At 42.9% G+C, this 42,013-nt stretch carries 35 protein-coding genes and 1 tRNA gene (1 of these 36 running past the window's edge); 27 read left to right on the plus strand and 9 right to left on the minus strand.

Going from position 1 to position 42,013, the window contains the following annotated elements; all coding sequences use genetic code 11:
- A protein-coding gene (locus LPH68_RS03030; RefSeq protein ID WP_008024815.1) for a linear amide C-N hydrolase crosses the window boundary here: on the plus strand, nt 1-653 show its 3' portion. Its footprint begins 406 nt before the window's first position; 653 of the gene's 1,059 nt are visible here — the last part of the coding sequence; its start codon lies beyond the left edge, outside the window; it ends in the stop codon at nt 651-653.
- Nucleotides 654-766: 113 nt separating this feature from the next.
- Here LPH68_RS03030 and LPH68_RS03035 read toward each other — a convergent pair whose 3' ends face one another.
- Nucleotides 767-2,131 carry a dipeptidase gene (locus LPH68_RS03035; protein WP_151923567.1) on the minus strand — a complete coding sequence of 455 codons (1,365 nt, stop codon included), beginning with the start codon at nt 2,129-2,131 and terminating at the stop codon, nt 767-769.
- Nucleotides 2,131-3,207, minus strand: a complete 1,077-nt coding sequence (gene aroC, locus LPH68_RS03040) for a chorismate synthase (protein WP_008024813.1) — start codon at nt 3,205-3,207, stop codon at nt 2,131-2,133. Before aroC ends, LPH68_RS03035 begins: the two co-directional genes overlap by 1 nt.
- Nucleotides 3,208-3,369: 162 nt before the next feature.
- On the opposite strand from aroC, the gene LPH68_RS03045 reads away from it, so the two are divergent.
- Nucleotides 3,370-3,936 (plus strand): calycin-like domain-containing protein, encoded by a 567-nt coding sequence (locus LPH68_RS03045; RefSeq protein WP_008641131.1) that lies wholly within the window; start codon nt 3,370-3,372, stop codon nt 3,934-3,936.
- 104 nt (nt 3,937-4,040) lie between these two features.
- On the opposite strand, the gene LPH68_RS03050 is transcribed toward LPH68_RS03045, so the two are convergent.
- Nucleotides 4,041-4,826, minus strand: a complete 786-nt coding sequence (locus tag LPH68_RS03050) for a porin family protein (RefSeq protein ID WP_008641133.1) — start codon at nt 4,824-4,826, stop codon at nt 4,041-4,043.
- Between the two features lie 121 nt (nt 4,827-4,947).
- Nucleotides 4,948-6,033, minus strand: a complete 1,086-nt coding sequence (locus tag LPH68_RS03055) for a PCMD domain-containing protein (protein WP_008641135.1) — start codon at nt 6,031-6,033, stop codon at nt 4,948-4,950.
- 133 nt (nt 6,034-6,166) lie between these two features.
- Here LPH68_RS03055 and LPH68_RS03060 point away from each other — a divergent pair, with 133 nt between their 5' ends.
- Nucleotides 6,167-7,453: a serine dehydratase subunit alpha family protein gene (locus LPH68_RS03060; protein WP_008641136.1), complete on the plus strand. Its 1,287-nt coding sequence runs from the start codon at nt 6,167-6,169 to the stop codon at nt 7,451-7,453.
- A 141-nt stretch (nt 7,454-7,594) separates the two neighbouring features.
- Here the strand turns inward: LPH68_RS03060 and LPH68_RS03065 are convergent, their stop codons facing one another.
- Entirely contained in the window at nt 7,595-8,173 is a 579-nt protein-coding gene (locus LPH68_RS03065; protein ID WP_004313581.1) for a peptidylprolyl isomerase, read from the minus strand.
- Nucleotides 8,174-8,654: 481 nt separating this feature from the next.
- On the opposite strand from LPH68_RS03065, the gene ilvD reads away from it, so the two are divergent.
- The 6 genes from ilvD (at nt 8,655) to LPH68_RS03095 (ending at nt 16,899) form a co-directional block, all read left to right on the plus strand.
- Entirely contained in the window at nt 8,655-10,454 is a 1,800-nt protein-coding gene (ilvD, locus tag LPH68_RS03070; protein ID WP_004312414.1) for a dihydroxy-acid dehydratase, read from the plus strand.
- 124 nt (nt 10,455-10,578) lie between these two features.
- Nucleotides 10,579-12,273 carry a biosynthetic-type acetolactate synthase large subunit gene (ilvB, locus tag LPH68_RS03075; RefSeq protein ID WP_008641137.1) on the plus strand — a complete coding sequence of 565 codons (1,695 nt, stop codon included), beginning with the start codon at nt 10,579-10,581 and terminating at the stop codon, nt 12,271-12,273.
- Nucleotides 12,274-12,329: 56 nt separating this feature from the next.
- The gene (ilvN, locus tag LPH68_RS03080; RefSeq protein WP_008641138.1) at nt 12,330-12,887 is read left to right on the plus strand and encodes an acetolactate synthase small subunit; all 558 of its coding nucleotides are present in this window, start codon (nt 12,330-12,332) and stop codon (nt 12,885-12,887) included.
- A 5-nt stretch (nt 12,888-12,892) separates the two neighbouring features.
- Complete coding sequence (locus LPH68_RS03085) at nt 12,893-13,636, plus strand: acyl-[acyl-carrier-protein] thioesterase (RefSeq protein ID WP_008641143.1); 744 nt, start codon at nt 12,893-12,895, stop codon at nt 13,634-13,636.
- Between the two features lie 67 nt (nt 13,637-13,703).
- A complete protein-coding gene (gene ilvC, locus LPH68_RS03090) occupies nt 13,704-14,747 on the plus strand; it encodes a ketol-acid reductoisomerase (protein WP_008641144.1) in 1,044 nt (347 codons plus the stop codon).
- Nucleotides 14,748-14,937: 190 nt separating this feature from the next.
- On the plus strand, nt 14,938-16,899 hold the full coding sequence (locus tag LPH68_RS03095) for an LruC domain-containing protein (protein WP_008641145.1): 1,962 nt from the start codon (nt 14,938-14,940) through the stop codon (nt 16,897-16,899).
- Nucleotides 16,900-17,042: 143 nt separating this feature from the next.
- Here LPH68_RS03095 and LPH68_RS03100 read toward each other — a convergent pair whose 3' ends face one another.
- Complete coding sequence (locus LPH68_RS03100) at nt 17,043-18,980, minus strand: AAA domain-containing protein (protein WP_061448629.1); 1,938 nt, start codon at nt 18,978-18,980, stop codon at nt 17,043-17,045.
- Nucleotides 18,981-19,046: 66 nt separating this feature from the next.
- Between LPH68_RS03100 and LPH68_RS03105 the strand changes: the two genes are divergently transcribed.
- The 9 genes from LPH68_RS03105 to LPH68_RS03145 all read left to right on the plus strand — a co-directional run bounded on the left by LPH68_RS03105 (nt 19,047) and on the right by LPH68_RS03145 (nt 32,352).
- On the plus strand, nt 19,047-21,290 hold the full coding sequence (locus LPH68_RS03105; protein WP_008641147.1) for an aconitate hydratase: 2,244 nt from the start codon (nt 19,047-19,049) through the stop codon (nt 21,288-21,290).
- Between the two features lie 3 nt (nt 21,291-21,293).
- Entirely contained in the window at nt 21,294-22,490 is a 1,197-nt protein-coding gene (icd, locus tag LPH68_RS03110; protein WP_008650282.1) for an NADP-dependent isocitrate dehydrogenase, read from the plus strand.
- 20 nt (nt 22,491-22,510) lie between these two features.
- Nucleotides 22,511-23,854, plus strand: a complete 1,344-nt coding sequence (locus LPH68_RS03115) for a citrate/2-methylcitrate synthase (RefSeq protein ID WP_004299485.1) — start codon at nt 22,511-22,513, stop codon at nt 23,852-23,854.
- Between the two features lie 193 nt (nt 23,855-24,047).
- Nucleotides 24,048-24,809 (plus strand): DUF1295 domain-containing protein, encoded by a 762-nt coding sequence (locus tag LPH68_RS03120; RefSeq protein WP_008641148.1) that lies wholly within the window; start codon nt 24,048-24,050, stop codon nt 24,807-24,809.
- A 51-nt stretch (nt 24,810-24,860) separates the two neighbouring features.
- Nucleotides 24,861-26,084, plus strand: coding sequence for an NADH:flavin oxidoreductase (locus LPH68_RS03125; protein WP_117809994.1), 1,224 nt, complete (start codon nt 24,861-24,863; stop codon nt 26,082-26,084).
- Nucleotides 26,081-26,932 (plus strand): SDR family oxidoreductase, encoded by an 852-nt coding sequence (locus LPH68_RS03130; RefSeq protein WP_008641149.1) that lies wholly within the window; start codon nt 26,081-26,083, stop codon nt 26,930-26,932. Before LPH68_RS03125 ends, LPH68_RS03130 begins: the two co-directional genes overlap by 4 nt.
- A gap of 191 nt (nt 26,933-27,123) precedes the next feature.
- The gene (locus tag LPH68_RS03135; RefSeq protein ID WP_008641160.1) at nt 27,124-29,538 is read left to right on the plus strand and encodes a TonB-dependent receptor; all 2,415 of its coding nucleotides are present in this window, start codon (nt 27,124-27,126) and stop codon (nt 29,536-29,538) included.
- A gap of 40 nt (nt 29,539-29,578) precedes the next feature.
- A complete protein-coding gene (locus LPH68_RS03140; RefSeq protein WP_008641161.1) occupies nt 29,579-30,967 on the plus strand; it encodes a DUF4374 domain-containing protein in 1,389 nt (462 codons plus the stop codon).
- Between the two features lie 89 nt (nt 30,968-31,056).
- A complete protein-coding gene (locus LPH68_RS03145; RefSeq protein ID WP_151923568.1) occupies nt 31,057-32,352 on the plus strand; it encodes a PepSY domain-containing protein in 1,296 nt (431 codons plus the stop codon).
- Nucleotides 32,353-33,088: 736 nt separating this feature from the next.
- On the opposite strand, the gene pfkA is transcribed toward LPH68_RS03145, so the two are convergent.
- The 3 genes from pfkA to cmk all read right to left on the minus strand — a co-directional run bounded on the left by pfkA (nt 33,089) and on the right by cmk (nt 35,981).
- Nucleotides 33,089-34,069, minus strand: coding sequence for a 6-phosphofructokinase (gene pfkA / locus LPH68_RS03150; protein ID WP_004297914.1), 981 nt, complete (start codon nt 34,067-34,069; stop codon nt 33,089-33,091).
- Nucleotides 34,070-34,269: 200 nt separating this feature from the next.
- Nucleotides 34,270-35,139: a 4-hydroxy-3-methylbut-2-enyl diphosphate reductase gene (locus LPH68_RS03155; RefSeq protein ID WP_004315780.1), complete on the minus strand. Its 870-nt coding sequence runs from the start codon at nt 35,137-35,139 to the stop codon at nt 34,270-34,272.
- A gap of 8 nt (nt 35,140-35,147) precedes the next feature.
- On the minus strand, nt 35,148-35,981 hold the full coding sequence (gene cmk / locus LPH68_RS03160) for a (d)CMP kinase (protein ID WP_004315779.1): 834 nt from the start codon (nt 35,979-35,981) through the stop codon (nt 35,148-35,150).
- A 69-nt stretch (nt 35,982-36,050) separates the two neighbouring features.
- Between cmk and LPH68_RS03165 the strand changes: the two genes are divergently transcribed.
- From LPH68_RS03165 to LPH68_RS03205, 9 genes are all read left to right on the plus strand, one after another.
- Entirely contained in the window at nt 36,051-36,734 is a 684-nt protein-coding gene (locus LPH68_RS03165) for an energy transducer TonB (RefSeq protein WP_004306792.1), read from the plus strand.
- A gap of 69 nt (nt 36,735-36,803) precedes the next feature.
- Nucleotides 36,804-37,778, plus strand: a complete 975-nt coding sequence (locus tag LPH68_RS03170) for a polyprenyl synthetase family protein (protein ID WP_008641165.1) — start codon at nt 36,804-36,806, stop codon at nt 37,776-37,778.
- Between the two features lie 15 nt (nt 37,779-37,793).
- A complete protein-coding gene (locus LPH68_RS03175) occupies nt 37,794-38,510 on the plus strand; it encodes a hypothetical protein (protein WP_008641167.1) in 717 nt (238 codons plus the stop codon).
- Nucleotides 38,504-39,280 carry a TatD family hydrolase gene (locus LPH68_RS03180; RefSeq protein ID WP_004315776.1) on the plus strand — a complete coding sequence of 259 codons (777 nt, stop codon included), beginning with the start codon at nt 38,504-38,506 and terminating at the stop codon, nt 39,278-39,280. The genes LPH68_RS03175 and LPH68_RS03180 overlap by 7 nt, the downstream gene beginning before the upstream one ends.
- Before the next feature lie 120 nt (nt 39,281-39,400).
- Nucleotides 39,401-39,488, plus strand: a tRNA-Ser gene (locus LPH68_RS03185).
- Nucleotides 39,489-39,562: 74 nt separating this feature from the next.
- Nucleotides 39,563-40,363 carry a MotA/TolQ/ExbB proton channel family protein gene (locus LPH68_RS03190; RefSeq protein ID WP_004315775.1) on the plus strand — a complete coding sequence of 267 codons (801 nt, stop codon included), beginning with the start codon at nt 39,563-39,565 and terminating at the stop codon, nt 40,361-40,363.
- 6 nt (nt 40,364-40,369) lie between these two features.
- The gene (locus tag LPH68_RS03195) at nt 40,370-40,855 is read left to right on the plus strand and encodes a hypothetical protein (RefSeq protein ID WP_008019454.1); all 486 of its coding nucleotides are present in this window, start codon (nt 40,370-40,372) and stop codon (nt 40,853-40,855) included.
- 36 nt (nt 40,856-40,891) lie between these two features.
- Nucleotides 40,892-41,485: a biopolymer transporter ExbD gene (locus LPH68_RS03200; protein WP_004315773.1), complete on the plus strand. Its 594-nt coding sequence runs from the start codon at nt 40,892-40,894 to the stop codon at nt 41,483-41,485.
- A 3-nt stretch (nt 41,486-41,488) separates the two neighbouring features.
- Nucleotides 41,489-41,959 carry a biopolymer transporter ExbD gene (locus LPH68_RS03205; RefSeq protein ID WP_004315772.1) on the plus strand — a complete coding sequence of 157 codons (471 nt, stop codon included), beginning with the start codon at nt 41,489-41,491 and terminating at the stop codon, nt 41,957-41,959.
- The last annotated feature ends 54 nt before the right edge of the window (nt 41,960-42,013 follow it).

Raw genomic sequence — 42,013 nt, forward strand, 5'->3', positions numbered from 1 at the left:
CGGTACGCGAAGCCGTGGATGAACTGAAAAAAGAGACTTTCCGAATTGATGCTCCCCGTATGCCGAATGGAGGGCCGGAATCTACCTTGCATCTGGCTATAACCGATGAAACTGGGAATACGGCTGTACTGGAATATCTGGATGGAAAATTGAGTATTCACGAAGGGAAAGAATACCGGGTGATGACAAATTCTCCCCGATATGACTATCAATTGGCTATTAATGATTATTGGAAAGAAATTGGTGGCTTACAGATGCTACCGGGAACAAATCGTGCGAGTGACCGCTTTGTCAGGGCTTCTTTCTACATTCATGCCATTCCGCAAACTGCTGATGCAAAAATTGCAGTTCCCAGTGTATTGAGTGTGATGCGTAATGTTTCTGTACCATTTGGTATTAACACGCCGGAGAAGCCTTATATTTCTTCTACCCGTTGGCGTTCCGTTTCCGATCAGAAGAATAAAGTGTATTATTTCGAATCTACTTTGACACCGAATATGTTTTGGCTGGACTTGAAGAAAATAGATTTTAGTCCGAAAGCAGGGATTAAGAAATTGTCTCTGACAAAGGGAGAGATTTATGCAGGTGATGCAGTGAAAGATTTGAAAGACAGTCAATCATTCACTTTCCTTTTCCAGACTCCGGTCATGTAATTTGTTGGTATCTGTAAATATATAAAAAGAGCGGTGGACGGGTTTGTAATCAAACACTTGTCCATCGCTCTTTTTTATATACCGTTTATAATTAGACTTTTTGTCTGTCCGCTTTATCGTCTGGCGTATTCCTGATGAAATTCAATGACTGCCTCTATCCCTTTACGGAAAATATCCAGTGAAAAGTTTTCGTTTGGTGAATGGATGGCGTCTGATTCCAAACCGAATCCCATCAATACAGTTTTGATTCCCAATACTTGTTCAAAAGTAGAAATGATAGGAATACTACCACCACGGCGTACTGCCAGCGGTTTCTTTCCGAAAGCAATTTCAAAGCCTTTTTCGGCAGCCTGATAAGCAGAAAGCGAAATCGGGCATACGTATCCTTGTCCTCCATGCATTGGAGTCACTTTCACCTGAACAGTTTCCGGAGCAATGCTTGAAATATACTCTGCAAACATCTGCGAAATCTTATGATGATCCTGATGCGGAACCAACCGGCAGGAAACTTTGGCATACGCCTTTGAAGGAAGTACGGTTTTAGAACCTTCTCCCGTATATCCGCCCCAAATGCCACATACGTCAAAAGACGGACGACAGCTGTTACGTTCCAATGTGCTGTATCCTTTTTCTCCGAAAAGCTTTTTTACGCCGATTGCTTCTTTGTATTTCTTTTCGTCAAAAGGAATATGCGCAATCATTTCCCGTTCGGCTTGCGGAACTTCTTCCACATCGTCATAGAATCCGGGAACGGTAATCCGTCCGTCGGCATCCGTCACCTTACTGATAATCTGGCAAAGTGTGTTGATGGGATTAGCCACCGCACCGCCGAAATGTCCGGAATGTAAGTCCCGGTTCGGTCCGGTTACTTCTATTTCCCAATAAGCCAGTCCGCGAAGACCGGTTGTTAAAGACGGAAGTTCAGCTCCCAGCATACTCGTATCCGAGACAAGGATGACATCTGCTTTCAGTAACTCTTTGTGTTCTTCGCAGAAAGCCTCCAGGCTGGGTGAGCCTATTTCTTCTTCACCTTCGAAGATGAATTTTACATTATTCTTCAGCAAATCGTTTTTAAGCAGATACTCGAACGCCTTTACCTGGATGAATGATTGTCCTTTGTCGTCATCTGCTCCACGTGCCCAAATATATCCGTCCCGTATTTCCGGTTCGAACGGCTGGCTTTTCCAAAGCTCCAGCGGTTCGGCCGGCATTACATCGTAATGAGCATAAACCAATACAGTCTTTGCGTCCGGATCGACCATCTTTTGAGCGAAAACAATCGGATTACCCTTTGAGGGCATCACCAATGCTTCATCTGCTCCGGCTTCAAGTAACAACTGCGCCCAGCGTTCCGCACAAGCCAGCATATCATCGTGATGCTCCGGCAGAGCACTGATACTGGGGATGCGGATGAGGCTGAACAGGTCATTCATCATTTCTGGCTCGTGCGCTATTATGTATTTCTGAATTTCGTTCATTACAGTTGCGTCGTTTTATCCAGTAAGTAATAATCAAGTATAGTCATGGCGGCCATTGCTTCTACGATAGGCACGGCACGGGGCAGTACACAAGCGTCATGGCGTCCGCGTGCTTTCAGGGTGGTGTCGATACCATCAATGTTGACGGTTTCCTGTTCCATCAGCAACGTTGCAATCGGTTTGAATACTACACGGAAATAAATATCCTGACCATTACTCAATCCTCCCTGGATACCTCCGGAGTGGTTGGTATGTGTCTCGATGCGTCCGTTGTTATTATAGAAAACATCGTTCTGTTCGGAACCTTTCATTTTTAGTCCTTTGAATCCTTCGCCGTATTCGAATGCTTTGGCAGCGTTAATGCTTAACATGGCGTTACCCAAGGCAGCATGGAGTTTGCCGAAAACAGGTTGTCCAAGTCCGATGGGGCATCCCTTGATGACGCAGGTCAGTGTGCCACCGATGGTGTCGCCTTCTCCTTTCACCTTATATATAAGGTCTGCCATTTCTTTTGCTTTTTCCGGGTCCGGACAACGTACATCGTTTGTTTCTATCAAATCAAGATCGTAATCCGAGTAAGTACCCTCCAATTTGATAGGACCTACCTGCGAAGTATAGGCAGTGATATTGATACCCAGTTGACGAAGTGCTAACTTAGCCAATGCGCCGGCTACCACGCGCGAAATCGTTTCGCGTGCGGAAGAACGTCCGCCGCCACGGTGGTCACGGATTCCGTACTTCACTGTGTACGTGTAATCAGCGTGTGAAGGACGATATACATTTTTCAGATTGTTGTAGTCATTGGAGTGTTGGTTTTCATTCCAAACGATAAAACCAATAGGGCATCCGGTGGATTTCCCTTCAAAAATACCTGAAAGAAACTCAACTTTATCAGCTTCTTTACGTGCAGTGGTAAGAATGGATTGTCCCGGACGGCGACGATTAAGTTCTTGTTGTACGAATTCTTCGTCGATGACAATTCCTGCCGGAAATCCGTCAATCACTCCTCCAACTCCTTTTCCATGAGACTCACCGAAACTTGTGAGCCGAAAGATATTGCCAAATGAATTAAACATAGTTGTGGCTTTTTTAAAATTACTATATGCAAATATAACAAAGTTTTCGATAAGAAAGTTGTGAACTCGAAATATCTTCGAAAAAGGAAGCATATTGAACCTTTTTTCTTCTTTTTAGTTTATAAGGGACGAAATTTATTATAATAACTAAACCAAAGACGTATGAAAAAGAATCTATTGTATTTATTGGCATTGGTCTGCTCTCTTACTTTCTTTGCTGCTTGTAGCAGTGACGATGACGACAGTGATAACAAGAATAATGGGAATCCTCCTGAAGAGGAAGCTGCGATAACGGCTCCGGATGTAGTCGGAACGTATTGGGGAAATCTGGATATATCCATGATACCGGATGGTTCTGACCAAGAAATTGTCATAGGAGATGGAATAGAGAAGTTTATCACCCTCTCGCAGGTCAGCAATACGGAGGTGAAGATTGAACTGAAGGAGTTTGAATTGTTCATCAATCAACAGATTCTGAAGTTTGGAGATATTGTTGTTGATAAGTGTGAAGTGAAGAAAGGGGAAGGTGTGTCTACATTTACCGGACAGCAAGACCTTACGTTTGAGGGAAATGCCGCTGCTTTGGGTACCTGTCCTGTAACTGTTACGGGAACGGTAGAAGATGGAAATGCAGACATGGCCATTAACGTGAAAGTGCCTACATTGCAACAGACTGTAAAAGTGACCTATTCTGGAGTGAAACAGGTGGCGGAGTCTGGTGGAAATTAATTCCTTGTTCACCACAGATTACACAGATTAACACAGATTATTTATATTGATAGTCTATGACTTATAAATCAATCTGTGTTAATCTGTGTAATCTGTGGTGAGACTTAAAATGCGTACCCAAAACCTATATTCAAATAGATAGGATACATTGCAAAAGTGATTGTATTAAAATCGCTTTTAAATATATCGTTCAATCCCCAGGTGAGATCAGCATACACATTGAGGTGCTTGAAAGCTCGCCATCCGGCTCCCACCTGTAATCCCCACTGGAAATGTCTCAAGTCGTCCGAGAAATCGTAGGTTGCAATTTTGCCGTCGGTAAATTCTACTTTCGGACCGGTGGGAGCATCTTCCCGCAAATATCCTTCGTACACATGACCTGAAAATTCTCTTGAAAGCAGATACGAGAAATAAGGTCCGGCTTTGATGTTCCATCGGTTACTTAGTTTGTAGGTAGCCATTAGAGGTATAGTCAGTCCGGCGGTATGTACTTTGGTTTTCACTCCGCCCGTCCATACTCCGCTGATTCTTTCACCTCCTTGTCCGAGAATTTCCATATTGTAATTTTTTACGGTGGCTTCGGTGGTCATTGCTTTGTTTTCGAGCCGGAGTCCGACTATGATTCCGAGTTTGTTCTGAACGGCAATCCATTTGGTTACTTCGCCCCCTATGCTGATGGCCAGTGTCGGGTTATATCCGTCAATCGAACGGATTTCTACCGGAAGGGGAAGCGGGGCTGTGCCGCCAATGCTGAAACCTGCTTTGATTTCATATTCCAGTCCGTGAAGGGCGGAACGGATCAGCGTTTCATTTCGGTCTACCTGTGAATAGCCAGGGAGAGCTATTCCTATACAGGCTAATAAACTGAATATATACGGATAGATTTTCATCATTATGGTTGTTATAAAGTTATTTAATTCCGTTCGTTTGATAATGTGCACGTTTTGTGTGGGTACATTGCTTGAGTGTATTATGAGGTATTGTTATGGAAAATCCTTCATCGAAATCCCGCTAATTTTCCGAGTGATAGATTAACTCGGCCTCGTCGATCAGTAATGTACTTCCGATTGCTCCGTTAAAATGATCTCCTTCCAGACTTGAGGTAAACACAATGGCTATATTATATTTCCCATCCCTTAGCTTCTCCTTATCAATGAATTTTCCGGGGAGAGTGATGAAAGGAAGTTTAAAGTAAGTCCATTCGTTCGTTTCTTTGGCATTATTAATCCGTGCTGTTGAAACCAGGTTCGGACTGGTGAATGTATTTGTTCCGTCGAGAGTGGGAACAGATTCACTGGTTTCGTACATGATGGCATATATGTCACAGATGTCCCGTTTCCCGTTCACAGGTTTTCCTCCCTCTGTAAACTGATCTCCTGCTTTGTATTTATAATAACCAGCTAGATAAGTGGGTACATGCCGGAAAGGAAGGCCGAATTTAGTCGCTTTCAGTGGATTGCTCATTGCGTTACTCACATCGAAAGAACCGATAAACAGATTTCCTGCTGCAATAGGCATTCCTGCTAGCTGACCGAAGAATCCGGTACTGCGTGTCACTAAGGAGAGGCATTTGCCGGCTTTTCCGTCCGTTATTTGGAAAGTGGGATAATCATCGGCTGTTTTGGCTACTCCGGTCATGGCATAACCCGCATTTCCGCTGGCCCATTCCATGACGACCTTATCTCTTTCGCGTTCTACAAATATGTAGTACTTTTTTCCGCCCAGTGTATCTTCGAAATTATAGTTCGTGGCAAGTTCCGTGTCGATCACTGATACTGTATATGCTTTTTTCCAAATACCGTCGGCAGCTGTGACAGTATATTCCTGTGGGGTATTGAAATTTCGTTCTGTGCCGCTAAGTGGACTGATCGTAGCTCCTGGAGTCAATGTAAATTCAGGTTTGAGTTCTGAAATATCAGTTCCCGGACCGACAAAGATAGTTATGGAATTATTGTTAATAATAGGGCTGGTTGTCATGGCTACTCCCGGTAGTATACAACTTAATATGTCTGCTTCTGCATTGAGAGCTTCTTCGCGGATGCATGAAGAGGAAACAATAGCTAGTAGCAAATAGACAATTACGTGTTTTGCTTTCATTTTTCTATCAATTCTTTCTGTTAAAGTTTGGTATATGGGAGATTTTATAACAATATGAGATTTTATTTGTTCATTATAGAATGTTGGAAAAGAAAGAATTTCCTATTTTTGTGGAATCAAAACTTATAAGTCTATGACTGAATCAGAAAGAAGGCAAATTATAGAATTGATTAAGAAGGAGGTCATTCCGGCTATCGGATGTACGGAACCTATCGCAGTAGCGCTTTGTGTTGCTAAGGCTGCCGAAACATTGGGAGCGAAACCGGAAAAGATAGAAGTCCTGTTAAGTGCTAATATATTAAAGAATGCTATGGGAGTAGGAATTCCGGGAACGGGTATGGTCGGGCTTCCCATAGCGGTTGCTTTGGGTGCGTTGATTGGCAAATCAGATTATCAGTTGGAGGTGTTGAGGGATTGTACATCGGAAGCGGTGGAACAGGGAAAACTGTTTATCGCAGAAAAACGGATTTGTATTTCTCTAAAAGAAGATATTACGGAAAAGCTGTATATCGAAGTGATTTGTAAAACGGAAGATAAAACGGCTAAAGCCATCATTGCCGGTGGACATACTACCTTTATATATATAGCCAAAAATGAACAAACGTTGCTCGACAAGCAACAGACAGTCAGCGAGGAAGAGGAAGAGGCTTCGCCCGAACTAAACTTGCGTAAAGTATATGACTTTGCACTGACTGCTCCGCTGGATGAAATCCGTTTCATCCTTGACACAGCCCGTTTGAACAAAGCTGCTGCCGAGCAAGCCTTTAAAGGTAACTACGGACATTCTTTAGGGAAAATGCTTCGGGGAACTTATGAGCATAAAGTGATGGGGGATAGCGTGTTTTCTCATATCCTTTCTTATACGTCGGCTGCCTGTGACGCCCGTATGGCCGGTGCTATGATTCCTGTAATGAGTAATTCCGGCAGTGGTAATCAGGGGATATCCGCTACACTTCCTGTCGTTGTCTTTGCAGAAGAAAACGGAAAAAGTGAAGAAGAACTGATCCGTGCTTTAATGCTTAGCCATCTCACTGTTATATATATCAAACAAAGTTTGGGGCGTCTGTCTGCTTTGTGTGGTTGTGTGGTAGCTGCCACAGGTTCCAGTTGTGGAATCACCTGGTTAATGGGAGGAAACTACAATCAGGTTGCCTTCGCTGTTCAAAACATGATTGCCAATTTGACAGGAATGATTTGTGACGGTGCAAAACCGAGTTGTGCCTTGAAGGTAACCACCGGAGTTTCGACAGCCGTACTGTCTGCCATGATGGCAATGGAAGACCGTTGTGTGACTTCCGTAGAAGGAATTATAGATGAAGATGTAGACCAAAGTATCCGTAACCTGACAAGAATCGGCTCGCAAGCCATGAACGAAACGGATAAAATGGTGCTTGACATCATGACGCACAAAGGATGCTGATTTTAAGTATTAAGTATCAAGTATTAAGTATTAGGCATTAAGTATTAGCCGGAATGACGGCATAAAAAAAGTATTAAGTATTAAAACTCCGGCTATATTCGCACGAAATTAATACTTAATACTTTATACTTAATACTTCAATTAATGACAGTGTCCGCCTTCGCAACCGCAGTCGTCGCCACAGCCATCACCGCAGCTGTCGCATCCGCAACCGCAACCACCTTCGCCACTCATCATTTTCACCAATTCCTGGATTTCTTCGTTGGTAGCAGGACGGCTTTCCAGTATTTCACCTTCGAAAATCAGGTCGGCACCAGCCAACGGGTGATTGAGGTCAACTACTACAACATCCGGTTTAATTTCTACTACGCTGGCATTCACGCGCTGACCGTCGCCAGTCATCAAAGGTACGATGTTACCTTCTTTAATACGTTCGCTGTCAAACTTGCCATCTATTTCAAAAATATTTTTGGGGAGGTCAATAACGTGTTGTTCGTCATATTGTCCGTAAGCCTTATCTGCCGGAATGGTAAAATCAAATTTATCACCTTTAGAAAGAGCAGTTATCTGATTTTCGAAATCTTCGAGTGTTGTTCCTAATCCTGAAATGAATTGAAAGGGATGTTCTGCTTTTGCTTCTTCGAACAACTCTTTTTCACCATCTTCCATTGTATATAGTTTGTATGCAACGGTAATGTACTTGTTTTCTACTGTTTCCATCTGATCTTTTTTGTTTCTGATTAATAATTCCCGTAAATACGGGTCTACAAAGATACGAATTATTTGCTTGTACTCCGGTATAGGGAGGGTAAATTTCAGATTATTAAGTGCTTTTGTCAGAAAAAGGAAGTGAGGTGCGCAGTTAGATAATAGTTGTAAATTCAACCTTTAAGTGATAAAATAGAGAAATAATACCTCTCTTTTCTTACAATTATTCGCTTTTAAGTGATTTTTTTCTTCGATTTGTTTGGATATAATAAAAAAGCCCTTACCTTTGCAGCACGAAAATAAAGAAAAGAAGATATGAATATGTTACATACATCTATTAACCTAGCAGTCCTGCATATTATTCGCGTCGTGGTGGTCCCATCAAGAGCGTGAGAAAGGTTTTTGTGTTGTATGTGTTCGTACCATAAAAGATAGAATTTAGAGCCTTTCTCACTTGTGTGAGGAAGGCTCTTTAATTAAAAGATAGATTGAAATGAAAAAGCAATTACGCAGTTCGTTTAGTACACAAGGCCGTCGGATGGCGGGAGCCCGTGCATTGTGGGCAGCCAACGGCATGAAGAAGAATCAAATGGGTAAACCCATTATCGCTATCGTCAATTCGTTCACACAGTTTGTCCCGGGGCATGTACACCTACATGAAATCGGTCAGCTGGTGAAGGCAGAGATTGAGAAGCTGGGATGCTTCGCTGCGGAATTCAATACAATAGCTATCGACGATGGTATAGCAATGGGACATGACGGTATGCTTTATTCGCTTCCTTCACGTGACATCATTGCAGATAGCGTAGAATATATGGTTAATGCGCACAAGGCGGATGCAATGGTATGTATCAGTAATTGCGATAAGATCACTCCCGGAATGTTAATGGCGGCTATGCGTCTGAATATCCCTGCCGTATTTGTATCGGGTGGTCCGATGGAAGCGGGAGAATGGAATGGCCAGCACCTGGATTTGATCGATGCGATGATTAAATCGGCCGACGAGAGTGTTAGCGATCAGGAAGTAGCGAATATCGAGCAAAATGCTTGTCCTACTTGCGGATGCTGCTCCGGTATGTTTACCGCCAACTCGATGAACTGCCTGAATGAAGCAATCGGACTGGCTCTTCCCGGCAACGGAACCATTGTAGCGACACACGAAAACCGTACGCAACTTTTCAAAGACGCTGCGGAACTGATCGTGAAAAATGCAAAATTATATTATGAAGAAGGAGACGAAAGTGTACTTCCCCGTAGCATCGCTACCCGTCAGGCTTTCCTGAACGCCATGACGCTGGATATAGCAATGGGGGGATCTACCAATACGGTTCTTCACTTGTTGGCTGTTGCTCACGAAGCAGAGGTAGACTTCAAGATGGATGATATCGACATGCTTTCCCGCAAGGCTCCTTGTCTCTGCAAGGTGGCTCCCAATACACAGAAATATCATATTCAGGATGTAAACCGTGCCGGTGGTATCATTGCCATTATGGACGAACTGGCAAAGGGAGGTTTGATAGATACATCCGTTCGTCGGGTAGACGGAATGTCACTGGCAGAAGCCATTAATGAATATTCAATCACCAGCCCGAATGTGAGCGAAAAAGCAATTAAGAAATATTCGAGCGCAGCCGGAAATAAATTCAATCTCGTACTTGGTTCACAAGGTATGTACTATAAGGAACTGGATAAGGACCGTGCAAACGGATGTATTCGTGACTTGGAACATGCTTACAGCAAAGACGGCGGACTGGCCGTATTGAAAGGTAATATTGCTCAAGATGGTTGTGTAGTAAAAACAGCAGGTGTAGACGAAAGTATCTGGAAGTTTACCGGACCTGCCAAAGTATTTGATTCGCAAGAAGCAGCCTGTGAAGGCATCCTCGGAGGTCGAGTCGTCAGTGGAGACGTCGTCGTCATCACGCACGAAGGTCCGAAGGGTGGTCCCGGTATGCAGGAAATGCTTTATCCTACCTCTTATATAAAATCCCGTCATCTCGGAAAAGAATGTGCTTTGATTACCGACGGACGTTTCAGCGGTGGAACTTCCGGATTGAGTATCGGACATATTTCTCCTGAAGCGGCAGCTGGAGGCAATATCGGAAAAATTGTAGACGGAGACATTATCGAAATCGATATTCCGGCCCGGAAGATTAACGTGCGACTGACGGATGAAGAACTGGCGGCCCGTCCGATGACTCCTGTTACTCGTGACCGTTATGTACCGAAGAGCCTGAAGGCGTATGCCAGCATGGTAAGCTCTGCCGATAAGGGAGCAGTGAGAATTATATAATATAGTTGGTGATAGTTGATAGGTAATAGTTAGCTGCGCAGCACTTAGCGCAATGATTGTAAACCATTCATTTTCAACTGTCATTTCTCAACTATCATTTATCATTTATCAACTATCAACTAATATGAAAGATTTAATAACAGGTGCAGAGGCTTTGATGCGCTCCTTGGAACATCAGGGAGTGACTACCATCTTTGGTTACCCCGGTGGTTCTATTATGCCGGTATTCGATGCCTTGTACGATCATCAAAATATATTGAACCATATCTTGGTTCGTCACGAACAGGGAGCTGCCCATGCCGCACAGGGTTATGCCCGTGTATCGGGTGATGTAGGTGTTTGCCTGGTGACGAGCGGTCCCGGAGCAACCAATACGGTAACAGGCATTGCAGATGCGATGATCGATAGTACGCCTATCGTGGTGATTGCCGGACAGGTAGGAACAGGCTTTCTTGGGACGGATGCTTTTCAGGAAGTTGACTTGGTAGGTATCACCCAGCCAATCACTAAATGGAGTTATCAGATTCGCCGTGCGGAAGATGTAGCCTGGGCGGTAGCACGTGCGTTTTACATTGCTCGTAGTGGTCGTCCGGGGCCGGTGGTACTGGACTTTGCTAAAAATGCGCAAGTAGAGAAAACGAAATACGAACCGACGAAAGTCGATTTTATCCGTAGTTATGTTCCTGTTCCCGATACGGATGAGGAGTCTGTACAGGCTGCTGCCGAACTGATTAATAACGCTGAACGTCCGCTTGTATTGGTTGGACAAGGTGTTGAACTGGGAAATGCACAGAGCGAATTGCGTGAGTTTATCGAAAAAGCGGATATGCCTGCGGGTTGTACGCTGCTCGGGCTTTCGGCTTTGCCGACAGAACATCCGTTGAATAAAGGTATGTTGGGTATGCACGGCAATCTGGGACCGAATATCAATACCAATAAATGCGATGTGCTGATTGCTGTCGGTATGCGTTTTGACGACCGTGTGACCGGTAATTTGGCTACTTACGCCAAACAGGCAAAAGTGATTCATTTTGATATCGATCCTGCGGAAGTTAATAAGAATGTAAAGGTAGATGTAGCTGTATTGGGAGATTGCAAGGAAACACTGGCTTCTGTGACGAAACTTCTGAAAAAGAACACTCATACCGAATGGATTGATAGCTTCAAAGAATATGAGAAAGTAGAGGAGGAAAAAGTAATCCGTCCTGAACTTCATCCTGCCACAAACTCTTTGAGTATGGGGGAAGTGGTACGTGCGGTAAGCAATGCCACTCAACATGAAGCAGTTTTGGTAACAGATGTAGGTCAAAATCAGATGATATCTGCACGTTACTTCAAATATACGAAAGAACGCAGTATCATCACTTCCGGAGGACTTGGAACTATGGGCTTCGGTCTTCCCGCAGCTATCGGGGCAACTTTTGGAGCACCGGAACGTACCGTATGCGTATTTATGGGAGATGGTGGACTGCAAATGAATATTCAGGAGTTGGGTACGATTATGGAGCAGAAAGCTCCGGTGAAAATTATCTGCCTGAATAATAATTACCTCGGAAACGTACGCCAGTGGCAAGCTATGTTCTTCAATCGCCGCTATTCGTTTACTCCGATGTTGAATCCGGATTATATGAAGGTTGCTTCGGCTTATGATATTCCTTCCAAACGTGCTTTCACCCGTGAAGAACTGAAAGAAGCTATTGCAGAAATGCTGGCGACAGATGGTCCGTTCCTGCTCGAAGCGTGCGTAGTGGAAGAAGGCAATGTTTTGCCAATGACTCCTCCGGGTGGTTCGGTCAATCAGATGCTGTTGGAATGCTAGGAGAAGTTGAATATTGAGAATGGAAGATTGAAAGTTCGCAATTAAAATTTAGGATTATGAGTGACAAGACATTATATACGATAATAGTTCATTCCGAAAATATAGCCGGATTGCTGAATCAGGTAACTGCTGTATTTACTCGTCGGCAAATCAACATCGAGAGTCTGAATGTATCTGCTTCTTCTATTAAAGGTGTACACAAGTATACGATTACAGCTTTGACGGATAAGGACACCATTGAGAAGGTAGTGAAACAGATCGAAAAGAAGATCGATGTGATTCAGGCACATTATTTCACCGAGGATGAAATATACTTCCATGAGATTGCACTATATAAGGTATCTACTCCTGCTTTTCAGGAAACTCCGGAAGCATCCAAGCTGATTCGTAGATACAATGCACGTATAGTGGAAGTCAATCCGGTATTTTCTATTGTCGAGAAAAATGGAATGAGCGAAGATATAACTTCGCTCTATGGTGAACTGAAGGCTTTGAATTGTGTTTTGCAGTTTGTTCGTTCGGGACGTGTAGCGATTACTACCAGCTGCTTTGAACGGGTGAATGAGTTTCTCGATGGACGGGAAGCTATGTATAACCAAAGTAAGAACCAATAAGAATAATGAGTGAAGAAAATAGAATAGGGACTTATCAGTTTGTGGCAGAACCGTTCCATGTTGACTTCAACGGACGTCTGACTATGGGGGTACTGGGAAATCATCTGCTGAATTGTGCAGGTTTTCACGCCAATGACCGTGGTTTTGGTATTGCAACGCTGAATGAGGACAATTATACATGGGTGCTTTCACGTCTGGCTATTGAGTTGGATGAAATGCCTTATCAGTATGAGAATTTCTCGGTTCAGACGTGGGTGGAAAATGTCTACCGTTTGTTTACGGACCGTAATTTTGCTATCCTCGATAAGGATGGAAAGAAGATTGGTTACGCCCGTTCCGTATGGGCAATGATTAATCTCAATACCCGCAAGCCGGCCGACTTGCTGACCTTGCACGGAGGAAGTATCGTAGACTATGTTTGTGATGAACCTTGCCCTATTGAAAAGCCTTCACGCATCAAAGTGACAAGCGATCAGCCGATAGCTACCCTGACGGCAAAATACAGTGATATAGATATTAACGGTCATGTGAACAGCATCCGTTACATCGAGCATATCCTTGATTTGTTCCCGATTGAGCTGTATAAGACCAAACGTATCCGTCGTTTTGAAATGGCGTATGTGGCGGAAAGCTATTTTGGTGATGAACTCTCTTTCTTCTGCGATGAAGTGAACGCAAGCGAGTTTCATGTAGAAGTGAAGAAGAATGGCAGCGAAGTTGTTTGCCGCTCGAAAGTGATATTTGAATAAATGTGAGAATATAAAATCAATTAATAACAGATGGCGTAAGTCATCAAAAACTAAAAACAAAAAGAAAATGGCACAGTTGAATTTTGGAGGTACTACTGAAACTGTAGTAATCCGTGACGAATTTCCATTGGAAAAAGCTCGTGAAGTATTGGAAAATGAAACAATCGCTGTAATCGGTTATGGCGTACAGGGTCCTGGACAGGCACTGAACTTGCGTGATAACGGTTTCAATGTAATCGTTGGTCAACGTGAAGGAAAAACATACGATAAGGCAGTAGCAGACGGATGGGTTCCGGGTGAAACTTTGTTCGGTATCGAAGAAGCTTGTGAGAAAGGTACTATTGTAATGTGTCTGTTGTCTGACGCAGCAGTAATGTCAGTATGGCCTACTATCAAGCCTTACCTGACTGCCGGAAAAGCTCTTTATTTCTCACACGGTTTTGCTATCACTTGGAACGACCGTACAGGTGTAGTGCCTCCTGCTGATATCGACGTTATCATGGTTGCTCCTAAAGGTTCGGGTACGTCTTTGCGTACTATGTTCCTCGAAGGACGTGGCTTGAACTCTTCTTATGCTATCTATCAGGATGCTACAGGCAAGGCTTACGAAAGAACTATCGCACTGGGTATCGGTATCGGTTCCGGTTATCTGTTCGAAACAACTTTCCAGCGTGAAGCTACTTCTGACTTGACAGGTGAACGTGGTTCATTGATGGGTGCTATCCAAGGTTTGTTGCTGGCACAGTACGAAGTATTGCGTGAAAACGGTCATAGTCCTTCTGAAGCATTCAATGAAACAGTGGAAGAACTGACACAGTCGTTGATGCCGTTGTTCGCAAAGAACGGTATGGACTGGATGTACGCTAACTGCTCTACTACTGCTCAACGTGGTGCTCTCGATTGGATGGGCCCATTCCACGATGCTATCAAACCGGTAGTTGAAAAGTTGTATAACAGTGTGAAGACTGGTAACGAAGCGCAGATTTCTATCGACAGTAATTCACAACCTGATTATCGTGAAAAATTGAACGAAGAACTCCGTCAATTACGCGAAAGCGAAATGTGGCAGACTGCTGTAACTGTTCGTAAACTTCGTCCGGAGAATAATTAATTAGACTAGATTATACAAGTTTTAAAAGAAGGAGAGGGCTTTTTGCTTTCTCCTTTTTTTATTAATAAGATATTTAAAATGGGTAGGTGAAACTTGCAGAAACTTTTTTTTGAAAAATATATCAATAATGTGATTAAAATATGCAAGTTTATGTTTATATTTGCACCATCAAATAAAATGAACGAGAAGTATGATGTGTTTTAACTTACCCCAAAGAATGATTAACATTGCTAAATTAGCATGTGTTATCGGTGTTGTTTCTGTTGTTTTCTCAAGCTGTTTACAGAAAGATGTATATGATCCTGCTAATTCAGGAGATAAAGAAGAAGTTACTTTAGATAACTATTTCGACTTTGCCACTACTAAGAATATTCAATTGAATATTGATTATGGAAAGGAATGTCCTAGGGCTTATTTTGAAGTTTATGCTGAAAATCCGCTTTCTTATGTGGCAGAAGGCGGTCAGATTATAAAGAAAGCAGGGGTTTCACACATTGCAACCGGATTTACAGATATACAAGGACGTTATATCAAACCGGCTTCTTTCCCGACAGCAGTTTCAGAAGTTTATATTTATTCTCCGGATTTTGGTGTGCCGACTTTGTATAAAACTAAAGTTGTCGGTTCGGATGTCAGCGCAAAAATAACCTTTGAGAATGCTCTTGATGTAACTGCTTTGGATTCATCAACGAGAAGTGCACAAACAAGATCTTCTTTGAAATTTATTACAAATGTAATTCCGAATGTATTAGGAACTTGGAATGTAAATACTGGTAGGCCTAACTATCTGGATGCTTCCAAAAAAATAAATGTGGATGCAACGCTTAAGAGTTATATAACGACATATTTTCCGGAAGGAAAGAATAATAAAGGAACATTAGTGTCCGATGATGCAGATATTCTGATAACAAAAGATGCCAATGTTGTTATTAACTATTTTGGAGGAAATACTGCTGCACAAAGTGTATTTGCTTATTATTGTTATCCTAAGGATGCTTCTGTTGATGAGATGAGGGAGGCTACAAAGCATGCATGTGTCATATTCCCTAATGCACATGGAAATAGTTTAGGCTATTATAGTGGAGTTGCAGTTAATTTGAAATATATAAGTAAGGATGGTAAATTCCCGCAAGATGATCCGGAACGTATTCCGGCAGACACAAGGATTGGTTTTTTAATTTGGAATAATGGCTGGGTAAATGCTAAGGCTAATGGAAATATGTTTTACTCAACTAAAGCTTTGAATAGTGATGGAATTTCTCACACTGCAATTTTTGCAGCAGAAAATAAAGCAGGTGAAAGAGTGAATGTGATTACAATGGAAGACTGGAAAAACGGTGAAAATGACTATAATGATGTTGCTTTCGTTATCTCTTCTAATCCTATTGCTGCTATTGAAGTTCCGGATGTTCCTAATCCGGGTGATCGACAAGGAACAGAAAAGTATTCTGGAGTGCTTGGCTTTGAAGATAACTGGCCTGAACAAGGAGATTATGACTTGAATGATGTAGTCATGAAATATCAGTCAAGTGTTGATTATAATATAGATAATAAAGTTCTTAATATTATTGATAAGTTCACATTGGCTTGGACGGGAGCTAATTATAAAAACTCGTTTGCGTATGAGGTTCCTTTCGATTTGAGTAAAGCGTCCCAAGTAATAATCAATGGCGATGAAATTACTTCCTATTCAGGTAATGTGATAACATTATTCAAGGATGCTAAAGCTGAATTGGGAGTATCCAATGTGAATGCGGAGGATATGATTAATCAGAATATTCAAGAGAAGACATATACGGTATCCATACAATTTAATAACCCTACTCTTGATAAATCAGTGGTGGTAGCTCCTTATAACCCTTTTATAAAAGTATTCAACTCTGCCACAGAAGTCCATCTGACAGATCATAAGCCGACGACTGGTGCGAATAATCGTTTCCCTTCCGGAGCTGATATTTCTCGTGGTGATGTAGATGGTACCTATTTCATTTGCAAAGATGGTTTTCCGTTTGCAATTCATGTAGATGCTCGTTTGGACGCTTCTATTTTGAATTTAGATCTTAAAAAGGAGAATCAGCGCATTGATAAAACATATCCTAAATTTGCAGAATGGGCAAAAACGCGCGATCCGCAAATAAAATGGTGGAAATAGTTGGAGTGCATTGGAATAATCGACTATCTTTGAGGGTGAAAAATTAAGAATAGTACTGATGTAAAATATTGTTTGTTTTGTTTGTGTTAAAAAAAGTGTGGTTTCGGGAGAAAGTGTGCTTTGTTAAAAGGAGGATTAAGTATTTAATCCTCCTTTTTAATGAATAACATCAACCTTTTATAGAAAGGATGCTTGGCAAGGGTGGAGGTATCTCCTAATATAACAAGTTTCATTCGTGCCCGCGTAATCGCTACATTCATTCTTCGCAAGTCATTTAGAAACCCGATTTGTCCGTCCTCGTTGGCACGTACGAGACTGATGAAAATAACGTCTCGCTCCTGTCCCTGAAAGCCGTCTACCGTATTCACGGTGATGAGGCTGCGGAAAGGGCGTAAAAAGCTGCTTCCTTTTATTTTTCCTCTCAAATATTGCACTTGTGCCTTGTATGGCGAAATCAGACCGAAATCAATTCTTTCATCCAGTATTCGCTCTTTGCCGATACGTTCGATGTAAGTTTCCAGTTCTTGCAGTAGTAGGTTGGCTTCCTGCTTATTGATGCGTCCGAAGCTTTCTCCTACAAAATCTTCGTGAAAGTCCATCTCTGAAGTATCGATCCAGTTCATGGGAGTGTCGAAATCAAGAATCCCCCGATAGCGTACTTCCGGAGCAGCTTCCAGTTCTCCGTGATAAAACCAGTCGGAGGGAAACTGCATGATGGTTTCATGCATTCTGTACTGTACTTTTAATAGAGAGACCGCGGAAGGTTTTTGTTGAACGACTTTTTCCATTAATGTATGATCCAATCCTCCACGGGAAGCTTCTATACATTTGATAGTCGGCGGAAGCTGACAATGATCTCCTGCAAGGATGACCCGGTCTGCTTTGCGGATAGCGATCCAGCAGGCAGCTTCGAGGGCTTGTGCAGCTTCGTCGATGAATAAAGTCGAAAAACGACGTCCGTTGAGCAGGCGGTGGTTGCTGCTGACTAGGGTAGAAGCAATCACACGGGCACTGTCGAAAAGATCGGCATTGATTTGTATTTCCAACTCCGTGGCACGGTCGCGGAGACGACTCATGCGATTACGCATTCCTTCCCGTTCAGAATAACTACCCCGGCGCATCCGGCTACCCATTTCGCGGATAGATTTACGGATTCCCCAAAGCTCCGGATAGGCAGGATGACTTTCAAACCGGCGTTCGTAGGTGGATGAAAGCATTTTGTCGTTGACTCGGGTCGGATTTCCAATGCGGAGCACGGGTACTCCCCGGTCTACCAGTTTCTCACAAATCCAGTCGACAGCCGTGTTGCTTTGTGCACAGACAAGCACTTGTGGTTCCCGGTGTAACGTTTCGTAAATCGCTTCGACAAGAGTCGTTGTTTTCCCGGTTCCCGGAGGACCGTGAACAATAGATACGTCACGTGTACATAGCACCTTGTTGACTGCTGTTTCCTGTGTACTGTTCAGCCATGGGAAGCGGACAGGATATAATTCGCGGAATCCCGGCTTTTGGGTACCCAACAAAATGTCGCGCAGTTCCGCCAGGCGGTTGTCCTTGGCACGTATCGTGTCTTCCAGTGCCTCGAACATGGCCCGGTACGATGTTTCGTCAAAATAAAGTTGTACTCCCAGTATACCGTCAGTTTGCAGTTCCGCTAAAGCTCCCGCTCCGGGGAGTACAACGACCATTCGTTCTTCGTCGGCAAAGCTGATGGTAGCGATGAAATCCATATACTTCACTTTTCCTTCGAATGACTGGTGGAAAAAGCAAACAGGACGGCCGAACTCAAAGGAATGCTCTATTTCTTTATTTTCGGTCCGTGTAATATCTATTACAAGCTGATTCAGCGAATTGTAGTAACTTCGGCCAAGAGAGACAGGATACCAGCAGAGACCGCGCTTCACTTTACGGGCAACGCCCATTGTTTCGGTCTGCCGCTTAAATTCTTCCTTCTCATATTCATACTCCATCCGCAGGAGGAGTTGCTGTTGCTGAAGGTCTATAATGGGACTTTTCGGATTATTACTCATAATAGGCGCAAAGGTAACAAATCTTCGTTCCGGGTAGAAAAAATATTTCATTTTGTTAAACATTACTCGAACGTCGTTCGTTATTTTAATAGATAGACTAAAAAAACAAAAAGCAATATGGTATATGATGTGACTATGTTAGAAGCTTTCTACGCTGCTTATAAAGGAAAGGTAGAACACGTACGGGCTATACTAAAACGCCCTTTGACGTTGGCCGAGAAGATTTTGTATGCTCATCTGTATGATGTAGCCGATTTGAAAGATTACAAACGGGGGGAGGATTATGTGAATTTCCGTCCCGATCGTGTGGCTATGCAGGATGCAACTGCGCAGATGGCTTTGCTTCAATTTATGAATGCAGGTAAGGATCAGGTGGCTGTGCCTTCGACAGTGCATTGCGATCACTTGATACAGGCGTATAAAGGTGCAAAGGCGGATATTGCTACGGCAAGACTGACCAATGAAGAAGTATACGATTTCCTCCGTGATGTATCTTCCCGTTATGGCATCGGCTTCTGGAAACCGGGAGCAGGAATTATCCATCAGGTAGTGCTCGAAAACTATGCTTTCCCCGGCGGTATGATGGTGGGAACAGACTCTCATACGCCTAATGCAGGCGGACTGGGCATGGTGGCTATCGGTGTCGGTGGAGCGGATGCCGTGGATGTGATGACAGGAATGGAATGGGAGCTGAAAATGCCGAAGATTATCGGTGTCCGTCTGACCGGAAAACTAAGCGGTTGGACCTCTCCGAAAGATGTAATCCTGAAATTGGCCGGCATCCTTACCGTAAAAGGAGGAACGAATGCTATTATCGAATATTTTGGTCCCGGAACCGAATCCCTTTCTGCTACCGGGAAAGCTACCATTTGCAATATGGGTGCCGAAGTTGGAGCTACTACCTCTTTATTCCCGTTTGACGGACGCATGGCTACTTATTTGAGAGCTACCGGAAGAGATTGTGTAGTCGATTGGGCTGAATCTGTTGGTGCAGACCTTCGTGCAGACGACATTGTGACCGACGAACCATCCAACTATTACGACCGTGTGATTGAAATTGACTTGTCAGAACTCGAACCTTATATAAACGGGCCGTTTACACCGGATGCCGCTACTCCCATCTCTGAATTTGCAGAAAAAGTGTTATTGAACGGCTACCCCCGTAAAATGGAGGTAGGCTTGATAGGTTCATGTACCAATTCTTCTTATCAGGATTTGAGCCGTGCAGCTTCTTTGGCAAAGCAGGTGACAGAAAAGAATTTGAGCGTTGCTTCTCCGCTGATCGTCAATCCGGGTTCGGAGCAAATCCGGGCTACTGCCGAAAGAGACGGTATGATTGAGGCTTTTGAACGGCTGGGAGCCACGATTATGGCAAATGCTTGTGGACCTTGTATCGGTCAGTGGAAACGTCAGACGGACGATCCGACACGAAAAAACTCAATCGTCACCTCTTTCAATCGTAATTTTGCCAAACGCGCTGACGGTAATCCCAACACATACGCGTTTGTAGCTTCTCCGGAACTAACGATGGCGTTAACAATAGCCGGTGATCTCTGTTTCAACCCGTTGAAAGACAGACTGGTGAATCATAACGGAGAAAAAGTGAAACTCTCCGAGCCTGTAGGAGATGAACTCCCTTTGAAAGGTTTTGAACAGGGAAATGAAGGGTATATTGCCCCGCACGGAGCAAAAACGGAAATCAGGGTAAAACCGGATTCCCAACGTCTCCAGCTTCTGACTCCTTTCCCGGCATGGGACGGACAAGACTTGCTGAACATGCCTTTATTGATTAAAGCACAGGGAAAATGTACTACCGACCATATCTCTATGGCAGGTCCGTGGCTCCGTTTCCGGGGACATTTGGAGAATATTTCCGACAATATGCTGATGGGAGCTGTCAATGCTTTCAATGGTGAAACGAACCGTGTTTGGAATCGTTCGACAAATACTTATGGAACAGTTTCCGGTACGGCAAAGATGTATAAATCCGAAGGTATTCCGTCTATTGTTGTTGCCGAAGAGAATTATGGAGAAGGTTCCAGCCGTGAACATGCAGCCATGGAACCACGCTTCCTCAATGTACGTGTCATTTTGGCTAAGAGTTTTGCCCGTATCCACGAAACAAATCTGAAAAAACAAGGAATGCTTGCTCTTACTTTTGTAGATAAAGTAGACTATGACAAGATTCGGGAACACGATCTTTTGTCCGTATCAGGCTTAGTCCATTTCGCACCGGGGCGCAATCTGACGATTATTCTTCATCACGAAGACGGAACGAAAGAAAGTTTTGAAGTGCAACATACCTATAATGAACAGCAGATAGCTTGGTTCCGTGCCGGTTCTGCCTTAAATACAAGATAAAAAATGAGCAAAATAACCATGCAAACAGATGGTACGCTGTTGGTACCCGATGTGCCTACCGTACCTTATATTACCGGCGATGGAGTAGGAGCCGAAGTGACTCCTGCCATGCAAGCCGTAGTGGACGCAGCTATCCGGAAAGCATACGGCGGCAAACGTCGGATCGAATGGAAAGAAGTGTTGGCGGGAGAACGTGCCTTCAACGCGACTGGTTCCTGGTTGCCGGATGAAACAATGGAAACCTTTCAGGAATACCTGGTAGGAATCAAAGGTCCGTTGACAACTCCTGTCGGAGGTGGAATCCGTTCGTTGAACGTAGCACTGCGTCAGACACTTGATTTATACGTCTGTCTTCGTCCGGTTCGTTGGTATCAGGGAGTACAGTCGCCTGTCAAATCACCGGAGAAAGTGAACATGTGTGTGTTCCGTGAAAATACGGAAGATATTTATGCAGGTATCGAATGGGAAGCCGGAACTCCGGAAGCTGAAAAGTTCTATCAATTCCTGAAAGACGAAATGGGCGTGACAAAAGTCCGTTTCCCGGAAACCTCTTCTTTCGGTGTGAAACCTGTATCACGTGAGGGCACGGAGCGTCTTGTACGTGCTGCCTGCCAGTATGCGCTCGACCATCATTTGCCTTCCGTAACGTTGGTGCATAAAGGGAATATTATGAAGTTTACCGAAGGTGGTTTCAAAAAATGGGGCTACGAACTGGCGCAACGTGAATTTGGCGATGCCTTGGCAGATGGCAGACTGGTGATAAAAGATTGCATTGCGGATGCTTTCTTGCAAAATACACTCCTGATTCCCGAAGAATATTCCGTAATAGCCACCTTAAACCTCAACGGAGACTACGTATCCGACCAACTGGCGGCCATGGTAGGCGGTATCGGTATCGCTCCGGGAGCAAATATCAACTACCAGACAGGTCATGCCATCTTTGAAGCGACTCACGGAACAGCCCCCAATATTGCGGGAAAAGATGTGGTGAACCCTTGTTCTATTATCCTTTCGGCAGTAATGATGCTCGAATATTTTGACTGGAAAGAAGCGGCTGCTCTGATAGAGAAAGCCTTGGAACAAAGCTTCTTGGACGCTCGCGCTACACACGATTTAGCCCGTTTTATGCCGAATGGAACCTCCCTCTCTACTTCCGCTTTCACTCGTGAGATCGTGGAAAGAATTGAAAAACAAAAGTAACGAATAAAAAACGAAGAAAGATGAAAAAAGAGTACTTGATTTACAAGCTTTCCGAGGAAATGAAGGAAGCTACCCGGATTGATACAGAATTGTTCTCCAAGTTTGATGTGAAGCGCGGATTGCGTAATGAAGACGGCACAGGTGTATTGGTAGGTTTAACCAGAATCGGTAATGTAGTAGGATATGAACGTGTTCCGGGTGGTGGGTTGAAACCCATACCGGGAAAACTGTTCTATCGCGGTTATGATGTAGAAGATATTTCTCACGCTATAATCAAAGAGAAACGCTTTGGCTTCGAAGAAGTGGCTTACCTATTGCTTTCCGGACGTCTGCCGGATAAAGAAGAATTGCTTTCTTTCCGTGAGTTGATTAACGACAATATGCCGTTGGAACAGAAAACGAAAATGAACATCATCGAGTTGGAAGGAAACAACATCATGAATATTCTTTCACGCAGTGTATTGGAAATGTATCGTTTTGACGCAAATGCGGATGATACCTCCCGGGATAACCTGATGCGTCAGAGTATTGAACTGATTTCAAAGTTCCCTACTATCATCGCTTATGCTTATAATATGCTTCGTCATGCTACTTTCGGACGTTCTCTGCATATCCGCCATCCGCAGGAAAAGCTATCTATTGCCGAAAATTTCCTGTATATGCTGAAAAAAGACTATACCGAACTGGATGCACGCACCCTCGATTTGTTATTGATTCTTCAGGCAGAGCACGGTGGTGGTAATAACTCCACTTTCACCGTTCGCGTAACTTCTTCTACCGGAACAGATACTTATTCGGCCATCGCTGCTGGTATCGGTTCGCTGAAAGGCCCGCTTCACGGAGGTGCCAATATTCAGGTTGCCGACATGTTCCAGCACCTGAAGGAAAATATCAAAGACTGGACAAGTGTAGATGAGATAGACACTTATTACACCCGAATGTTGAACAAAGAAGTGTATAACAAAACCGGATTGATCTATGGTATCGGACATGCCGTTTATACCATCTCCGACCCTCGTGCTCTTCTATTGAAAGAACTGGCTCGCGACCTTGCCCGTGAAAAAGGCAGAGAAAGCGAATTTGCTTTCCTCGAACTGTTGGAAGAACGTGCCATAGCTACTTTCGGACGGGTTAAAAACAACGGAAAGACAGTGTCCAGCAATATCGACTTCTATTCGGGCTTCGTGTATGAAATGATCGGTTTGCCGCAGGAAATCTTCACCCCATTGTTTGCCATGGCACGTATCGTAGGCTGGTGTGCACACCGCAATGAAGAATTGACCTTCGACGGTAAACGGATTATCCGCCCGGCTTATAAAAATGTACTTGATGATTTGGCTTATATCCCAATTAAGAAACGCTGATAAGAACAAATCCTTTTATTGAATAGATAAGTAATCCCGGATGTGTGCCCGATCATTTCAGAAGCACATCCGGGAAATTTTACATTTTCTCCTTTTTTATGTTCGTAAAAGAATGTACTTCAGATTCTTTCTATTTTTTGTATCGTCATTTATCTCATTTTTGTTATTTTTGCGTGTTATAAAATAGATCGGTATGAGTATAGATACTTTTAATCTGTTTCTGGGGGTGATGAGCCTAATTGCTTTGTTTGTTTTTATCGCCCTTTACTTTGTGAAAGCCGGATATGGTATTTTCCGCACAGCATCGTGGGGCGTAGCTATCTCCAATAAACTAGCCTGGATATTGATGGAAGCTCCGGTTTTCGTGGTGATGTGCGTGATGTGGATCTATTCCGAACGTCGGTTCGAGCCGGTGATTTTCACTTTCTTCCTCTTCTTTCAAATTCACTATTTTCAGCGTGCTTTCATCTTCCCTTTACTATTGAAAGGGAAAAGTAAGATGCCACTGGCAATCATGTCGATGGGAGTTCTTTTTAATTTGCTGAATGGCTATATGCAAGGGAAATGGATTTTCTATCTTGCTCCCGAAACGATGTATCAATCCGGCTGGCTCACTTCACCGTGGTTTATTATCGGCACACTGCTCTTTTTCGCAGGTATGCTGTTGAACTGGCAGTCGGATTATATCATCCGTCATTTGCGCAAACCGGGAGACACCCGGCATTATCTGCCTCAAAAAGGAATGTACCGTTATGTCACTTCCGCCAACTATTTCGGTGAGATAGTAGAATGGGCAGGTTGGGCGATACTCACTTGTTCACTTTCCGGTCTGGTCTTCCTTTGGTGGACGATTGCTAACCTTGTTCCCCGTGCCAACGCCATTTGGTGCCGTTACCGCGAAGAATTCGGAGACGCAGTGGGAGAACGGAAACGAGTGTTCCCTTTCCTTTATTAGGAGCGTTTTTCATCATGACTTACGTATGACTTAAATAAAATATCAACTACTATGGAATCTAAACTTTTTAGCCCGGTCACCTTTGGCCCTTTGACGCTGCGGAATCGAACGATTCGTTCGGCAGCTTTTGAGAGCATGTGTCCGGAGAATACTCCCACGCAGATGTTGCTGGATTACCATCGGTCGGTAGCTGCGGGGGGAGTGGGTATGACAACAGTGGCTTATGCTGCCGTGACACAAAGCGGACTTTCTTTCGACCGTCAGTTGTGGTTGCGTCCGTCTATTATTCCCCGTTTACACGAACTGACAAAAGCCGTGCACGATGAAGGTGCCGCAGTAGGTATACAAATCGGGCATTGTGGAAATATGTCCCATAAAAATATATGTGGTGTCACTCCTATATCCGCATCTTCAGGCTTCAACCTCTATTCTCCTACGTTTGTGCGTGGAATGGAAAAAGAGGAGCTTCCGGAAATGGCGAAAGCGTATGGAAATGCAGTCAATCTGGCGAGGAAAGCCGGGTTTGACGCCGTTGAAGTACATGCGGGGCACGGCTATTTGATTAGTCAATTCCTGTCTCCCTACACCAATCATCGGAAAGATGAATATGGCGGTTCGCTCGAAAACCGGATGCGTTTTATGGATATGGTGATGGAAGAAGTGATGAAAGCGGCGGGCAATGATATGGCAGTTTTTGTAAAAATGAATATGCGCGACGGCTTCAAAGGAGGAATGGAGATAGACGAATCCATACAAGTGGCCAAACGTCTGTTGGAACTTGGCGCTCATGGATTGGTGTTGAGTGGTGGTTTTGTCAGCAAAGCGCCGATGTATGTAATGAGAGGTGCCATGCCGATTCGTTCGATGTCTTACTATATGAATTGTTGGTGGCTGAAATACGGAGTCCGTATGTTTGGCAAATGGATGATACCCTCTGTACCCTTCAAAGAGGCCTATTTCCTTGAAGATGCACTGAAATTCCGTGCGGCTCTTCCGGATGCGCCGTTGATTTATGTCGGTGGTCTTGTTTCCCGTCAGAAAATAGATGAAGTGCTCGATTTCGGTTTTGATGCCGTGCAGATGGCGAGAGCGTTACTGAACGAACCGGGATTCGTGAACCGGATGAAACAGGAGCAACAAGCACGCTGCAACTGTGGACACAGTAATTATTGCATAGGACGTATGTATACGATAGAAATGGCTTGTCATCAACATTTGAAAGAACAATTACCTTCCTCTTTACAAAAGGAGATTGATAAACTGGAGAAAAAATGAGTGAAATGAAATGGGCAATCATCACCGGTGCGGACGGAGGAATGGGAACAGAAATAACACGTGCCGTAGCCAAAGCCGGTTATCGAATCATAATGGCTTGTTATCATCCGAAGAAAGCGGAGGTTGTTCGTGAACGTTTGAGCAAGGAAACTGGAAACCCGGATTTGGAAGTAATAGCTATCGATTTATCTTCTATGCAATCCGTAGTTGCTTTTGCCAGTCAGATCTTAGAAAGGAATCTTCCCATCTCTTTGTTAATGAATAATGCCGGAACGATGGAGACAGGTTTTCATACTACTTCCGAAGGATTCGAACGAACAGTAAGTGTGAACTACATGGGACCTTATCTGCTTACCCGGAAATTAATTCCGCTGATGGTGCGTGGAGCGCGTATCGTAAATATGGTTTCCTGTACATACGCAATCGGCAAGCTCGACTTCCCAGATTTCTTTCATAGAGGGAAAACGGGAACGTTTTGGAGGATTCCTGTTTACAGTAACACGAAGTTGGCTTTATTATTGTTTACTTTCGAACTTTCCGAGCAACTTCGAGAGAAGGGGATTACCGTCAATGCTGCCGATCCGGGAATTGTTTCTACTGATATCATCACTATGCACAAGTGGTTCGATCCGTTGACGGATATTTTTTTCCGTCCTTTTATCCGTAAACCCAAGAAAGGGGCTTCTACGGCAATCGGTTTACTGTTGGACGAAAAGGAAGCCGGTGTGACAGGACAACTGTATGTCAATAACCACCGGAAAAACTTGTCTGATAAATACACGAATCATGTGCAAAAAGAGCAGTTGTGGGAGGTAACGGAACGTGCGTTGGCGAGTTGGCTGAAGTAGGTTTTCTTTTCTTTTTTTATTTAAATTATCCAGTATTTACTTATATATAGGTATTGTACATATCTATATATCTCATTTTTGTTGTCTTATTTTTACCAATAGATAGGGATTGTTTGGCATCCCTCTTTCTGCTTACCTTTGCATCGCTTTTAGAGCAATGAAAAGGTATAAAGTAAAAAGGTAAAAAGGAGATGAGCAATAAATATTTTTTGGTTTTTCTGGCATTCTTGTTTTCCGTATCCGTATATTCACAACATGGGCGTCACCGTAATAGTTTAATTTCGGGTAGAGTAATGTCCACGGAGAAAGAAGTGGTGGATTTTGCGACAGTTTATCTGAAAGGAACCAACCAAGGATGCTATACAGATGAAAAAGGTATATATCATTTGAAAACTACAGCCGGTGAATATACACTTGTCGTTTCGGCTATCGGTTATCAAACGGTAGAAAAGAAAGTTAAATTAGCCAAGGGAGAAAGAATAAAAGTAAACGTCACTATCGCGCCGGCGGTAAAAGAACTGGGAGAGGTGCTGGTCACGACATCCGGAGTCGGTCGTGTGAATCAGTCTGCTTTTAATGCGGTAGCCATTGATGCGAAGAAATTGCATAATAGTACGCAGACTTTGGCAGGTGCACTGACTAAAGTGCCCGGTGTAAAACTCCGCGAATCAGGTGGAGTGGGGTCGGATATGCAATTGTATATCGATGGCTTTAGCGGGAAACATGTGAAAATCTTCATTGACGGCATACCACAGGAGGGAGCCGGTGCCGCATTCGATTTGAACAATGTTCCTATTAATTTTGCCGACCGTATAGAAGTCTATAAAGGAGTAGTTCCTGTAGGATTCGGAACCGATGCTATTGGGGGAGTGGTTAATATTGTCACCAACAAGCAACCCGGAAAGTGGTTTATGGACGCTTCCTATTCTTACGGGTCATTTAATACTCATAAATCATACGTGCGCTTCGGACAAACGTTCAAGAATGGTTTTATGTATGAGGTCAATGCTTTTCAGAATTTCTCGGATAATGATTATTATGTAGACACTTATGTACGCGAATTTGAGATTAAAGAAGATGGAAGCGTACGTTTTCCGCCACTTGACAAAAATAAGATTTATCATCTGAAACGTTTTAATGACCAGTATCATAATGAAGCCGTGATTGGAAAAATCGGCCTGGTAGGAAAGAAATGGGCAGATCGTTTGGCGTTGAGTTTCAATTATTCTCATTTCTATAAAGAGATACAAACAGGCGTTTATCAAGATGTCGTGTTCGGTGAAAAATTCCGCAAAGGACATTCGTTGGTCCCTTCTTTAGAATATTACAAAAAGAACTTATTGGTGAAAAACCTGGATCTGCTGTTGACTGCCAATTACAATCATAATATCACCAATAATGTCGATACCGCTTCGCGGGCTTACAACTGGCGTGGAGATTTTTATGAAAAAGGTAGCCGGGGAGAACAGTCTTACCAGAACAGTGAATCTAAAAATAGAAACTGGAATGGGACGCTGAAGATGAATTATCATATCGGACAGGCGCATACGTTTACTTTCAGTCATGTAATCAGTGATTTTGAACGTACGAGCCGTTCTACCATCGGTGCTTCTTCCAAATTCACGGACTTTTCTATTCCTAAAATCACTCGTAAAAACGTCAGCGGGCTTTCTTACCGTCTGATGCCGTCGGACAGATGGAATGTGTCGGCATTTGCCAAATATTATCGGCAATACAACAAGGGACCGGTATCGCAGAATACGGATGGAATAGGCAATTATATCAATCTGTCCAATACGGCAAGCGCTCTTGGATATGGAGCGGCAGGTACCTATTTTATATGGAAAGATCTTCAGGTGAAACTTTCGTACGAAAAGGCTTTCCGCCTGCCGACCACGGACGAACTCTTTGGAGATGAAGACCTTGAAGCTGGTAAAATGAATCTGAAACCGGAGAAAAGTGATAATGTCAATTTGAGTTTCAGCTATAATCATCAGTTTGGTAAGCATGGATTGTATGCCGAGGCCGGTTTGATATATCGGGATACGAAAGATTATATAAAAAGAGGACTGGACGTATTGGGAGGAACAAGCTACGGATATTATGAGAACCACGGTCACGTAAGGACCAAAGGGTATAATTTGTCATTGCTTTATAGCTTCTCGCATTGGTTTGATATAGGAGGAACATTCAATAGCATCGATACTCGTGATTACGAAAAGTTTCTGGCGGGTTCTTCTTTGCAGGAAAGCATGCACTATAAAGTGCGTATGCCGAATCTGCCCTATCGTTATGCTAATATCAATGCAAATTTTTATTGGAATGACCTGTTTGTCAAAGGAAATGTGTTGAGCATCGGCTATGATAGCTACTGGCAGCACGATTTTCCTCTTTACTGGGAAAATCTCGGAGATAAAGATTCAAAGAATATGGTGCCGGAACAGTTTTCTCATAATCTGTCTTTGTCCTACACCATGAAGAATGGACGTTATAATGTATCATTTGAATGTAGGAATTTCACCGATGCCCAACTGTTTGACAATTTTAGCCTGCAAAAAGCGGGGCGCGCATTCTATGGAAAGTTCAGAGTGTTTTTCGGTAAATAATAAGAGTAAGTTTTTAGTATCAATCAATAATAAAGAATATATGAAGAAGTTTTTATTACAGGCTTTTGCCGTAGCTTTTTGTTTGAGTAGCGGTGTGTTTGTGGCATCTTGCGACGATGATAATAATCCGGTGGATAATCCGCCGATTGATGGAGAAACAGCTTATGTGGTGGCTGCCACAACTGGTGAAGCAAGTTATTTGGTAGTAGCCAATTCTTTGGATGAAGGAACAGTGTCGACTCAAGGGAATGGAACCGAGGTGATTGGCGGTACCTATTGGGTATATAAAGGACTGGATTATGTGTTTGCTTTAGTTTATAATAAAGGTGGCGCAGGTACAGGAGCTTCCTATTATCTGGGTGCAGATGGTAAAATGAAAGAAAAGTACACATACACTTATAACCGTATCACGTCTTATGGAACCTGGGGGGATAAAGTGGTGACTGTTTCCACCGGGGACTCGAAAATAACGGATGAGGATCAGAATGTGGCTCAAGCATTGTTGTTCAACTATCTGGATGCAACCGACGGCAGCCAGGAAGAGGGTACCTTGCTTGCCGAAAATTACTTGGGTAATGGTGAAAAAGTTTCATGGGCAGGTCTGGTTGAAGCTAACAATAAGATTTATACATCTGTCATCCCGATGGGAATGAGTAAGTACGGTATTAAAAAATGGCCGGAAGCTGTGACAGATCAGGAACTTGTGACTAAGACTGACGGTGGTAGTGCTAGCGGTGCATATACAGCCGGTGTTATTCCTTCTACACAATACCCGGATAATGCTTACGTGGCAATTTATAGTGGCACGAACTTTAATGAGACTCCGGTGATTGCCAAGACTGATAAAATAGGCTATGCATGCGGTCGTATGCGTTCACAATATTATCAGACCATTTGGGCTGCTGATAATGGTGACGTCTATGTGTTCTCTCCCGGATATGGACGTACGGCAGTTTCATCTTCAGATTTGAAGAAGGTAACAGGACAGAAGCCTTCGGGTGCAATGCGTATCAAGGCAGGCGCAACAGATTTCGATCCGGATTACTATGTGAACTTTGAAGAGATAGGCACTAAACATCCTATTTTCCGTTGCTGGCACATCTCTGAAGATTACTTCCTGCTTCAATTGTATAAAAAGGGAGCGGAAGATATGATTAATGGCGGTACAAGTGCAGATGTCAGCGAATTAGCTGTTTTCAAGGCGGAAGATCAGACGATTATGCCTGTTACAGGTCTGCCGGCTGACGGAAAGTTTGGTGGCGAGCCTTATGGAGAAAAAGGGTATGCTTATATGGCTGTCACTGTGACTACGGGCGAGAAACCGGCCTTCTATAAAATAGACGCAAAAACAGGCAAGGCAGTCAAAGGTTTGACGGTAGAAGCTGACGCTATCACTACGGTAGGTAAGATGGAATATCTTTCAAAATAATACAGTCGGTTAAATAGAGAATCTTTTGTATATAAAAGCCTGCCGAGCGGAAAGCTTTGCAGGCTTTTTCAAGAAATAGGATTGAAAACATGAAAAAAATATTCAGAAAGATACATTTGTGGCTTTCCGTCCCTTTCGGACTGATAATAACTCTTGTCTGCTTCTCCGGTGCCATGCTGGTATTTGAAAATGAGGTGAATGAGTGGTTTCGACGCGATCTTTACTACGTGGAAACGGTAAAGGAGTCTCCTCTTCCTATGGATAAGTTGCTTGAAAAAGTGGCGACGACATTGCCTGACAGTGTATCGGTGGCCGGTGTCAGCATATCTTCTGATCCCGGACGTGCGTATCAGGTTAGTCTTTCCAAACCACGTCGTGCATCTTTGTATGTAGACCAGTATACGGGCGAAGTAAAAGGAAAAAGTGAGCGTAGCGGCTTTTTTATGTTTATGTTCCGAATGCATCGCTGGCTGCTGGATAGTATGAATCCGGGAAATGAAGGGATCTTTTGGGGCAAAATGATTGTAGGTGTCAGTACGCTTTTACTTGTTTTTGTACTGATTTCGGGAATTGTCATTTGGTGGCCGCGTACACGTAAAGCATTGAAGAATAGCCTGAAAATAATAGCAACAAAAGGTTGGAGAAGGTTTTGGTATGACTTGCATGTGGCAGGTGGAATGTATGCTCTGATCTTTCTATTGGCTATGGCACTGACGGGATTGACCTGGTCTTTTCCGTGGTATCGGACAGCTTTCTATAAGGTCTTCGGGGTGGAAGTACAGCAACGTGCCGCCCAAGGACATGAACAGAAAAGTGATGCTCAAAAGAGGGATACCAAACTGGCAGCCCATCGGGAAAAGAAAAGAGAAGGAAATGAGGTTCGAAAGGGTGAAAGAAGCGGACGTCCGGAAGGTCGGAAAAACAATAGAGAACATGCCAAAAATCGCAATACCGGAGAATATACAGGAGAGCAGCCTGATAGTAAGGGACGTTCGGAAAACAATCACAGTGATATTTACTTGGTAACTTCACCATTCGTTTATTGGCAAGAGATTTATGATAAACTAAGACGTCAGAATCCGGAGTATAAGCAAATCAGTATTTCTTCTGGTACGGCAAGCGTGTCTTTCAACCGTTTCGGGAATCAGCGGGCATCTGACCGTTATTCTTTCAATACGGATAATGGTGAATTTACAGAAACAAGTCTTTATCAACATCAAGACAAGTCGGGAAAGATTCGTGGTTGGATTTATTCTGTGCATGTTGGTAACTGGGGAGGAATGTTTACTCGCATACTTACCTTTATTGCTGCCTTATTGGGGGCTGCACTACCACTGACTGGATATTATTTATGGATAAAAAGACTCATAAAGGTACTGAAATGAATGAAATTTTTTCCTACTATAAAGTTGAAAAACATAAAAACATCTGCCACCTGCAACGAAACGCGTGTAATACACTAGTTAATAGATAGTTGTAACGTTGCAGATACCTGTGGCAGATAGGTTGCAGATAAAGTATCTGCAACACGTTATATAATCAAAGAAAAAGCCTTGATTCCTTTATGCAAAGCTATGGGATAATTTGGGGACCCTATGGAGAAATTGTGGTGTCTCTACGGGGAAACGACAGTATCCTTACGTAGAAACTGTAGTGTCCCGCCTTAGAAACTCTCGTTTCCTACCGTGGAAACTGTAATTTCTAATGCAGGAAACGACAGTTCCCCGCCTGGAAACGGGAAGTTAATGTATATAATAAACTTTTGCCCTCTTGGAGAATTAGCTTATGCAAGGCTTATACTGTGTTGCAGATATTTTGATCTGCAACCTATCTGCAACAGTATCTGCCACGCTCCAACTATTTATCAACTAGTGCATTACACGCGTTTGGTTGCAGGTGGCAGATGTTTTCATGTTTTTTCAACTTTATAGAGGAGGATTACGCATTAAAATTAGGGTCACAACCGTAAGTCATAAAACAAATTCACCTCCGTGTCCTCTGTGGTGAAAAGAAGCATTGAATAAATGAAAGAAGAGCGGTGAATGATAAGGAAATCTCCCGTTCATCCACCGCTCTTTATCTTATATACTGATATAAGCTGAACTCCTAAAAATAGAAAGATTAGATTGAAAGCTCTTTCAATACAGTGACAAGATCTCTCTTGATTGGTTTGTCATTCTTAATAGCCTTGCTGAACGGTACGTAAACGATTTCATCATGTTCGATTCCGATCATTACGTTACGTTGATCTTCCATAATAGCGTCGATAGCAGCAGCACCGAGGCGGCTTGCTAGGATACGGTCGTGGGCAGTCGGGCTACCACCACGTTGCAAGTGACCTAAGATCGTCACACGTACATCGTATTGCGGGTATTCGTTTTTCACACGTTCGGCATAATGCATGGCTCCTCCGGTCAGTTCGCTTTCGGCTACCAATACAATACTACTGTTTTTTGATTTACGGAATCCGTTCTTGATAAACTCTTCCAGTTGGTCGACTTCCGTACTGAATTCCGGAATAATAGCAGCTTCCGCTCCCGAAGCGATTGCTCCGTTCAGTGCAAGGAAACCGGCATCACGTCCCATCACTTCTACAAAGAACAAACGTTCGTGTGAAGTGGCCGTGTCGCGAATCTTATCCACAGCGTCCAATATCGTATTTAATGCAGTGTCATATCCGATGGTAGTGTCTGTACCGTAAAGGTCATTATCAATAGTTCCCGGCAGTCCGATACACGGAACATCAAATTCCTGTGCAAAGATGCGTGCACCTGTCAGTGAACCGTCTCCACCAATGATAACCAAGGCATCAATGCCTTCTTTTTTCATATTATCATAAGCCAACTGACGACCTTCCGGAGTCGTGAACTCTTTACAACGGGCTGTTTTCAGGATAGTACCACCCAACTGTATGATATTACTCACATTCTGACTCTTAAATTCTTTGATTTCACCTGTGACCAGACCTTTATAGCCTCTGTATATACCTTTGACTTGCAATCCATTGTAGATAGCTGCACGTGTCACTGCACGTATAGCAGCGTTCATTCCCGGAGCATCACCTCCGGAGGTCAAAATTCCGATACACTTAACTGTTCCCATATAACAATCTCTCATTAATTAGTTTGACGCGGCAAATGTACAATAAAAAGTTGAAAGCAGCGGTTATGAAGTTTTTTTTCGTATGAAGAAAATATTAAAAATGTTCAAATAGCCCTTTTTTGCTTTCTTTTTATTCATTCGTGTTACTTTGCCGTTTTTTCTTATGTTGCTTTGCTATTATTCTTTTATGAATAAAGCAGTTATTCTTTGATAAGCGTCCGAATGTGATTGTAAATCTTCTCCATCAACCATTTCGGAGTAGAAGTCGCCCCACATACACCAATCGATTTTACGTTTTGAAGAAGAGAAGGATCGATTTCTTTCTCGTTATCTATCAAATGCGAATTAGCGTTCACTTTCAAACATTCTTCAAACAGCATCTTTCCGTTCGAACTCTTTTTGCCGCTGACGAAGAAGATCAAATCGTGTGTAGCCGCAAACTCCCGGAGCTTAGGCATTCGGTTGGCAACCTGACGGCAGATCGTATCATAATATTCGAAAGTCGCCTCCGGTGAAATATGTTGTTTGAAGTATTCTACGATTTCCTGAAATTCGTCCAGTGACTTGGTTGTCTGTGAGAAAAGGCGGATACTTTTATTTAAATCCAGCTTTTTGGCTTCCTCTGCCTTTTCAATCACAATTGCTTTTCCGTCTGTCTGCCCTACCAGTCCCAACACTTCAGCGTGTCCGCTCTTGCCGTAGATGACAATTTGCTTTTCTTCGTCACTGTCTGCCAGATAGCCTTGCCGGATGCGTTTCTGCAAACGTAATACAACCGGACAGGTCGCATCAATAATCTCGATATTATTTTCACGGGCAATTATATAAGTTTCCGGTGGCTCTCCATGCGCCCGGAGCAATACTTTTGCATTTTTCAATTGCTTGAATTCTTCCCGATTGATGGTGATTAATCCCATCGTTTTCAGCCTGTCCACTTCCCGGCTATTGTGCACAATGTCTCCGAGGCAATAGAGTGTTTCTCCCTTTGCCAACTCTTCTTCTGCCTTATGAATGGCTGTCACCACACCAAAGCAGAAGCCGGAACCTTCGTCTATCTCTACCTTGATCATAAAACAAACTATTTACTTACCTTATTAAATTGTTCGAAAAGCCATTTTTTCTGCTCTTCAATCGATAAGTCGGTATTATCCAGGAGCAGCGCATCTTCTGCTTTGCGCAACGGACTTACTTCACGGTTTTGATCGATATAATCCCGTTGTTTCACATTTTCCAGAATCTCGTCGAAGCTGGCTTCCTGTCCCTTTGCTTTCAGTTCGTCATAACGGCGTTGAGCACGGATTTCGGGAGTGGCGGTTACAAATATTTTCAGTTCCGCATCCGGGAAAACAGTGGTACCTATGTCCCGGCCATCCATGACAATCCCCTTCTCATTTCCCATTGCTTGTTGTTGAGCTACCATTGCTTCACGTACGAAGTCGAGCGTACTGATAGGACTCACTTTGGAAGAAACCTCCATCGAACGGATTTTATTCTCTACATTCACACCGTTGAGATAAGTGTCGGGACGTCCGGTTTCCTTATTCAGCCGGAACGATATATGAATGTCCTTAATTTCTTTTTTCAGCCTCTCCGTATCGATAACGTCTCCGTCGAAAATTCCGTTTTCTATACTATATAAAGTGACCGCACGATACATGGCTCCGCTGTCAATGTAAATGTAGCCCACTTCACGGGCCAGATCTTTAGCCATTGTGCTTTTTCCGCAAGAGGAAAAACCATCGATTGCAATTGTTATCTTTTTCATATTCAGTTCATCTGATTTGTCCGCCAAAGATACGGTAAATTTGAAAATCAACCATAAGTTTGCCGTTAAAAGGAGCAAGACAAGTACGAAAGAATTAAAAAAGTTAAAAAGCTGGATAAAAAGAGGCAAAGAGGGGAACGAATACATGAAAATGTACTATATTTGCCCGGAGACACATGAAAGGACACTTTTTTTAATCATTATATTAATAAATTTATGGAAGTTAAAAAATCACCCAAAGCAGACCTGGAAGGCAAGAAGTCTACATGGTTGCTCGTTGGTTACGTGGTAGTTCTAGCTTTCATGTTCGTGGCGTTCGAATGGACCCAGCGTGACGTGAAGATTGATACAAGCCAGGCAGTAGCTGATGTCGTGTTTGAAGAGGAAATTATTCCTATTACCGAAACCCCTGAACAAGCAGCTCCACCACCACCTGAAGCTCCAAAAGTAGCAGAATTGCTGGAGATTGTGGATGATAAAGCTGATATTGAGGAAACAACAACTATTATCAATGAAGATAACCAAGCTCGTGTAGAAGTAAAATATGTGCCTGTACAAGTTGTTGAAGAAGAACCGGAAGAACAGACTATTTTCGAGGTTGTAGAAAACATGCCGGACTTCCCGGGCGGACAAGCAGCTTTGATGCAGTATCTGGCAAAGAATATTAAATATCCGACTATCGCACAGGAAAACGGAACTCAAGGACGTGTTATCGTACAGTTCGTTGTTAACAGAGACGGTAGTATCGTAGATGCGAAGGTTGTACGTAGCGTTGACCCGTATCTGGATAAAGAAGCCCTCCGTGTGATTAATACCATGCCGAAGTGGAAACCAGGTATGCAGCGCGGAAAACCGGTACGTGTTAAATTTACGGTTCCTGTGATGTTTAGATTGCAGTAATTTGTAATAATATAAATTAGGAGGCTGCTTTCGGCAGCCTCTTTTTATTCATTAATTTTTTTATTCATCATGTTTACAGCTTCTCAATTACTTGATAAGATAAATCATCATATTTCTGAAATTCAGTTTACCCGGACGCCGAAAGGACTTTATGAACCGATTGAATATATCCTTTCTCTGGGTGGGAAGCGGATACGTCCTGTATTAATGTTGATGGGATATAACTTGTATCGGGAGGATGTGGCGTCTATATACGATCCTGCCACTGCAATTGAAGTTTACCACAACCACACCTTGTTGCATGATGATTTGATGGATCGCTCGGATGTGCGCAGAGGCAAACCTACTGTACACAAAGTATGGAACGATAACACTGCTGTTCTTTCGGGAGATGCTATGTTGATTCTGGCATTTCGCTATATGACGGGATGTCCGCAGGAACATCTGAAAGAAGTGATGGATTTATTCAGTCTGACTACACTTGAGATCTGTGAAGGGCAGCAGCTGGATATGGAATTTGAGTCCCGCTGTGATGTGACAGAAGACGAATACATTGAAATGATTCGTTTGAAAACGGCTGTGTTGCTTGCTGCTAGTCTTAAAATCGGTGCAATTTTGGCAGGAGCGACTGCTGAAGATGCAGAGAATCTTTATAATTTTGGAATGCATATCGGAGTCGCGTTCCAATTGCAGGATGATTTGTTGGATGTATATGGAGACCCGGAAGTGTTCGGGAAGAAGATAGGCGGAGACATTCTTTGCAATAAAAAAACATATATGCTTATCAAAGCACTGGAGCACGCAGATGAAAAGCAGCAGGAAGAATTGAATCGTTGGTTGAATGCAGAAACTTTTCAACCAGCAGAAAAAATAAAAGCGGTAACTGAAATCTATAATCAGTTGAATATCCGTAATGTCTGCGAAAACAAAATGCGTGAATATTACACCCTTGCTATGGAAAGCCTGGCTGCAGTCGCCGTTGCAGAAGACAGGAAAAAAGAATTGAAGAATCTTGTGAAATTATTAATGTATCGTGAAATGTAGCTAAGTGTCAGAGATATGCCTTACAGACGATTACCAAATACAGATCAAGCAAGAGTTCGGGCGTTGAAAGCGGCAGTCGAAAAGGGGGAGATGTATAACGTACGTGACTTGGCTATTACATTAAAGACATTATTTGAGGCACGTAATTTCTTACATCGGTTCGAGGCTGCGCAAATTTATTATACACAGTGTTACAACAACCAGTCGCGTGCCAGCCGTAAGCATCAGATGAACGTGAAGACCGCCCGGTTGTATATCTCTCATTTTATCCAGGTACTCAATTTGGCAGTACTTCGGGATGAAATCAAAGTGGCGCATAAAGAATTATATGGCCTGCCTGCTTCAAACACAGTGCCGGACCTGTTGAGTGAAGCCGCACTGGTAGAGTGGGGGAAGAAAATAATTGAAGGCGAACAACAAAGAACAACTCAAGGCGGCATACCTATTTATAATCCGACTATTGCACGTGTAAAAGTGCATTATGATATTTTTCTGGAAAGCTACGAACGACAGAAAAACTATCAGGCATTAACCAACCGCAGTCTTGATGAACTGGCATCCATGCGTGGGCGTGCAGATGAATTGATTCTGGATATCTGGAACCAGGTAGAAGCTAAATATCAGGATATCACTCCCAATGATACCAGGTTAGAAAAATGTCGCGACTACGGACTGATATATTATTATCGCTCCAGCGAGAAAGTAAAAGAAGAAAAAGAAATATCATGCTGATAGATACTCATTCTCACCTTTTTGTTGAAGAATTTACCGAAGACCTGCCGCAGGTGATGGAACGTGCACGGAAAGCGGGAGTTTCCTATATTTTCATGCCCAATATAGACAGTACCACCATTGATGCTATGTTGTCAGTGTGTAGGGATTATCCGGGTTTTTGCTATCCGATGATCGGGCTGCACCCGACTTCCGTCAATGAATCCTATGAACAGGAATTAGCAGTTGTACACAAGTACTTGTCGACTTCTAATGAATTTGTGGCTATCGGAGAAATAGGCCTCGACCTTTATTGGGACAAGACTTTTCTGAAAGAACAAATTTTGGCTTTTGAAAAGCAAATAGAGTGGGCACTAGAGTATGACCTTCCGATTGTAATTCATTCAAGAGAAGCATTTGAATATATATATAAGGTAATGGAGCCCTATAAAAAGACGCCATTGACCGGCATTTTTCATAGTTTCACCGGGACATCGGAAGAAGCGGCGAAATTGTTGGAATTCGAAGGATTTATGTTAGGCATTAACGGAGTCGTTACTTTTAAGAAATCGACTTTACCGGAAACACTGACGACAGTTCCTTTAGAACGCATTGTGCTCGAAACCGACTCCCCTTATTTAGCTCCTGTACCGAACCGGGGGAAGAGAAATGAGAGCGCCAATGTAAAAGACACACTTATGAAGGTGGCGGAGATTTATCAGATAACTCCAGAGCACGTAGCAGAGGTCACTTCTGTTAATGCGCTAAAAGTGTTTGGAATCCGCAAATAAGGTTCGAAAGGTTTTAAATTATATTAATTTGCAGTATTTATTCAAGATAAAAGAGGGAGAATGCTTCAAGAAAAGAAAAAAAAGAATACATTTGTAGCTGAAAATGCAGAAAACATGCAGGGAGAGATGCTCGAGTGGTTGAAGAGGCACGCCTGGAAAGCGTGTATACGCCAAAAGTGTATCCGGGGTTCGAATCCCCGTCTCTCCGCAGACATGAAAAAGAGAAGAGAAGTAAATACAATAATAATAATCAATTAATTAATCTTAAAAATTAGACACACAATGAAAAAGTTATTTGCAATTGTTGCTGTGATTGGGGCCTTCACTTTTGGCTCAATTCAACTTGCTCAGGCTCAAGATGCTCCTGCAGCAGAACAAACTGAACAACAAGCTGCTCCTGCCGCTGAAGCTACTACTGCTGCTGCTCCTGCTGCAGAAGAAGGTGGTATTCACAAGGAAATCAAAGTTAAATTCATCGAAGGTACTGCATCTTTCATGAGTTTGGTAGCTATCGCTTTGGTGATCGGTTTGGCTTTCTGTATCGAACGTATCATTTATTTGAGCTTGGCTGAAATCAACACAAAAAAATTCATGGCATCTATCGAAGCTGCTTTGGAAAAAGGTGATGTTGAAGCTGCTAAAGACATTGCTCGTAACACCAGAGGTCCGGTTGCTTCTATTTACTATCAAGGTCTGATGAGAATTGATCAGGGTATTGATGTAGTTGAGAAGTCAGTTGTATCTTACGGTGGTGTACAGGCTGGTTACCTTGAAAAAGGATGTTCTTGGATCACACTGTTTATCGCAATGGCTCCGTCACTCGGATTCTTGGGTACTGTAATCGGTATGGTGCAGGCATTTGATAAAATCCAGCAGGTAGGTGATATCTCTCCGACGGTTGTTGCAGGTGGTATGAAAGTTGCCTTGATTACAACTATCTTCGGTTTGATCGTAGCATTGATCCTTCAGGTATTCTACAACTATGTACTTGCTAAGATTGAAGCTCTGACTAGCGAAATGGAAGATTCTTCTATCTCTTTGTTAGACATGGTAATCAAATATAACTTGAAATACAAAAAATAATCGAAGATGAGTAAGTTAACATATAGAGCATCGTATTATGCACTTTATGCGATGTTTGCCATCATCCTGATCGTATTGTGCCTTTTCTTCTTGGGAGGAGATGCAACAGGCGATGCAGTGATTGCGGGAGTAGATCCCGAGATGTGGCAGCCGGCTCAAACAGACGCCTTACTTTATTTGATGTATGCTTTGTTTGGCATTGCCATTGCAGCTACTATACTTGGTGCAATATTCCAATTTGGAGCAGCCTTGAAAGATAATCCGGCAAATGCTATCAAATCTTTACTTGGTTTGGTTCTTTTAGTTGTTGTTTTAGTTGTTGCTTGGTCTATGGGTGACGGAACACCAATGCAGATTCAGGGCTATAGCGGTACAGACAACGTTCCTTTTTGGCTGAAAATAACTGATATGTTCCTTTATTCTATTTACATCCTGTTGTTTGTAACAGTTGTTGCAATCATCGTGAGTGGCATAAAGAAGAAATTATCCTAATCAATTGAGTAATTCTCAATTAAATAAGTAATAACAATGGCAAGAGGAAAAAGAAAAGTTCCTGATATTAACTCAAGTTCTACGGCGGATATCGCTTTCTTGTTGCTGATCTTCTTCTTGATTACAACATCAATGGATACGGACCGTGGTTTGGCAAGACTTTTGCCTCCACCGCCCGAAGATCAAGATCAGGATAATACTGATAAAATCAAAGAACGTAACGTATTGCAGGTATACTTGAATAAAGATGATGCTTTGATGTGCGGTAATGATTATATCGGTGTTGATCAGTTGAGAGAGAAAGCTAAAGAATTTATTGCTAACGTTGCTAACGCAGAACATATGCCTGAAAAAACACAAAAGAATGTAGAATTCTTTGGCACATATCTGGTTAATGACAAGCACGTAATTTCTTTGCAGAATGACCGTGGATCTTCTTATCAGGCTTATATCAGCGTGCAGAACGAATTGGTGGCTGCATACAATGAATTGAGAGACGAGTTGGCTGAACAGAAATTTGGAACTACATATGCGGAATTGAATGACGATCAGCAAAAAGCGATTCGTGAAATTTATCCGCAACGAATTTCTGAAGCAGAACCTAAAAAATACGGAGAAAAAAAGAAGTAAGTAATGGGAAAATTTAATAAGACTGGTAAACGTGAAATGCCGGCATTGAATACTTCTTCGTTGCCTGACCTTATCTTTACCTTGTTGTTCTTCTTTATGATTGTAACAACAATGCGTGAGGTAACGTTAAAGGTACAGTTTACACTTCCGCAAGGTACTGAACTCGAAAAACTGGAGAAGAAATCGCTGGTAACATTCATCTATGTAGGAGAACCTACACAGGAATATCGCGCAAAAATGGGTACTGAAAGTCGTATTCAGCTCAACGACAGCTATGCTGAAGTGGGTGAAGTACAGGACTTCATTTTCCAGGAACGTGCAAGTATGAATGAAGGTGATGCAGCTAAAATGACTGTATCTCTGAAAGTAGACCAAAAGACAAAGATGGGTATTATTACTGACGTAAAAAATGCTCTTAGAAAATCTTATGCTTTGAAGATTAACTATTCAGCTACTAAACGTGGTGAAAAGTAATTAGTTAATTTGATATATAAAAAGGAAGGGTGTCCAAATCGGTTTGGACACCCT

It is taken from the genome of Bacteroides sp. 1_1_30 (genome assembly GCF_020982715.1).
Taxonomy (GTDB): Bacteria; Bacteroidota; Bacteroidia; order Bacteroidales; family Bacteroidaceae; genus Bacteroides; species Bacteroides xylanisolvens.

What these genes read in the sequence shown, in the direction of transcription:
- icd (WP_008650282.1), top strand. Translation starts at nt 21,294, where the DNA reads ATGAGCAAAATAACCATGCAAACAGATGGTACGCTGTTGGTACCCGAT.
- aroC (WP_008024813.1), bottom strand. Translation starts at nt 3,207, where the DNA reads ATGTTTAATTCATTTGGCAATATCTTTCGGCTCACAAGTTTCGGTGAG.
- LPH68_RS03145 (WP_151923568.1), top strand. Translation starts at nt 31,057, where the DNA reads ATGAAAAAAATATTCAGAAAGATACATTTGTGGCTTTCCGTCCCTTTC.
- ilvB (WP_008641137.1), top strand. Translation starts at nt 10,579, where the DNA reads ATGAAAGATTTAATAACAGGTGCAGAGGCTTTGATGCGCTCCTTGGAA.
- ilvD (WP_004312414.1), top strand. Translation starts at nt 8,655, where the DNA reads ATGAAAAAGCAATTACGCAGTTCGTTTAGTACACAAGGCCGTCGGATG.
- pfkA (WP_004297914.1), bottom strand. Translation starts at nt 34,069, where the DNA reads ATGGGAACAGTTAAGTGTATCGGAATTTTGACCTCCGGAGGTGATGCT.
- LPH68_RS03120 (WP_008641148.1), top strand. Translation starts at nt 24,048, where the DNA reads ATGAGTATAGATACTTTTAATCTGTTTCTGGGGGTGATGAGCCTAATT.
- cmk (WP_004315779.1), bottom strand. Translation starts at nt 35,981, where the DNA reads ATGTATTCGTTCCCCTCTTTGCCTCTTTTTATCCAGCTTTTTAACTTT.
- LPH68_RS03060 (WP_008641136.1), top strand. Translation starts at nt 6,167, where the DNA reads ATGACTGAATCAGAAAGAAGGCAAATTATAGAATTGATTAAGAAGGAG.
- LPH68_RS03115 (WP_004299485.1), top strand. Translation starts at nt 22,511, where the DNA reads ATGAAAAAAGAGTACTTGATTTACAAGCTTTCCGAGGAAATGAAGGAA.
- LPH68_RS03095 (WP_008641145.1), top strand. Translation starts at nt 14,938, where the DNA reads ATGATGTGTTTTAACTTACCCCAAAGAATGATTAACATTGCTAAATTA.
- ilvN (WP_008641138.1), top strand. Translation starts at nt 12,330, where the DNA reads ATGAGTGACAAGACATTATATACGATAATAGTTCATTCCGAAAATATA.
- LPH68_RS03065 (WP_004313581.1), bottom strand. Translation starts at nt 8,173, where the DNA reads ATGGAAACAGTAGAAAACAAGTACATTACCGTTGCATACAAACTATAT.
- LPH68_RS03180 (WP_004315776.1), top strand. Translation starts at nt 38,504, where the DNA reads ATGCTGATAGATACTCATTCTCACCTTTTTGTTGAAGAATTTACCGAA.
- LPH68_RS03035 (WP_151923567.1), bottom strand. Translation starts at nt 2,131, where the DNA reads ATGAACGAAATTCAGAAATACATAATAGCGCACGAGCCAGAAATGATG.
- LPH68_RS03140 (WP_008641161.1), top strand. Translation starts at nt 29,579, where the DNA reads ATGAAGAAGTTTTTATTACAGGCTTTTGCCGTAGCTTTTTGTTTGAGT.
- LPH68_RS03105 (WP_008641147.1), top strand. Translation starts at nt 19,047, where the DNA reads ATGGTATATGATGTGACTATGTTAGAAGCTTTCTACGCTGCTTATAAA.
- LPH68_RS03195 (WP_008019454.1), top strand. Translation starts at nt 40,370, where the DNA reads ATGAGTAAGTTAACATATAGAGCATCGTATTATGCACTTTATGCGATG.
- LPH68_RS03130 (WP_008641149.1), top strand. Translation starts at nt 26,081, where the DNA reads ATGAGTGAAATGAAATGGGCAATCATCACCGGTGCGGACGGAGGAATG.
- LPH68_RS03165 (WP_004306792.1), top strand. Translation starts at nt 36,051, where the DNA reads ATGGAAGTTAAAAAATCACCCAAAGCAGACCTGGAAGGCAAGAAGTCT.
- ilvC (WP_008641144.1), top strand. Translation starts at nt 13,704, where the DNA reads ATGGCACAGTTGAATTTTGGAGGTACTACTGAAACTGTAGTAATCCGT.
- LPH68_RS03205 (WP_004315772.1), top strand. Translation starts at nt 41,489, where the DNA reads ATGGGAAAATTTAATAAGACTGGTAAACGTGAAATGCCGGCATTGAAT.
- LPH68_RS03055 (WP_008641135.1), bottom strand. Translation starts at nt 6,033, where the DNA reads ATGAAAGCAAAACACGTAATTGTCTATTTGCTACTAGCTATTGTTTCC.
- LPH68_RS03200 (WP_004315773.1), top strand. Translation starts at nt 40,892, where the DNA reads ATGGCAAGAGGAAAAAGAAAAGTTCCTGATATTAACTCAAGTTCTACG.
- LPH68_RS03190 (WP_004315775.1), top strand. Translation starts at nt 39,563, where the DNA reads ATGAAAAAGTTATTTGCAATTGTTGCTGTGATTGGGGCCTTCACTTTT.
- LPH68_RS03085 (WP_008641143.1), top strand. Translation starts at nt 12,893, where the DNA reads ATGAGTGAAGAAAATAGAATAGGGACTTATCAGTTTGTGGCAGAACCG.
- LPH68_RS03135 (WP_008641160.1), top strand. Translation starts at nt 27,124, where the DNA reads ATGAGCAATAAATATTTTTTGGTTTTTCTGGCATTCTTGTTTTCCGTA.
- LPH68_RS03155 (WP_004315780.1), bottom strand. Translation starts at nt 35,139, where the DNA reads ATGATCAAGGTAGAGATAGACGAAGGTTCCGGCTTCTGCTTTGGTGTG.
- LPH68_RS03045 (WP_008641131.1), top strand. Translation starts at nt 3,370, where the DNA reads ATGAAAAAGAATCTATTGTATTTATTGGCATTGGTCTGCTCTCTTACT.
- LPH68_RS03170 (WP_008641165.1), top strand. Translation starts at nt 36,804, where the DNA reads ATGTTTACAGCTTCTCAATTACTTGATAAGATAAATCATCATATTTCT.
- LPH68_RS03050 (WP_008641133.1), bottom strand. Translation starts at nt 4,826, where the DNA reads ATGAAAATCTATCCGTATATATTCAGTTTATTAGCCTGTATAGGAATA.
- LPH68_RS03125 (WP_117809994.1), top strand. Translation starts at nt 24,861, where the DNA reads ATGGAATCTAAACTTTTTAGCCCGGTCACCTTTGGCCCTTTGACGCTG.
- LPH68_RS03100 (WP_061448629.1), bottom strand. Translation starts at nt 18,980, where the DNA reads ATGAAATATTTTTTCTACCCGGAACGAAGATTTGTTACCTTTGCGCCT.
- LPH68_RS03175 (WP_008641167.1), top strand. Translation starts at nt 37,794, where the DNA reads ATGCCTTACAGACGATTACCAAATACAGATCAAGCAAGAGTTCGGGCG.